Source organism: Bradyrhizobium sp. 157, assembly GCF_023073815.1.
Taxonomy (GTDB): domain Bacteria; phylum Pseudomonadota; class Alphaproteobacteria; order Rhizobiales; family Xanthobacteraceae; genus Bradyrhizobium.
Genome location: NZ_JADPKF010000120.1, coordinates 55599 through 110338, shown reverse-complemented (window position 1 = coordinate 110338; position 54740 = coordinate 55599). Strand labels below are relative to the sequence as shown.

The window sequence follows — 54740 nt, the reverse complement described above, 5'->3', positions numbered from 1 at the left end:
GTCGGGGAAGGGCGGGTGCCGGCCGATCCAGGTTCCGATCGCGGCGGCGTCCAACCGGCCGCGCTCGTCGAGACGGCGGTCCTGGTCATGGCCCGAGGGCGCGTCGTGTTCGGTCTTGGCGTGACGCAGCAGCATCAAACGGCGCATGGGCGCGATCTCGATTCGGTCTTAGTCCGGACTAATCTACAAGCTCATGTCTGGGACGAGGTGACAAGCGCTGCAGCCGCCCGTAAGAAACGCCATGCCCGAGACTTTCTCAAGCGTGACCAACGGCCCCGACGACGCCCCTTTTCGCTCGCATCTTTCGTTCGATCTGGATGTCGACATTTGCGTGGTAGGAGCCGGACTTGCCGGTCTTACGGTAGCGCTGGAGGCCGCGCGACTCGGCGCCAGTGTTGCCGTGCTGGAAGGCCGGCATGTCGGCTGGAACGCGTCCGGCCATCAACTGGGTACGGTCATGCCGGGCTACAGTCTTCCAATCGGTGACCTGATCGAACGCGTGGGCATCGAAGACGCGCGCGAATTGTGGGCGCTGTCGAAGGAGGGCGCCGATTACGTTCGCGCCGCCGCAACCGAAGAGGCGATGCCGGGAATTGCGCTCACTGAAGGCGCACTGGAGGTCTCCAACGTCGATGCCGGCGAGACGCTGATCAGCCGGCTGCAGACGCTGAGTGAGGATTTCGAGACCGAAGTCGAGGGATGGCAGGTCGATCGCGTTCGCGATCAGCTCGGTACGGCACGCTATTTCCACGGCATCTATTATCCGCGCGCGTTCCAGATCGACGGCCGCAAATACATCCACGGCCTTGCCGCGCAGGCAACGCGGGCGGGTGCGCGCATCTTCGAGGATACGCCCGTCGTCAGCATCGATCCGTCGGGCATTCGCAAGCGCATCGTGACGCCGTCGGCGCGGCTGCGCGCCTCTCACATCGTGCTGGCCGGCAACGTTCATCTCGGCGCCCCGTTGCGCCGCCTGTCGGAGACGCTGCTGCCGGTCTGGCGCTATGCCGCGGTGACGGAGCCGCTCCGTGAGCGGCTCGGCGAGGTGATCGCCTTCAGGGGCTCGGTGGCCGACAGCGACGGCATCGATCATTTCCGAATCGTCGACGGCGACCGGCTGATGTGGGCAAGCCCGGAAACCACCTGGGAGGCGCGGCCGCGCCGCTTTGCGCCCGTCATTCAGCGCCGCATTGCCACGATCTTCCCAAGGCTCGGCAAAGTCGCGATATCAGACGTGTTCGGCGGCGCAGTCGGGGTGACCGTGCACGGCATGCCGCAGATCGGCCAGTTGCGCAAAGGCCTGTGGGTTGCCAGCGGCTTCGGCCGCCACGGGCTGAACACTTCGGCAATGGCGGGGCAGGTCATCGCGCGCAGCATCCTGTGGGGCGAGGACCGCTGGAAACTGTTCTCGCCGTTCGAACTGGTGTGGGCGGGCGGCGTCACCGGCCGCGTAGCCGGCCATTTGATCGGCCTATGGGGGCGGGGCCAGTCCGCCGCGGCGGGCGCGCTGGCCCGTTACCGCGAAGACGCCCGCGCCCGGGAACGGGTGCGCGAGGCGCGGTTGGCGGAGGCCAACCGGCAAGCCGGAACCAGGCCGCCGCGCCGTCCGCCGGTCGCGCCGCGCCCCGTGCGTCCACGGCAGGCAGAGGCCCGCGACGGCGGGATGCCGCTCGCTCCCTCGCAGGAAAGTGAGAAGGTCCGGGACGGATCGGTGTAACTTCGGCGCTTCCGGGCCGTACTTGATGGCGAACCGTTAGGCCCGCCTCGCACGGAGAATTCCATGTTCGACCGCCGTATCCTGCTCGCATCCGTAGCCGGCCTGTTTGGCCTGGCCGCTTTCCGCTGGCTGCGCACCACGCCGGCGCAGGCCGCCGAGAAATTCGAGGTGGAAAAGACCGACGCCGAATGGCGCGCCCAGCTCACGCCGCAGCAGTATGAAATCCTGCGCAAGCACGGCACCGAGCGGCCGGGCTCGAGCCCGCTCCTGAAGGAAAAACGCAAGGGCATCTTCGCCTGCGCCGGCTGCGATCTGCCGTTGTTCTCCTCGGATACCAAATATGACAGCGGCACCGGCTGGCCGAGCTTCTGGCAGCCGCTCGACAATGCCCTGGGCAAGACCGAGGACCGCACTTTCGGCATGTTGCGCATCGAAGTGCATTGCCGTCGCTGCGGCGGCCACCTCGGACACGTCTTCGATGACGGGCCAAAACCGACCGGCTTGCGCTATTGCATCGACGGGTTTGCGCTGGTGTTCCACCCGGCCGGGCCGTCGGCATCATAGCGGCCGCCGCTCGGCAATTGTTGCCCGCCCGGCAAATGTGCCCCGGTCTTTGGACCGGGGCTTTTTTCTTAAGGCATTGATTTGTATCGGTCTGTTGTTTGGCACAACGCTTGCGACATCTTCTCCCGACGCGGCTGGGTTTACGTGGACCGGCGAGCCGCCCGGATTGAATTTGGAGAAAATGTCATGGGTATCTTCGGCGCTCTCACCACCGCGGTCGGCGGCCTCCGCGCCAACTCCTACGCATTGGAAAACGTCTCGGGCAACATCGCCAACTCGCAGACAACGGCGTTCAAGCGCGTCGACACCTCCTTCCTCGATCTGATTCCGCAGACCTCAGCGACCGCGCAACTCGCCGGCGGCGTCACCACGCAATCCCGCTCCACCAACTCGGTGCAGGGCGACGTGCAGACGGCCTCGGTTGCGACCTTCATGGCGATCAACGGCAACGGCTTTTTCGCGGTGCAAAAGCCCGGCAACTTCACCGACGGCACGCCGGTGTTTGACGGCGTCGACCGCTACACCCGCCGCGGTGACTTCCAACTCGACAAGAGCGGCTATCTTGTCAACGGCGCCGGCTATTATCTGCAGGGCGTGCCGATCGACCCGACCACCGGCAACCCTTCCGGCAGTTCGCCGCAGGTCCTCAGATTCCAGAACGACTTTTTGCCGGCGCAGCAAACCACCAGGATCGACTATCGCGCCAACCTCGCCAGCTATCCGTTGACGACCAAGCACGACGTTTCCGTTCCCGGATCGGAATTGATCGCGCCCGGATCATACAGCGCCGGACATAATCCGCTGGCGCTCGGCACGCCTGCGGCGCCCTATACCGACGCCTCCAGAAGCGGCACCACTCAGAACAACAAAGCGACACCGTCGGTTGCGAACACGGCCGCGACCCTGCTCAGCGGCGCGGCCGGCACCAACTCGATCTCCTCCAATTTCGTCGTGGGCGACACCATTACGGTCAACGGCCAAACCATCACCTTCATGGCGTCGGGCACCGCCGTCGGCAACAACCAGATCAACGTCGACGACAGCATCGGAACCTTGCTGGGCAAGATCGACGCGCTCCAGGGAACGTCAGCCCCGAACAACGCCACGATCGCCTCGGGCTCGATTACGTTGCATTCCGGCACCGCCTTCAATCTCTCGGTATCGAGTTCAAACAGCACGGCTTGGGCCGCGCTCGGCTTTACCGGTACCGTGACGGCGACGCGCGGCGGCGGCGGCGGCCCCGGCACCGGTCAGGTCGTCGGCAACGACAATTCGACGTTCCTCGCCGAGTCGATAGCGGGTGGTGCGGTCACGACCTACGACATCTCGGGCGCGCCGGTGAACCTGCAGTTCCGCTGGGCCAAGGTCGACAGCGCTTCGCTCGGCGCCGGCCATACCGACACCTGGAACCTGTTCTACCAGGTCAATCCCAATGCAACCGGCACTCAGGTTGCGTGGCAAAACGTCAACACCAATTTCACCTTCTCTGCCTCAGGTCAGATGACGCCGGCGGTCCCTTCGATCGAGCTCACCAATGCCGTCGTCAACGGCGTCGCGCTGGGCAGTCCCGTCATCAACTTCGGTACCGGCGGCGTCACCCAGTTCGCGGACGCCAACGGCAACGTGCAGGTCAACCAGATCCAGCAGGACGGCTTCCCGGCCGGCCAGTTGCAGTCCGTCGGCGTCGGCACCAACGGCCGAATCGTCGGCAACTATTCCAATGGCCGCAATCTCGACCTCGCTGAAATTTCGGTCGCGACCTTCAACGGCACCAACTTCCTCAAGCGCGTCAATGGCGGCGCATTCGAGGTCACCGACGCATCCGGACAGGCGCTGTTCGGCAAGGCCGGAACCATCGTTGGTTCGTCCCTGGAGGGATCCAACACCGACATCGCCGACGAGTTCACCAAGTTGATCGTCACCCAGCAGGCTTACTCGGCCAACACCAAGGTGATCACGACTTCCAACACGATGGTGCAGGATCTCCTGAACGTGCTGCGCTGATCCGTGACGGTTCGTTCACGAATGCGATTTGAGATGGGCAATTAGTCATGGGTTTGAGTCAGGCTCTCTCTACCGCGATGTCCGGCTTGCGCGCGACGCAAGCCGCGATCTCCCTAGTGGGATCGAACGTCGCCAACGCGGAAACGCCGGGTTACGTCAGGAAGTCGATCATCCAGTCCGCTGGCGTGACCGGCGACTACGGTTCGAGCGTTCTGCTCCACGGCGTCGACCGTCAGCTCGATCAATATCTGCAGGCGGCGTTGCGGACGGAAACCTCCGGCGCAGCCTATGCCGATATACGTTCGACCTTTCTCCAAAATCTGCAGAACGTCTACGGAAATCCGGCTGAAACCGGCACCATCGAAGATGCGTTCAACAAGCTGTTGACCGCATTTCAGGGTCTGTCCACCAGCCCGGACTCGCAGTCGGCGCGGATCGGCGCCGTCAGTGCCGCGCAGACGATGGCGCAAACGCTCAATGCGACGACGCAGGGGATCCAGGCCCTGCGCGCCAACGCCGAGATGGGCATCAACGATTCCATCGTGACCGCGAACAACGCGATGGCCCAGATCGCGTTCATCAACAATCAGCTCCAGAACAATGGCAAGACGGACGCGGCGACGGCATCGCTGCTGGATCAGCGCGATCAATACATCACCCAGTTGTCGAGCCTGATGGACATCAGAACGGTCGTCAACGACCTCAACCAGGTGACCGTGTTTACGAATTCCGGCGTGCAACTGGTCGGCACCGAGGCGGCGCAGCTCTCGTTCAATCCCCAGGGCACGATGACGCCCAACACGCTGTACAATCCCGACCCGACCAAGAGCAACGTCGGCACCATCACCATCAACTTCCCGCACGGCGGCAGCTACGACCTGGTTTCGACCAACTCGATTCGTTCGGGCAAGATCGCTGCCTATCTTGAGCTCCGCGACAACACGCTGGTGAAGGCGCAGGCGCAGATCGACCAGTTCGCGGCCGCGATGTCGAGCGCGCTGTCGGACAAGACGACGGCGGGCACTGCCGCTCCCGCGTCCGTGCTGCCGGCGGCCGGTTATGATCTCGATCTCACAGGGTTGCAGTCGGGCAACGTCATTCGCGTCAGCTACAAGGACAACACCACCGGCATCACGCACAATCTCTCGATCGTGCGCGTCGACGATCCGAGCGTGCTGCCACTGAGCAATACCACGACGCTCGATCCGAACGACGAGGTGCTTGGTATCAATTTTTCCGCCGGCATGGGATCGGTGGTTTCCCAGCTCAACGCTGCACTCGGGTCGACCGCCAATCTTCAGTTCTCAAACCCGTCAGGCTCGACCTTGCGCGTGCTGGACGATGGCGCGCCGAATCGCTCCGACGTTCTGGCGGCATCGGTCACCACGACAATGTCATCGCTCACCAGCGGTAACGCCCAGCTCCCGCTGTTCACCGACAATGGCGGACTCTATACCGGCGCGCTTACCGCCAACGGGTCGCAGCAGACGGGTCTCGCCGGCCGCATCAGCGTCAATCTCGGGCTGCTCGGCGATCCCTCGCGCACCATCGTATTTTCCACCAGCCCCTTGACCGCCGCGGGCGATACCACGCGATCCGACTTCATTCTCACGCAACTGCAGTCGGGAAATTATCGCTATTCCCCGCAGACCGGTATCGGAACCACCGGCGCTCCGTTCACCGGCACGCTGACCAATTTCGCCAAGCAGTTCATCAGCCAGCAGGGCGAAGCGGCGACCGCCGCCAAGCAACTTGCGGATGGCCAGAGCGTGGTGCTGAACACCTTGCAGAAGAAGGTGAGCGATGCTTCGGGCGTCAATATCGATGACGAGATGGCGCATCTGCTCGCGCTGCAAAATGCGTACTCCGCCAACGCGCGCGTAATGTCGTCCATCAAGCAGATGTACGACACGCTGATCCAGGCCATGTGAGGGTTTCATGTCGATCGATGGCGTTAGCGGCAGGACATCCTATATCGGGACCTCGATTCTCAATATCCGCAAGCAGCTCGATGATCTGACGCAGCAGCTCGCCAGCGGCCGGGTCTCGACGACCTACGCCGGGCAGGGGGCCAATCGAGGCTTCGCGCTCAGCCTGCGCGCGCAGGTCAGCAGCATCGACGCGTTCAAGGATACCGCAACCAACGTCAATACAAGGCTTAACGTCGTTAACCTGGCGCTGCAGGGCTTGGTCGACATCGGCACTTCGGTGAAGAGCGCTGCCAGCACATCGACCATCGTGCTCAACGACAACGGTCAGACCTCCGGCCAGATCACGGCGCAGGCGGCGTTCTCGAATGCGGTGTCGCTGCTCAACAGCCAGACGGGCGATCGCTATCTGTTTTCCGGCCGCACCACCGACACGTCAGCGACGGTGCCGGCCGACGTCATGCTCGACGGCGTGGGCACGCAGGCCGGTCTGAAGCAACTGATCAACGAGCGCCGTCAGGCCGATCAGGGCGTCGGCAACATGGCGCATCTGACGGTCTCGTCGCCGCCATTGACGACCACTGTGACCAGCCTCGCCGAGGACGGTTCATCGTTCGGGTTGAAGCTCGGTGCGATCAGCTCATCGCTGACGGGGGCGACCGTGACCCAGCCGACCGGCGCGCCGCCGGCCGCCACCGTCGATCTCGGCGCGGTCAATCCGAACAACGGCGACAAGATCACGTTCAACTTCAACCTGCCCGACGGCACCACGGAGTCGATCGCGCTGACCGCGACGACCACCAATCCGCCGCCTGCCGGCTCGTTTTTGATCGGCGTCGATACGATCGCAACCACCGCCAACCTGCAGGCGGCGCTGACTTCTTCGATCCAGACGCTGGGCGACACGGCGTTGGTTGCAGCGTCCGCGATCGCAGCGTCGGAGAATTTCTTCAATCCGTCCGCGACCGTGACCGGAAGTGCAGTCAACAATCAGGCCGCGGTGCCGGCGCCGATCACCGGCGCTACGCTGCTCTCGGGGGCTGCGGGAACTGATTCGCTAGCCGCGAGCTTTGTGGCGGGCGATACGATTACGGTCAACGGCACGCCGATCACCTTTGTCGCAGCGGGCGCGACCGGCAACCAGCTCAATATTACCGACAGCGTGCAGACCTTGCTAGCCAAGATCGATTCGATCACCGGCACCGGTACGCCGTCGACCGTCACCGGCGGCGTGATTGCGCTGCATGGTGGTGACGGCGCGAGCCTGACGGTTTCCAGTTCGAACGCGGCCGCGTTCGCGGCGCTGGGGTTCAGCGCCACGGCGAGTGCAAATCCGGCACCGTTGCGTGTGAACGGCCCGCCATTTGCCACTGCCACCAATCTGATCGGCGGCACAACCGCCAACACCGTCTCGTGGTACACCGGCGAAGTCGGCACCGATCCGCCGCGCGGCACCGCGATCGCGCGCATCGACCAGTCGATCACGGTGCAGTATGGCGCGCGCGCCAACGAGCAGGCGTTGCGCTATCAGTTGCAGAACATCGCGGTGTACGCCGCGGTCACGACCAATGCCGCCAATCCGAACTCAAAGGCGCAGGTGAACGCGCTGCAACAGCGGATTTCGGCAAACTTGGCGCCACAGAGCGGCCAGCAGTCGATTCAGGACATGCAGGCGGAGTTCGCCGGCGCGCAGAGCGCTATCAAGGCCTCGACCGACCGCCAGACCCAGCTCAAGGGAATGGCGCAGACCATGCTGGACCAGATCGAGGGCATCAACCAGGACGAGGTTGCAACCAAGATCCTTGCGCTGCAGACCAGTCTGCAGGCCTCGTATCAAACGACATCGATGCTCTACCAGACCACGCTGACCAAGTTCCTGCCGATCTGATCGAGCATTGTTCGCTCGCAATGAGAGAAGGCCTCCTTGCGGAGCCCTTCTTTTGCTTTGCGGCGCGAGCGTGGTTATGCGGATTTGCGATCGTGCTGCTCGGACGATTGCAGTTTCCGCGCGGTCTCCAGGATCTGCTCTTCATGGCCGATCAATTTTTTCGCTTCCTTGAGCGCGTGGTAGAGATCGCCGTTCAGAGTGAAGTTGTTGATACCCTCGATGAAGGGCCATGCGCTCGGCATTGTCGTGAGGATATCGCGCATCAGGCTGAAATAGGTCGGATGGTGGGCCATCGGATCCGGCGACAGGTACATGAGCTGCACCGCGAGATAGACCAGCTTGGCTGGCGTGTCGGCGGTCTCGGGCGTGAGGATGTCTTTCTCGCGCAGGATCGGAATCCTGTCGCCGTCGATCAACAGCCTGGCGCGCTGATCGGTATTGGTGACCACGCAGGCGCCGATGATGATTCGCTCGTGCGGTTTGAGCTCGACTTTCAAGGCCATGCCTGTTCTCCGTTTGACGCTTTTCGCGCGGTGTCGATTGCCCGCCGGCAGATTCGGCATCCTTTCTGATGATGGTTAACCAATGGTGAACATGTGAATAGTGCCCATTTGGCAGTGCTTTCTTGCACCTGATCGGTAGGAACACGGAGCAGATTCCGACCCAGCGAATTAATTTCACCGGCGTCAACTTCAACGCGGCCGGTCTCGGTCTCGCCAACTTGGTCCAGGGTACCGAGTTCATCGGCAACTCTGCCACCGCCAAGGCTATCACCCGAGCTCCGCTCGACGCTGTTGCGCGCGCAGGCGCCTGCGTAGGGTTCCAATCCGTCGATCGCACAGATCCATCAGGACTTCTCGCAGAACCAGATCAACGTGTGCAGACCGGCTCGTCGAACCTGACGCTTGCCGACACCAACGAGGAAGCGGCCAATAGCCAGGCGCTGTCGACCCGCCAGTCCGATCGCGGTGTCCGCACTGGGCGGCGGGGGAGACTCCGCCGCCATTTCTTTTTTGGACTTTCTCGCTCGAGAAGATCCCGGCACGAAGAAAAGTACCGAAGGTAATAATTTGGCCTTCGATGTTAATTCCATCAGAACCTGATGGCCGGCATGCTGACGAAAATGTGGATTTCTGCCGGACTACCGACACAATCGGTAACGCTTGCTAACCATATTTAAAGGCGCAATCTGTATGAAAGTTGGGCAGTCTCTGCAGTCCCGCGGTCAACCGCTCCCCATCGAGGTTCGTGAATGTCTAATGCAGCCCAGGCCTACGCGCGTACATCGCAAACGACGACGTCCCCCCGTGAAATCGAAGCGCAGGCGCTGCTGAAGGCCGCACGGCAACTCCAGGAAGTCCAGTCGAACTGGAACGGCCCTGATAAAGCCATGCACAACGCGTTGCTGTTCAACCGTCGGCTATGGTCGATCTTCATGAGCGCCGTTGAGGCGAGCGAAAACCCTCAACCGATCGAAGTGCGGCAGAACATCGCGAACATCGGTGTCTTCGTGATGAAACAGACTGTCGACATGCAATTGAACCCGGATCCGGCGAAGCTGAAGTCGCTGATCGACATCAATTGCAATCTCGCTGCCGGCCTTTCGGGTCGCGGCTAACCGGTTCGAAGGAGCGGGCCAAGATGGCTGACCTCTGGAGCATCATATCAGCCAACTACAAGACGGTGGGATTGACCGTTCCATCCAAGACTCCGTACGTGGCGGTCGATCCGAAGCTCTATGAAGGCACCTGGACCGGAAAGTACCCCGACAACAAGACGTTCAAGTTCACGATCTCGAACGTCACCGGCTTTCGCGCCAAAGTGCAGTACCAGAGCGGCGGCACCAACAAATTTCAGGAAGTCCTTATCAAGGACCTTTCATTCCGGATCGGTGACACCAAGTTCACGCTTAGCGCCCTTGGCAAGGCGGAGATCAAGAACGTCGTAACCGATGCGGCGAGCGGCCAGACCTATCTCGACCAGGCCTACGCATCGCGCTCGAGCTGATGTCGGCTCAGGCCTTGCGGTCGGTCGCGCGAAGCCGCGTCGGGGCGTCCTTGGTCAGGTCGAGCGTGTGGAAATAGGCCCGCCGGCGCAGCACGGCTTCCTCCGGAAACTGCTTTACCACCTGGCTCGTCTTGACGTCTACTACCTGGTAGACGACGGCGCGTGCCTCGCGGTCGATCACGACCTGGTTCGATACTGCAGGATTTGAAATGGAGACGCGCACCGCGGCGGAATCGGTGCTGGCGCGCGCGCTTGAGTCGACTGCCGAGACGCTCTGGCTCGCCGGCAGTTCGGTTGCGACCGCATGTTGTGCCGCCTCGCTCACGTGCTGAACGATCGGCGCGGCAACCGGTGCCCCCACCGGTTTGATGTTGAAATCTGTACTCATGGCAGCCTCCGGGCTTGCTGCGAGTCAAATCCCAACCCCTCGTCGACGCAATATAGCCGGGCACCTCTCAACACGGTGTTAGGGAATACGCTGAATCCCGCTCTGACGCGGGCGCGCAAATTTAGTGAAAATTGTAGCGGACAGAAGGCCGCGATCGCTTACAGCGAGCGGCTGACCGAGAGCGGGGTGATGTTGCGCGGTCCCGGCGCGGCGCGTTGTCCGGAAGCCGTATAGGTGTTCGGAATGTTCTTGCGCTGGACCTCCGCATTGACGCCGCGCACGATGCCCTCCGACACTGCGTGCGCGGTCGCAAGCACGGTGAGATTGATCTGCAGCATCGCGCGGAAGGTGTCGTGATGGCGGCGCAACGTCGCCAGCAATTCCGGCGATACCTGCGCCAGATATTTTTGCGCGTTCTTCAGATTCTCGACCGCGACCATGTAGCGACGCGACTGCTCGCCCTTCTGCTCTTCCAGCCGTATCGCCTCGCGCACGTTGCCGGCGCGAACCAGTTCGGTTTCGCGCTCTATGATGCCGAGCAGCGCGCTCATCACATCCATCAGCTCTTCCGCGAGCTTGCGCGCCTCGGCCGGCGTGGAGATCGCTCTTACTGGTGCGGGTGCGGGGCTGGCCTGAGGACGCTGATTCATGTCGGGGTTCCTTTTGGATCAGCCGGCGCGGTTGGCTTGCTGCAGGATCAAGGAGCGGAAGACGTCGTTGGAAATGCCGATGCCGCCCGATCTGGTGAACGATTTCGAGTATTCGTCCGTCAGCATCGAGCGCCAGACGCCGGTGCCGGTCGTGTCACCGAACGGTCCTTCGCCTTTGACGCCGGTGGTCATCTGCGAAAACATCGAGTTGAGGAACATCGCCTCGAACTCCTGGGCCTTGGCGCGCGTCTTCTTCTGCGCTTCGGGCGAGATCTTCTTGAGCGCGTCGGCGAGTTGCGGATCGTTTCGGCCGTTGATCAGCGAAGTGTTTTTCTTCGAGTATGCGCCGATGCCATTGATAAGGCTCGTGTCCATCACATCACCTCGATGTCGGCCTGGATCGCGCCGGCGGCCTTGATCGCCTGCAGGATACCGATCAGGTCGCGTGGGCCGATGCCGAGACCATTTAGGCCGTCGACGAGTTGCTGCAGCGAGACGCCGTCCTTCACGACCGCGAATTTCTTGCCGTCCTCGGAGACGCTGACGCCGGTGCGCGGCGTGACGACAGTTCGGCCGCGCGACAGCGGATTGGGCTGGCTGACTTGCGGGCTTTCGGAAATCGAGACGGTGAGATTGCCCTGCGCCACCGCGACGGTAGCGACGCGAACATCGCGGCCCATCACGATGATCCCTGAGCGTTCGTCGATCACGATTTTGGCGGCGAGATCCGGCTCGACCTGCAATTGCTCGATCTCGGTCAGGAAGGCGACGACATTGCCCTTGAATTCGGCGGGGATCGCAAGCTGCACGGTGGAGGGATCGATCGGCTCGGCGGTCTTGACGCCGAGGAAATCGTTGACTGCGGCCGCAATGCGCTTGGCGGTGGTGAAGTCGGCATTGCGCAGCGCCAGCCGCACATTGGGCAGGCGATTGAGCGCGAATTCGATCTCGCGCTCGATGATGGCACCGTTGGGGATCCGGCCGTTGGTCGGCACGCCGCGCGTGACACTGGCGGCGGCCCCTTCGGCTGCGAAGCCGGAGATCGCCAGCGAGCCTTGGGCGACCGCATAGACGTTGCCGTCTGCGCCGAGCAGGGGGGTGACGAGCAGGGTGCCGCCCTGCAAATTCTTGGCGTCGCCGAGCGCGGAGACCGTGACGTCCATCCGCGTGCCTTGGGTGCCGAAGGCCGGCAGATTGCCGGTGACCATGACGGCGGCGACGTTGCCGGTGCGGATGGTGGCGCCGCGGATGTTGACGCCCATGCGTTCCAGCATCGCCTGCAGCGATTGTTTGGTGAAGGGAATGTTGTTCAGCGTGTCGCCGGTGCCGTTGAGGCCGACCACCAGGCCGTAGCCGATCAACTGGTTCTGTCGCACGCCTTCGATATTGGCGAGATCCTTGATCCGTGACGTCGCGCCCGCGGACGAGGGCGCTAATGCCACCGCCAGCAGCGCGGCGCAGGCCACCCAAATCAGTCTTGCCGAACGGATGCCGGGCATCCTGTGCTCCCCTTGAGGTCTTCCACCGGACCGCAGGCGCCACTCCCATGACGACGGTCCGGCATTAACTATGCGAGCGCCGTGCCACACTGCATTGCCGCAGCAATGCATTGATATTGCTGGATGTTCGTTGGGGACGCGCGATCGCGGCGGCTTCACCACGATGGGCGAAACTGCCGCATGTCGGCAGATTTTGCCGGGCCGTTTACGCGTCATTAACCATAAGAAGGCGAAGGTCACTCTATTCTCAGGGCGAGATCACCACGATGCGCATCTACGGACCGAACGGCACCACGCTTGGATCGCCCGCAAGTCATACGCGGCGAACCAGTTCGACCGGCTTCTCGCTGCCGGAGACGCCGACGACGCCCGAGGAGCCACGCTCGGCCGCAGCGCCCAAAGCCGCCGGCAACATCGACGCGCTGCTTGCGCTGCAGGGCGTCGAGGATCCGACTGAGCGCCGCAAGCGTTCGGTGGCACGGGGCAGGGGCGCGCTCGACGTGCTCGACGAACTCAAGATCGGCTTGCTCACCGGCAATCTCGATGCTTCTACGGTGAACCGGCTGCGCGATGCCGCTGCCAATCTGAAGTCGTCCTCCGGCGATCCCGGCCTCGATGCGGTGCTGGCCGAGATCGAGCTGCGCGTCGAAGTCGAACTGGCGAAAGCCGGTCGGTTCTAGATTCCGAATGTCGTTGCCCGGCTTGCCGCCTCCGCTAAAGCTTCGGCGAGCCAGCTTGGATAGCCTCGGCGAAGCCTTGGCGTAGCCGGGACCGGGCAACCCAGTATTCCAGAGACGCCTGCTTCTGACCGAGAGGCCACGGCGTACTGGATGCCCCGCTTGAAGCGGGGCATGACAGCAGTGGATGACTCACGCCGCGATATCCTTGCGCGCCGCGTCGTAACGGCGCTGCGCGTTCAGCACCTCCTTCAGGTTCTTCTCCGCCCAGTCCCGCAACGGATCGACCGCGTCGGCGAGCGTCGCGCCGAGTGGTGTGATCGAATACTCCACCGTGACCGGCACGGTCGCGATCGCGCGGCGTTTGATCAATCCGTCGCGTTCGAGCGATTTCAGAACCTGGCTCAGCATCTTTTGCGAGATGCCTTCAATGGTGCGGCGTAACGCATTGAAACGCATCGGCTCGTGCCTGATGAGGAGCAGGATGAGCACGGCCCATTTGTCGCCGACGCGATCGAGAATCTGCCGTGTCGGGCAATCGGCCGAATAGGCGTTCGGGGTTTTCGAGTTGGCGGCTTTCACGGCGGTTACTCCGGCGTAATCAGGTGACCCAAAAGTGCTCTCTTAACACTTACATTCATTTCCCTATCTAGTCACCATTGGATACCACATTCGCGTATCGCAAGGGAGCCTCCATGAAAATCGCCGTCATCGGTGCGTCCGGCAATGCCGGTTCGCGCATCACCGCCGAACTCGCCCGCCGCGGCCACAGTGTGACCGCCATCGCCCGCCATCCCGAAAGGATCGCCGCCCAAGCCAACGTCACGCCCACCGCGGGCGATGCCATGGACCAGGCGGGACTGGTCCGGCTGATCGCCGGTCATGATGCCGCGATCAGCTCGATCCACTTTCTCGCCAGCGACCCCGCCAAGCTGATCGGTGCCGCCAAGGATTCGAAGGTCGGCCGCTACCTCGTTGTCGGAGGCGCCGGCAGTCTTGAAGTGGCCCCGGGCGTTCGGCTGGTCACCACCCCGGGTTTTCCAGTGGCATACAAGGCGGAAGCCGAGAAGGGCGCCGCCTTCCTCGATCTGCTCCGGGCCGAGAAGGAACTTAACTGGACCTTCCTGTCACCCTCGGCCCTGTTCACCGCCGGCGAGCGAACTGGCAAGTTCCGCCTCGGGACCGACCAGCTTTTGACCGCTGCCGACGGCAAAAGTTCGATTTCCTTCGAGGATTTCGCAGTTGCACTCGCCGATGAGATCGAGCGTCCCGCCCATATCCGCCAGCGCTTCACGGTCGGCTACTAGCGTGCCGGGCGGTCCCGATAACTTTGCCTGTGCAAGGCCTTGGGGGAGGTACCCCCAAGGAGCCGGCCTATATTGTCTGTCACAAGCCGCCGCTATATAAGGCCCGCGCGGACGGACAATTTTCCGCCCCGCCTTGCACGTGAAGATGGGCTGGCCTTGGAAAAGTTGAAGAATTATCGACCCTCCGAAAAAGAGCCTTTCATGAACGACCGCCAGCGCGAGTATTTTCGCGCCAAGCTGCTGGCGTGGAAGGATGAGATCCTGAGGGAATCGAAGATCACCCTGCAAACGCTTCAGGAAGAGAACGTCAATCATCCGGATCTCGCTGATCGCGCCTCTTCCGAAACCGATCGCGCCATCGAACTGCGCGCCCGCGACCGCCAGCGCAAATTGATCTCCAAGATCGACGCGGCGCTGCAACGCATCGAGGACAACACCTACGGCTATTGCGAGGAGACCGGCGAACCGATCTCGCTCAAGCGGCTGGAGGCTCGCCCCATTGCAACGCTGTCGGTGGAAGCGCAGGAACGTCACGAGAAGCGCGAGAAGGTTTATCGGGACGAGTAGGGCATGGCCTGGCGGCTGACCGCGAAGGGCGGTCGGCGCTGCAGGCTGCAACCATGAAGGCCGCCGCTGATGGACAAGATTCTCGCGGCCGCACAGAACATTGCTACCGCCCGCCGCAATCGCGCGCCGCTGGCCGCGCTGCCGCCTGAGCTAGCGCCTGCCGATGAAGCCGAAGGCTATCAGACCCAACGCGCCGTCCACGATCTGCTGCTGCCGCAGACCGGCACGCTGGTCGGCTACAAGATCGGCTGCACCAGCCCGGTGATGCAAGAGTATCTCGACATTCCCCATCCTTGCGGCGGTGGCGTGTTCGCCAAGGGCGTGCACGACTCCGGCGCCAAGCTGCGCTTCGGCGATTACGTCCGCGTCGGCGTCGAATGCGAGATCGCCGTGCGGCTGGCACGTAATCTCGCGCCGTCAGAAGCCCCGTTCACTGCGGAGTGGGTGATGGAAGCGATCGAGGCCTATCACCCCGCGATCGAGATCGTCGACGACCGCTACGTCAAATGGGAGACGATGGGCGCGCCGACGCTGGTCGCGGACGATTTCTTCGCCGCCGGCTGCGTGCTCGGCAAGGCCGTTTCGCGCACCAAGGCGCCGGACCTGCTCACGGTCAAGGGCCGGGCCATTGTCAACGGCAAGGAGGCCGGCCGCGGCAGCGGCGCCGACGTGCTCGGCCACCCCCACAACGCGCTGGCCTGGCTCGCCAATCATCTCGCCGAAGAGGGCAAGGGGCTAGATGCCGGGCAAATCGTTCTCACCGGCAGTCTCGTGAAAACCGTGTGGCTCGAGCAGGGCGATGTCGTCAGAATGGAGCTCGACGGGTTGGGCACGGCGGAAGCCAAATTCACATGAAATGACAGTAATGGCTGAGAGCGTTCCGTCGGTTCTCGAGTCCGAAGCGAGAGGCGAAATCGCCGACGTCTATGCCGACATCCGCAAGGTGCTCGGCACCAGCGTGGTTAACCTGGTCTGGCGCAACCTCGCGACCATGCCGGGCGCGCTGGAATGGACGTGGGCGACGGTGCGGCCGCTCTATCTCGGCGACGCGCCATTGCACGCCGAAGCCGTCAGGCGAACGATCGCATTGCCGGATTGGCCCGCCTTCTCCGTCGACACATTGCTTGCCGCCGGCGTGGACGAGACCGAGCGCGCACTGATTCGTGACGTGCTCGACAGTTATCAACATACCAATGCGCTCGCGCTTGTCGTGCTCTCGGCGCTGCTGGCGCATTACGAGCCGCGCCCGGCCGATGCCGTGAGCCCAGTCGCTACGGCGCCAACGGCGCCCGGCACCAAAATTCCGGAGCTGCCGCCGATGGAGGCGCTGGACCCAGAGGTGGCGGCGCTGGTCGCCGAATTGAATACGTTCGGCGAAGACACCGAGCCGCAACTGATTGCCAGTATGTACCGGCACCTGGCGTACTGGCCGTCCTATCTGGCGCTGGTGCGAACAATGCTGGCGCCACTGCAGCGGGAAGGGCGGCTAAATGCGCTGACGCTTTCGACTCGCGTGCTCGGGCACGCGCATGGTGCGATTCTCGCAAAGCAACTGAAGCCGGCGCCGCCGCCGGACACGCTCAAACCCGCGCTCGCTTCCTGCCGCCTGTTCGTCGAACATCCGATTGCACGGATGACAGGGCTCTGCGCCATGATCCGGCGCGCGACGCCGGAGTGAGGCATCAGCCGTCGGAGCACTTCAACTCGGACTTGTCCCAGAATGATTTGATTGCATGGAAGGGGACGGTGACCCGCTCCCGAGCCCCTCTTAATCGCAGCAGGACGTCGAAGCGGTCGTCCTTTACATTCAACTGCTCGAAGTCATTCTGCAGGATGATGGTCATATCGTCGGGATATTTTGACTTGAGGCCAAGCGACAGTTTCACGCCGTCGGCGCCGGTGCGAAACGTGAGATTAACCGGCCGCTGCTCGGAGGCGAGGCGGAGCGTCTCGGCAATCTTGGAGCGCGCCGCCGGCTTGCTGCACGGCTCGGCGAACGCAGGCGAGGCCGAAAGAAGGATCGCGAGGAGGAGAAGCAGTATTGCTTCACAAGAGATCGTCCCACCCCGCACTTGCGGGGTAGCCAGCACGCCGCGACCTGTCGTTTCCATCACTGCGGTCTCTGGAATACTCGATCGCCTGCTTCTCGGGCGAATGACAAGTGGATGTGCGCTCGCGTTTCCGCGGCTCGTTTTGCCCGGTCATGCTAACGGGTTCCCTCAAAAAAGAAAGAGGGCGCGGGAGCGCCAGATGCCCGCAGCACCCGCAGTCCGTGTGTATTGGAAGTAAGCCCACGGTAATCACTGCGGGTGTGCCGATTACCATGCGGTGCCTGCGCCATCAGTTTAACGGCTTATGTCGTGCTCCCCGGCCATGAATCCGTCTTGCCATCATCGCCGGCGAATTAATGGTTAATTGAAAACTTTGCCGGGCTCTTCGCCGTTCGTTCACGCGCGGTTGCTCGCTCAGTTGAAGCCGCCCTGCGACAAACTTGCGCACCCGAGCTGCCGCATCCACCGCATCCTGCGCCGGGTCTCCGTGGCGATCGCGCTATGCCTCTCCCAACAGGACGCTGTAGCGATGCTTTGAACAGCCTCGACAGGCAGCTTCGGGGGGCCTGGCACGTTTGCGTGCGTTCGTGGCGGACGCGGCTTACAATCAGGAACCTGGTGCAGCAGCCGCAATTGGATTGGTGTGTGCACCAGACGGGAAACGGCCATGAAGATGAAAGCCATTTCGCTCGCAGCAGCCTTCGTACTCGCCTGCACCGCTGCGTTCGCGCAGGGCGGCAGTTCACAGGCCGGCGGCCCCGGTTCGAAGGCTACCGGCGAAGCCGGCATGAAGAACGGAGCAACGGGCACGACGAGCAGCAACTCCAAGCCTTCATCCAAGGACGCCAGCACGCAGGGCGCGGGGACTGCAGGCGCCGTGGACAAGAAGGGCGATGCTACTTCTCCCGGAGGAACCATGAAGAAGTAACGTTCGGGCGGGAACGATTCCTGATCGGGAAAATTATGCAATCGTGTTTTTAGATACGCGGCAACCTTTCAGGCTCTGGCGCAATCTTCCCCCCCGAGAGGCGCCGGGGCCTGCTTTTTGGTCGACCGGTGGCTGATTCCGCGCCCGGCGCTGTTAGATCGAGCTATTGGTAAGCCGCATCACTGTCACAGGCTGATGACGTACGCGCTCATCGCCAGCAAAACGGCGACGCTGACAGCGATAACGATCAAGAAGAATTTTCCCATTGCTCCGCCTTTCGCGGGTCACAACGCGAGGCAGCAGGAATAGTTCTCCGCTGACAGGCGAACGCAGCTCTGCGTTCGCGTTCGCCCCTGCCAAGCGAAAGAGGCCCGCGTCAAGGCGGGCCTCTCGGAGGTTAGGCGCGACGGCAGTTACATCGCGATCCCGTAATAATCGTTGACGGCGCGGGTCCGGGTCGGATCGCTCCAGTTCCAGGTGTTGTCGTTGCCGTAATGCGGTGCGCCCTTGAGCTGCGCCTCCGTCACGCCGGTGACGTAGCCACCGAGCGAGGTATCATATTTCAGCGATTGCCAGGGTAGCGGATAGTGATCGTCGCCGATGCCGAGAAAGCCGCCGAAGGAGAGCACGGCGTAGGACACCCTCCCGCTCTTCTTGTCGATCATGACGCGCTCGATCGAGCCGATCTTGTTGCGATCGGCGCCATAGACTGCAGTTCCCTCGACCTTGTCGCTGCCGATCAGGTTGCCGGTTTCATCTGCTTCTAGTGCCATTGGATTCTCCTCCCGCTAGATGGATGAACGAAAACAAGAGCGGGGTGGAAATGTTCCGGAGTGTGGCAGCTACCCCTCGACGCATCGATGTGGATGTCGTGCGTCCAGTCGCACGTAGGCTTACCTGTCAATTGGGGTCGTAGGCATGTCCGCTAGGGGCTACTGACATCCGAAGCTTGGCCGGCACACGCGGCCGTGCCTAAGGCCGATCTGCTAAGCCTCGACGAAGCCTCCGCCTAATTGTTCCCGGGAATGCAACATGCGGGTTTGATGGCATCGGATGGACTCAACAACATTAGCCGAGGGCAGCGCCGCGCTTGTGCGTGTGGCGAAAAACCTGAATAATTTCCAATGGACGGATCGGAGGATTGCGGTTGCATGCTTGCAGCCGCTTGTTGGAGCTATTCCACATGTCGACGCTCACCGCGCATGGCGCGTGCTTACTGTGGAAGCCGGAACTGATCTGGCTGAACGTTATTTCCGACGCGATGCTCGCCGGCGCCTTCTTTGCTACGGCGTTCGTCCTCGCGTTCTTCGTGTGGCGGCGCCACCGTGAGCTTATGTTCCGGGGCGTATTCCTGACATTCGCGATCTTCGTCGCAGTCTGCGGAGTGACCCGCCTGCTGTCCATCTACACCATGTGGGTGCCGGCTTATGAAATCGAGGCCTTGACCAAAGCTTTCCTGGCGCTGATCTCGGTCGCGATCACGGTAGCACTGCTGTTGCTGCTGCCGCGGATCCTGGTGCTTCCCACGCGCATGCAGCTTGCGGATGCCAATGCGGCACTTGAGCAGGAAGTCAGGCAACGCCGCGAAGCCGAGGCGATGGTCAAGCGTTTTGAGGAGAAAGAGGCCACCGAATCCAAGGTCCGGCAAGCGCAGAGGATGGAAGCCATCGGCCAGCTCACCGGTGGCGTCGCGCACGACTTCAACAATATTCTAACTGTGATCACCGGGACCATCGAAATCCTCAGCGATGCGGTCAAGGATCGTCCACATCTCGCTCAGATCACCAATCTGATTAGCGGAGCGGCAGCAAGGGGGGCTGAGCTGACGAAGCATTTGTTGGCATTCTCCCGTCGACAGCCGCTGCAGCCGCGCAATACCGACGTCAACGCGTTGGTGATTGATACAGCGCGTCTGCTACGACCGACCCTCGGCGAACACATCGAAATTGAATCGATGCTGGCGCACGATTCTGCGCCGGCCCTGATTGATCCCAGTCAGCTCTCGACCGCGATCCTGAATCTCGCCCTTAATGCACGTGACGCGATGTCTAACGGCGGGAAGCTGACGTTAGAAACCAAGAATGTGGTGCTCGATGAGAACTACGCTCGCCTGAACAGCGAGGTTAGACCAGGCAACTACGTCATGATCGCAGTAAGTGACACAGGGGAGGGAATTCCCGGCAGCCTGCTCGAAAAGGTGTTTGAACCATTCTTTACCACCAAAGAAGCCGGGAAGGGATCGGGGCTCGGCCTCAGCATGGTCTATGGCTTCGTTAAACAATCGAATGGACATATCAAGATCTACAGCGAAGAGGGCCACGGCACGACCGTGAAGCTATACCTGCCGCAGGCCACATCTGGTGGCTCGGAGGCGCCCGCCGGCGCGACCGGCGCGTATGCGGGCGAACATGGCGAGGAGACTATCCTGATTGTCGAGGACGACCCGCTGGTCCGCGAATACGTCGTGGCGCAGATCACCCGTTTCGGGTTCCAAACGCTCGCCGCCGGCAATGCTGCCGAGGCGCTGGCTATCATCGATAGACCCCAACGCGTTGACCTGCTGTTCACGGACGTAATGCTCCCCGGGGGCATGAATGGCCGCCAGCTCGCGACCGAGGCGGTCAAAAGGCGCCCGGAGCTCAAAGTGCTTTATACCTCCGGTTATGCTGAGAATGCCCTTGTACATCATGGCCGTCTCGAGGCTGGCGTGCTGCTGCTGCCGAAGCCTTATCTCAGCGCCGATCTCGCGCGGATGCTTCTAACCGCGCTGGCATCGTGAGTTCTTCTGGATGGGCAGGCGATTCCTTGACTTACTGAATAGCGTCAGGCGTACCGGGGCGCAGGGTCTGGACCGTGCGCTGTGCCGCATCGACGCGGAGGGACCATGTCCCTCGCCAGGACCCTGGGCGTTCGCATCAGGTCCAGTTCTTAGATCGATCGCCGTTGCCGACCGGCGAAAAGACCGTAGACAAAGAGCACGATGATGGCGCCGACTACCGCACCGATCAGGCCCGCGCCTTCTCCGGGCCTGTACCATCCGAGCGCCTGGCCGAGATAACTCGCCACGAAGGCGCCGACCACGCCCAGTATGGTGGTGAGAATGAAGCCTGAGGGCTCGTTGTCGCCAGGCATAATGAACTTGGCAATCACGCCGGCAATGAAACCAATGATGATCGTCCACAGTATGCCCATCTCGATGCTCCGTTCCTGATTGCCCAGACGTCACGTCCATCAATTCATGCTGCGGGTAAACGGCCGTCCGGCGTGTATTTGTCGACGGCTGCCGGAAGCTCGCGCGACAATCTCGCCAGGATTTCCTCCTGCGACAGTCCGGTCTGCTGTTCGAGTTGTGCCAGAACGTCGGAGCCGATCGCCTGCTTCAATTCCGGCGGCGAGACATCCTTGTTCGGGCCCTGATTGATCCAGGATTCAGCCTTATCTCCCTGGCCGTTTTGCTGGAACCTATCGAGCAGTTCGCCGATCCCGCCGCTGAGGAGGCCGCCAACCCCGGCGCCGCCCAGCACCCCACTCAGATTGCCCAGCAAGCCGCCCAGGGGCTGCTGACCGGCGCCCGAATTCGGCTGGCCGCCGCCAGCGCCCTTGAGAAGTTCTGCCAGTTTGTCGCGGTTCTGATATCCGGCAATGGCGAGTAGCCCAAGAAGGGCTGTCATCGATGGCATTCCGCGGCCCATGGTCGGCTCCCTGTAGGTTCGGTGCTGTGAGGAACGCAGGGCGGAAGCTTCGGTTCCAATGCGTGAACGGCCGTACGAGGAGAACAATGCGCGCCCGTGCCGCCGCAAGCTCAAGATGATCCTCACGCAAACGACCACGGCCCCCGCCAGGGGAGCTGACGGAGGCCGCGTTGATACACTTCATCGCGCCTAGGTTCGCGATGGAGTGTGGGAGCTCGAAAAAGCTAGAACGGCAGCAGCACGTCCATCACCTGTTGCCCGTAACGGGGTTGCTGCACGTCAGTGATCTGGCCGCGGCCGCCATAGGCGATGCGGGCCTGCGCGATCTTGGTGGAATCGATGGTGTTGTCGCTCTGGATATCTTCGGGGCGGACGATGCCGGCGACGATCAGTTCGCGGATTTCGAAGTTGACGCGGATTTCCTGTTTTCCTTCGACCACGAGATTGCCGTTCGGCAGCACCTGCGTCACGACCGCGGCAACCGTGGTCTGCAGGGCTTCCTGGCGGTTGACGGAGCCCTTGCCGTCGCTCGATGACGTCGAGTCCGTGGTCAGGAGGCGGCCGGGCAGGATCTTGTTCGGCTGCGTGATCGTTTGGGCGCCGATGAAGTCGGTGATTCCTGAATCTTCCTTGCTCGTGCGGCTGCGCTGGGTCTCGTTGGCGATGTTGGCCTTGTCGGTGATGTTGACAGTCACCGTCAGCAAATCGCCGACGCGCGCCGCGCGCTGGTCCTTGAAAAATGCACGCGAGCCGTTCCGCCACAGCGAGTTGGCGTTGTAGGAAGCCTGCTCGGGCTTGGGCATCGGCATCTGCACCGGCTTGTAGCCGGGCTGCGTGGTCGGGTTTTCGATTTCCGTCAGCTTCGGCCTTTCGCCGATCTGCGACAGACGGTCGATCGAGGAGCAACCGCTTGCCAAGGCGGCCAGCAACAGCATGGCGCCGGAAAGAGCGAGGCGGTTGAAACGGGTGACTGACATTTACATTACTCGGCTTTTGGAGCGACTGGCGAACTGACGGTAGCTACGGCGACGGGTGCGGGTTGTGCTTTGCCAAGCGAGGAGGTGGCGTCGCTGGTCTGCGGCAGGCGAGACGCGGGCGGCGAGATCGAGACCTGCCCACGGCCAGTCACGGTGCCGGACACCGTGCGCTTCGACTGCAGGTTCATGACGGTGACGACGTCGCCTTCGGTGCCGCTGTCCAGCGCCTTGCCGCGCATGGTGAGGTAGATTCCGGGCGTCTCGTAGATCAACATGACGTTCTGATCGCGCTGTACCAGATCGGGCTTGGCGAGGTCGGCGGCCTTGATGGCATGGCCGGCGCGGAGCTGGCGACGGGCCTGCATGCCCACCGCGCGATCACGCGCGGCGGCATCAGGGCCGACTTCCGCTTTCGGGCGGCGCTCAATCACCACGTCGGACGATTTCAAGATCTCGTTGCGCTCGACATTGCGCGCCAGCACCGCGGCCTCGACGGTCTCGATCGCCGTGCCGGTAAAACGCAGCTTGGCAGCGGCGGCGCCGTTCTCGTTGGCGATCTCAAAGCTGACGTCGAAGCGGCTGTTGCGATTGTCGTATCGCACGATGGCCGCCTGCAGGCTGCCGCTGAAGCCGGCGTCCAGCCTGACGTCGCCGGGATCGCGATCGAAAGTCAGCGACAGATTGGCGGCGTCGCCGAGACCATTGCGGCGCTCCAGCGCGCGCGCGACCTGCAGCTCGATGTCCCTGCCTTCGAGCGTGCGGGCCAGACGCGTCACCGAAATTTCCCTGAGGTCGCGGGTGTCGACGCCGATCACATGATGGGCACGAAGGGTGTTGAGCACCTGCGCTACGGGCAGCGAGCCGGTGGTGCCGAGATCCGGGGCGCGATAGATCGCGATCTGCGCGGCGCTGCCGGCATTGTCGATCACGTCGCCGATCCGCACGAGGTCGCCCGATACCTGCACGTTGGCGCGCAGCGCGGGCGCGGCGATCACGTTGCGGCTCGCGAAGCTTTCCTGGGTCTGCGCGACAGCGGCCGTGCTCGATGCGGCGATCAGGGCGGCGGCCAGGCGGAGGGCGCGGGCGATCATGACCAGTCCTTTAGCGGAACATGTTGGAGGTCGATTGCAGCATCTGATCGGCCGCGCTGACGACCTTCGCGTTCATTTCATAGGCACGCTGGGCGGCAATCAGGTCGGAGATTTCGGTCACCACCTCGACATTGGCCTGTTCGAGGTTGCCCTGCTGCATGTCGCCAAAGCCGTCGGTGTTGGCGACGCCGTCCTGCGGCGTGCCCGAGGCTGGGGTGTCCGTAAACAGATTATCGCCGATCGGGTTGAGACCGGCCTTGTTGATGAAGCGGGTCAGGCCGATCTGGCCGACGAGCGTCGGTGTGTTCGATCCCGGCAGTATCACCGTGAGTTGGCCCTGAGCGTTGATGGTGATCTGCGAGGAGTTTTGCGGAATCGTGATCGTCGGCTGCACCGGGTTGCCCTGGGCGGTGACGACACGGCCTTGCGCGTCCATCATGAACGAGCCGTCGCGAGTATAGGCATACGTGCCGTCGGGCACCTGGATCTTGAAGAAACCTTCGCCGCGGATCGCGATATCGAGGTCGTTGCCGGTCGGCGACAGCGTGCCCTGGCTCATCAGCCGCGGCGTGCCGACGGTCTTGACGCCGCCGCCGATGTCGACGCCGACCGGCAGGATGGTCCCCTGGTCGGAAGCCTGCGCGCCGACGCGGCGCACATGGTCGTAAATCAGGTCCTGAAATGCCGCGCGCTGCTTCTTGTAGCCGGTGGTGCGCATGTTGGCGATGTTGTTGGAGATCACCTGAACGTTGAGTTCCTGTGCCGCCATGCCGGTCGCTGCCGTGTAAAGTGCGCGCATCGATCTATGCCTTAAGCGTTATGCCGGAACGTCGGCGAGTTTCTCGACTGCGGTTCGGTGCAGGTCGTGCTGCTGTTGCAGCATCGCCGAGATCTGCGTGTAGGTGCGCGTGATCTCGATCATGCGGCTCATTTCGTGGACCGAATTGACGTTTGACTTCTCGATATAGCCCTGGCGCACCCGCGAGGTGATGTCGGGCTGGGCGGCGATGCCCTGGCCCGCCGAGTAGAGGTTGCCGCCTTCCTTGACGAGCTTCTGCGGGTCCGCAAAGGAGACCAGCCGCAGCTTGCCGCGAACCGAGTCGGTGCGGCCGGTGCCCTCGAGGACCGTGATATTGCCGTCGGCCGCGATGTTGATTTCCTTGTCGGTCGGCTGGAACACGAGCGGACCGGAAGTACCCAGCACCGGATCGCCGCTCGCGGTCACGAGCTGGCCCTGATTGTTGATCTGCAGGCCGCCGTCGCGGGTGTAGCGTTCGCCGGCGGCCGTTTGCACCACCAGAAAGGCGTTGCCGTCGATCGCGACGTCGAGCGGGTTCTTGGTCTGCTCGGAGGGGCCGGCCGAGAAATCATGGAAGGTGGCGCGGTCATGCACAAAGGAGACGCGGCGGTCGGCATGCATGAAATTGTCTTCATGCGCCGGCGAGCGTAGATATTCCTCGAACAGCGACCGGTCGGCCTTGAAACCGGTCGTGTTGATGTTCGCGACGTTGTTGGCGACGACATCCAGCTGCCGTTCCAACGTCATCTTCCGCGAAAGTCCGACGAGAAGCATATTCTCCATCGGTGGTTCTCCCCTTGATCGATCCGAAGCAGGCTCTCCCAAGCCCGTGGTCCGGATCCGTCGTAAACCTTTGAGCTCTCCCAAGCCGGCGGGTCCACGCCGTCTACTTTGCGAAAGCCGTGCCAAGTCCTGAAATGCTGATTTTTGAATGGGTTAGGCGTTTTTCTGGGGGCGGAGGGGGCGGCAGAAAGGTCTTGTTGACCATGTTTGCCCGGCAGATTTTTCCCAGTTGGGCGCGAATGGAAAGGTTCCGTTAACCATTATTACCCTAGCGTTGCACGCGTAGAGGGCGCGTGTGCGCTGGCGGCTTTTGTTTCGCGTTGTGGGGGCATCGTTACCCAGGCTGGTGGCAACCGCGTTCGTTTCCGGAAGCGAAGCGGGCGGGGCAATGGCTGACAACGAGCAGGCGGTAGGCGCAGACGGCGCAGACGCCGCACCGTCGAAGAAGGGCAGGCTCAAGCTGATCATTGCGGTCGCCGGATTCGTCGCCATTCTTGGCGCCGGCGCCGGCTGGTTCTTCCTGATGCGCGGCCACGGCGAGGAGAAGCACGCCGAAGCGCCGCCGCCGAAGCCGCCGTCCTTCATCGAAGTGCCCGATATGATGGTCAACCTGGTCGGCGCCCCGGGCGAGCGGGTGCAATATCTCCGCGTCAAGATCGTGCTCGAGATCAAGGAAGAGAAGCAGGTCGAGGCGATCAAGCCGAACCTGCCGCGCGTCACCGATCTTTTCCAGACCTACCTGCGCGAATTGCGTCCCTCCGACATCAACGGTTCGGCGGGCCTGTTTCGTCTCAAGGAAGAACTGACCAAGCGCGTCAACAACGCGGTGGCGCCGCAGCAGGTGAGCGCCGTGCTGTTCAAGGAAATCGTCGTGCAGTGATGGGGCGGATTTAGCATCATGGCCGGCAACCAAGACCAGATGGACCAGGACGCCATTGCCGCGCAATGGGAAGCCTCGCTGGATTCCGAAGACCCCGCGGCGGCTGCGGAAGAGGCCGCCGCCAATGAACTCTCCGAGAGCATGGCGCTGCAATGGGCGGCCATGGTCGAGGATGGCGGCCGCGAATTCGGCAACAAGAATTCCGGCGAGCGGGTTCTGTCGCAGGAAGAAATCGACAATCTGCTCGGCTTCACCGTCGGCGATGTCAATCTCGACGACCATTCCGGCATTCGCGCCATCATCGATTCCGCGATGGTGTCCTACGAGCGTCTGCCGATGCTCGAAATCGTGTTCGACCGCCTGGTGCGGCTGATGACCACGAGCCTGCGCAATTTTACCTCCGACAACGTCGAAGTCTCGCTCGACCGCATCACCTCGGTCCGCTTCGGCGACTACATGAACTCAATTCCCTTGCCGGCCGTGCTCAGCGTGTTCAAGGCCGAGGAGTGGGAGAATTTCGGCCTTGCGACCGTCGATTCCAGCCTGATCTATTCGATTATCGACGTGCTGCTCGGCGGCCGCCGCGGCCAGACCTCGCTGCGCATCGAGGGTCGGCCTTACACCACGATCGAAACCAACCTCGTCAAGCGGCTGGTCGAGGTGGTGCTTTCAGACGCCGAGCAGGCGTTCCGGCCGCTGTCGCCGGTGACGTTCTCGATCGACCGGCTGGAAACCAATCCGCGCTTCGCCGCGATCTCCAGGCCCGCCAACGCTGCGATCTTGGTGCGGCTGCGCATCGACATGGAAGACCGCGGCGGCAATATCGAACTGCTGCTGCCCTATGCGACCATCGAGCCGATCCGCCCGGTTCTGCTGCAGATGTTCATGGGCGAAAAGTTCGGCCGCGATCCGATCTGGGAAGGACATTTCGCGACCGAAGTGGCGCAGGCCGAGATATCGGTCGATGCCGTGCTGTATGAAGCCGACATTCCGCTCAAGCATTTGATGACGCTGAAGGTCGGCGACACGCTGCCGCTGGAGATGCGTCCCGACGCACTCGTGCAAGTCCGCTGCGGCAATGTCCTTCTGACGGAAGGCCGCATGGGCCGGGTCGGCGACCGCGTCGCGATCCGCGTCACCAAGCAATTGCGTAAACCGAATACCACCTTCGCGATGTTCGAGAAGGCCGACGAGCAAACCAAGTTGATGGAGGCACAATGAGTCATTTCCTTGGCATTGTGATCGAGAGTCTGGTGGCGGTTTTGCTACTGCTCACGATCGGTTACTGCATGCTGCTCAACAAGCGGCTGAAGCGGCTGAAGGCGGACGAGCATTCGCTAAAGGCCACCATCGCGGAACTGATCACGGCAACCGAAATCGCCGAGCGGGCGATCGGCGGCCTCAAGCACACGGTGCGCGACGTCAACGAGAATCTCGGCAGCCAACTTGCCGCCGCGACCCAGATGGCGGGGCACCTGAAGGGCATGCTCGCTGAAGGCGACGGCGTCATTCGACGGCTGTCCAAGATCGCGATCGCGGCGCGGCCCTCGCAAGAAGCCGAACCCGCTGCACCCAGGGTCTCTACAGCCAAGGCGGTAGCCGCGGCGGCTGAAGCATTCTCCGAACGCCGAAAGGCCAGTGGCCTCGCCGCATGAAGTCGTTTCGCGATATCCGTGTCATTCCGGTCGTGCTGGTCGCGATCTTCGGCCTTGCAGTGCTGAAGGTCGCGGGCCTCGTGATGGATGGCGGATACGTGTTCGATTATCAGGTCAGCCAGCCGGCCAAGCGCTCCTGGGCACAGGACAATCTGGGCTATCCCGGTGGCTCGATGTCGGATACCGCCGACATCACCGGTTCGGTCAAGAAGGAAGAGAAAAAGGAAGAGGCGCCGAAGCCGGCCGCGCCGGCTACCGAGCCGCCGAAGGCCGACGGCGTCGTGGTGTTTCCCGACCAAAACCCGCAATCGGTGTCGCCGTCGGAGCGCGCCATCCTGGAACGGCTGCAGGCGCGGCGCCAGGAACTGGAGCAGCGTGCGCGTGAAATCGAAATTCGCGAAAGCCTTCTGAAATCAGCCGAGAAGCGCATCGAGGGCCGCGTCGAGGAAATGAAGGCCACCGAGGCGCGGATCTCGACTGTGAGCGGGCAAAAGGCCGAACAGGAGGCTGCCCGCTTCAAGGGCATCATCACGATGTACGAGGGCATGAAGCCGAAAGACGCCGCCAAGGTGTTCGACCGGCTGGAAATGTCCGTGCTCTACGAAATCGCCTCCCAGATTGCGCCGCGGAAGATGTCGGACATTTTGGGCTTGATGCAGCCGGAAGCGGCCGAACGGCTGACGGTCGAACTGGCCCGCCGCGCCGGCGCCGACAAATCCGCTCCCGTGGCCGAGTTGCCGAAAATCGAAGGCAAGATCCTGCAGCCAAAGCCGAACTGACGCAGGATGCGCCCCGGGCAAGGGTAGTATGCCGGTCAGAACCTACGCGGCCCTGACGAGACAAACGAGCGGTGGGCTACGGCGAGCGCGCCGCGCTCGTTGGTTTCAAGGGCGATTTTCTGCGCCAGCATGACATCGCCGGCGACGAGGTCGCCATCGGGAACAAAGCACCATTTGCAGACATGTTGGCCGGTGCCGCTGATTTCCTCAATGTTCGTCTGCGTCCCATGGTGGATACGGTAGCGCGTCCCGGTGTGGCTGCCGACGACGTCGAAATATCGGAATCGCTCGTAAGAGGCCCGCTGCTTCGGCGAGAGCCAATCCTTCAAGAGCGCGAGGGCTCGCGCCTCAGTCTCGAAGCGAAACGATTTACTGCAGGAACCGGACCGCGCCACTGCCAGCGAAAGCGCTGACAGCAGCACGGTACCGAGCAAAGCCAGCACAAACGAGCATATCGCAAGGACGATCTGCTGGGTCACTGCCGTCAGCCGCCAACGAGACGCGGATAAAACAGCGTTTCTTCCGCCGTCGGATCGAAGGAGCGGATAACCCGTTGCTCGCCGGGTCCCGTTCGGACCGCTGCCGTAAATCCTGCGCCTGTCAATTCCATAAAGCGCCGCTCGGCCTTTTCGACCTCCGCGCGGTCATGGATGTCGAATGTATGCCGGGTGTCGCCGGTACGATCCATCACGATCTGGGTTGCCATTTCACGCACTCCGAATTTGGCTGTCTGAGGCAGGTTGGCAGACCCGGGAGCTTTGGCTGATGGATTGTCGGCCGTGCATCCCGAGTCCATGCCTCTCCTAAAACGGGACGGCTGATGTTGGTTCCATTCGTCTCGCGATAATGATTCTGATTCTGGCGTGGGGCGATGTCGTGGCGACTGCCTGCAGCCGCGAGCCGGCGGTATTTGCAGGATGAGCCGAGAAGAGCTGCATTCCGGCCCTTTCTTTGATGGGGGTGGTGCTCGACCCCATGCCGCCGGATGGACTCGCCGGCGCCTTCAGCGAAATCAATGAGTTGACGTTAACAAAGCCTTAAGTCGGCCAATCCAAGATTCAAAACCGCAGGCGAGAGCGCTTCGCCGCAGAATCATTGAGGCCACGAGATTTCCGGGATGGGGCAAAGGGCTGCCGCTGGAACTGGATCGCAGAGCCGCGCTTTGGCGCGGGTAGCCCGGCTTTGCCGTGGCTGGCCGCTCGCTCTTGTCATATTGCTCGCCGCGCTGGCCGTTTCGCAGCCCTGCCGGGCCGACGAGCCCGTGCGGGGAGAGGCTACGTTCACGTCCGGAGGCGGCTTCGCGCGGCTGGTGCTGAAGCTGGCCGAGGACGTCGAATCCGACGTTTCGACCGCGGGTTCGATCATTATCATCCGCTTCAAGCGCCCGGTGGACATTCCCGTCGACAAACTGTCGGACGCCGTCCCCGATTATGTCGGCTCGGCGCGGCGCGATCCCGACGGCACCGCGATCCGGCTGTCGCTGGCGCGGCGGGCAACCGTCAACACCATGACGGCGGCGGAGCGGATTTTCGTCGACTTCCTGCCCGATAGCTGGACGGGTCCGCCGCCCGCGCTTCCAGCCGCGGTCGTTCGCGAACTGGCGGAGCGGGCGCGGTCTGCCGAGCGCGCGCTCCGCGCCCAGCTTGCGGTGGCGTCCGCGAAAAAGAAGCCGCCGGTGCGTGTCCGCGCCTCGGTGCAGCCGACCTTCGTCCGCTTCGTGTTCGAGATGCCCGACGGCGTCAACGTCTCGTCGGTGCTGAACGATCAGAAGCTGACGCTGCAGTTCAACGGCGTGCTCAATTTCGATCTGGCGGATGCGAAGGTGGCGGCGCCGCCAAACATCGCCTCAATCAACCAGCGCGCCGACGTCGACTTTTCCGCCGTCGACATCGTGCTGATCGGCGAGGTCGACGTGCATTCCTTCCGCGAGGAAAAGAACTATGTGATCGACGTCGCCTTCCAGCAGCCGGAAAAGCCCGCGCTGGCCGAGCTGCAAGCCGCGGCCAAACCGGTCGTGCCGGCCAAGCCGGGACCCGCCTCGCGGATCGCGCGCGACAAAGCCCTGAAGGAATCGCCGCCACCACAGCAGCCGGCCGAGATTCCGCCGGTCACGTCGGAGACGATTGCCGAACAGGCCAGGATCGAAATCAAGCCCGCGCAGGTGAACGAAGCACCGGCCGCTGCGGGCGCAATGGTTGCCATCGAAAAGCCGCCGGCCAATGGCAACGCTATTCCCACGACCGAGAAAATGCCGGCCGAACCAGTCCAGGCCGCCGCGGCGGAAGCGCCAAAGCCTGCGGCATCCAAGCAGGCTCAGTCTTCCGCGGAGCCGCCTACGAAGGCCGCACCGGCGGCGTCCGGTCCGCCGCCGGAAAGTGTTGCCAAGGACAAGCCCCCCGGCGTCGAGGCAAGGCGTGACAGTGACGGCCTGCGCGTGACGTTCTCCTTTGCCGCGCCGACCCCGGCTGCGCTGTTTCGCCGTGCCGACACGGTATGGCTGGTATTCGACCAGACCAAGCCGGTCGATATCGAACCGATCCGTAGCAAGGGCGGCGCCATCATCGGCGATGTCAGCCGACTGCCGCTGGAAAAGGGCCAGGCTGTCCGCATCCGCCTCAATCGGCCGCAGATCCCTTCGCTCGAAAGCGAAGACCGCGCCAACGGCGCCGAGTGGACGCTGACCTTCGCCGACCGTGGCCAGACGCCACCGCTGCCGCTGATGGTGCTGCGGAACATTACCGATCCCGCGCTCGCCAATGTCACCGTGCCGCTGGCCAATCCCGGCGCGATGCACCGGCTGGTCGATCCCGACGCAGGCGATACGCTGTGGGTCGTGACCGCGCCGCCACCGACCCGCGGTCTCATCAAGCGGCACGATTTCGTCGAACTGTCGCTATTGGAATCGGTGCACGGCGTGGTGGTGCATCCGAACTCCGACGATATCAACGCCGAGGTCGGCGCCGACAAGGTGATGCTCGGCCGGCCCGGTGGATTGACGCTGTCGTCCGCCGACGTCGCGGCTGAACGTGCCACCGCGGCGGTCAGGCCGCTGTTCGATGCCGATGAATGGCGCAAGAACCGGGAGGAAAAATTCCTTGCCCGGCTGGACGCGCTGATCAAGGCCGCGGCCGCTGCGGGGCCCGAGCAAAAGAGGCACGCCCGCCTCGAACTTGCGAATTTCTACATGTCGCGCGGCATGTATCAGGAGGCGAGAGGGGTAACCAACCTCATCCTCTCCGAAACCAACCAGGGGAATGAAGACGCCGCCGTGCTGATGGTGCATGCGGTAGCCAGCATCTTGATCGGCCATCCCGAGCATGCGCTGAAGGATCTTGCCCATCCGGCGATCGGCAACGGCTACGATTCCCAATTGTGGAAAGGGTTCGCGTTCGCCCGCCAGGAAAAATGGGTGGACGCGCGTGAAAAGTTCAAGAACGCCGAATTCTCAATCGCCGCGCTGCCGCTGGAACTGCAGCGCATCCTCATTACCGACGCGATGCGGGCCTCGCTCGAGGTAAAGGATTATGGCGGGGCCTCGCGGCGGCGCAGCGAACTGGAAGTGATCGGCATTCCCAACGAGATGAAGCCCGAGATCGCCGTGCTGCGCGGACGTCTCGCCGAGGCATTGGGGCACGACAAGGACGCGCTCGACGCCTACAGGTTCGCGGCGCAGTCCAGCGACCGGAAGGCATCGGCGGAGGCGAGGTTGCTGCAGACCCTGCTGCGGCACCGGCGCGGCGAACTCGGCCAGACCGAGTTGATGCGTGAACTTGAGACATTGTCGGTGATCTGGCGTGGCGACGCGATCGAGTTGAGGGCATTGAACAAGCTGACGCAGCTCTATGCCGAAAACGGGCGCTATGCCGAGGCGCTCTCCGCCGCCAAGACCGCGACGAAGCTGCAGCCCAATTCCGAACTGTCGCGGCAGGGCCAGGATGCGGCGTCCGCGCTGTTCACGGACCTCTATCTCGGCCAGAAGGGCGACGACATGAAGCCGGTCGACGCGCTCGCCATGTTCTATGAGTATCGGGAGTTGACGCCGATCGGCCGGCGCGGCGATGAAATGATCCGGCGCCTCGCGGACCGGCTGGCTGCCGTCGACCTGCTCGACCAGGCCGCCGAACTGTTGCAGTACCAGGTCGACAAACGCCTGGAGGGCGCCGCGCGCGCACAAGTGGCGGCCCGGCTTGCGATGGTCTACCTGGCGAACCGCAAGCCGGACCGGGCGATCATGGCGCTGCGCCTGACGCGGATCGCCGATCTATCCGGCGAATTGCGGCAGCAGCGGCTACTCCTGGAGGCACGGGCCCAGAGCGATGTCGGTCGCCACGACCTCGCACTCGATATCATCTCCAACATCACCGGCCGCGAAGCGATCCGGCTGCGCTCCGACATCTATTGGGCGTCGCGGCAGTGGCGGGAGGCTTCCGAACAGATCGAACTGTACTACGCCGACCGCTGGCGCGATTTCAAACCGCTGAATGCCGCCGAGAAGAGCGACATAATCCGCGCCGTGGTTGGCTATGCGCTGGCCGAGGATGCGATCGGCCTGGCCCGTTTCCGCGAGAAATACGCGCCCCTGATGATCGGTGAGGCCGACCGGTTCGCATTCGAGACCGCGAGCAAGCCGGCCGCCTCCAACAGCGCCGAATTCGCCTTGATTGCCAAGATGGCGGCCAGCGTCGACACGCTCGACGGCTTCATCCGTGAAATGAGGATCCGCTTCCCGGATGCTACCGCCCGCGCGCCGCAGTCGCCGGAAATCTCCCGGGGCGAGCCGGTTCACACCGGCGCCTTGCCGGCGATTGCCGGCATCAGGCGGGCCGGCGCGGCGAGGTAATGGCGGGGCTGACAACGAAACCTGCACCTCCGGCTAGTTAGCCCCCGCGGTTGCGCTAAACCTCCACGCGTTCATAATTCGTGAATTGAATTTGCCGCTGGCCGGATCATGCTTGGATCGTCGATCAGTTCGCGTGTGGCCGAATTTGACGTCCAGATTGTGGATGCCGGTTACGATCTCGGCGCTGCTCGACTCGCCGTAATGCACGCAACTTTCGAGCCGAGCTGACGCGGTTCCCTAGGTTATCAGTCAGCCCCACCTTCATCTTTTTTGCCGCGCGCCGGTGCGTGCTTGATCGCAGCTATTGGCTTCTTCGCGAAGCTCTAGTTCCTCGGCTTTCTGCGGCCGCGCGACGCCGCGATGGCTGCCGATGTCTCGAACTCCGGGACGAAAAACATGCTGAAACGATCACGTATTTTTTTCTTCGCAACTGGCGCGAGCTTCATCCTCCTATCGCCGGTTATCTGGTTTGTTATCGATGCTGACCTGTATTTGAAGAACGCGAGCGCCGCTACAACAACCGCCGTTCGATCGGAGGCAGTAGCTCCGGGGCCTTTCAAGGTGGCCCACGCCGCTAACCAAATTACGACGAGGATACTTGAAATGGATCAAGCCAAGCATCGCGCTTTCTGGATCTCCGTTCTGAAAAATAAAAAGTTGGCTTGTGATGTTGTTGTTCGGAGCACCTACCAAGGTAGTGCTCAATCCGGGATCGATAACTGGAGCGTCAGCTGTCAGGACGGTCACAAATATTTGATGAGTATCAACCCGGACGCGCAGGCCGCAGCCTGCACTCGAAACACCTTTGCCGGAATCTCTGAATAGCGCTTGGGAGGCCTACTTCAATGGCCTCAGATCAGACCAAACGCAAGCTCGCCGCAATTTTCGCTGCCGATATTGTCGGCTACAGCCAGCTGATGGGTGCGGATGAGGAGGGCACGCTCGCCCGCCTCAAGGAGCTTCGCAGTGAGCTGATCGAGCCAAAGAACAAGCAACATCACGGCCGCATTGTGAAAACGACCGGCGACGGAATTCTAATCGAGTTTCCAAGCGTGGTCGATTCAGTACGCTGCGCGATCGGCATTCAACAGGGCATGGTCGAACGCAATGCTGGCGTGCCGCAGGAGAAACGAATTGAGTTTCGCGTGGGGGTCAATCTTGGGGACGTGATGATAGAAGGCCGCGATCTCTATGGTGATGGCGTGAATATCGCAGCCCGCCTTGAGGCGCTCGCCGAACCCGGCGGTATATGTATCTCCGAGGCTGTCCTCAATCACGCGCGCGATAAAGTGCCTTTCGATATCGAGGACGCGGGTGAGCAAACGCTGAAGAACATCGCTCGACCTGTCCACGTTTACCGCATCATTATCGATCCCACCCGGCGGCCTGCGATGTACAAGCCTACGACTACAACGCTGGCGTTGCCGGACAAGCCATCCGTCGCCGTACTTCCGTTCAGCAACATGAGCGGCGATCCCGAGCAAGAGTTCGTCTCCGACGGTATCGTCGAGGACGTGATCACGGCGTTATCGCGCTATCCATCGCTGTTCGTTATCGCCAGAAATTCTTCCTTCACTTACAAGGGGCGATCGGTCGACGTGAGGCAGGCCGGGCGCGAGCTAGGCGTACGCTATGTGCTCGAAGGTAGCGTGCGCAAGGCGGGTAACCGCATCCGCGTCACCGCGCAGCTGATAGAGGCGGAAACCAGTAATCATGTCTGGGCGGAGCGTTATGACCGCGATCTTGCCGATATTTTTGCTGTGCAGGACGAACTCACCGAGGCGCTGACCACCGCGCTAGCCCCCGCAATTGCAGACGCTGAGCTGCGTCGAGCGATGCGCAAGCCGCCGGGGAGCCTTGATGCCTGGGCGGCCTATCAGCGCGGTCTGTGGCATCTGAGCAAAGCCACGCTGGATGACGATTTGAGGGCAGCGGAATTTTTCAGGCAGGCAATCGATCACGATCCGACCTTTGCCGGCGGCTACAGCGCGCTCGCTCTATATCAACTGCAAGCGGCCGCAATTTACCAAACGCTGGATTTGGCAGAGGCGCAACGTTCGGCCGAGGGCTTGGCCCGCCGAGCGGTCGCCCTCGATGGGGCCGATGCGGAAGCCCGTTCATGCCTCGGCTGGGCCTTGCATTCCCGCGGCGAGGCAGACGGTGCGTTGGCGGAGATCGAGCGAGCTCTCGCGATGAGTCCCAATTTGGCGATCGCGCACGGCCACCGAGGCGCGACGCTGATTTTCGCCGGACGGCCGAAGGAGGGGCTCACGGCTCTCGAAAAGTGTCTCAGGCTCGATCCGCGCGATCCCTATCTGGCAGTACGTTTATTGCACATTGCGTGCGGTCTATATTTCGGCGGTGAATACGACGCTTCGATCGAGGCCTCGAAGCGGCTGTTGCGGTCGTATCCCGATTTTCCGATGATCTACCGCTGGTCTGCGGCGGGGCTGGGCCAGCTTGGGCGCATTGCAGAAGCGAGCGAAGCATTGGAGTTGGCCGTCTCCCACGCACCGGCGGCCTTCGATATGTATGTTCGCAACAGAGCCCCCTGGTTTCGGCCGGATGATCACGCGCATCTGATCGAGGGCCTGCGCAAGGCCGGCTGGAAAGGTTGAGGGGGCCAAAGGCGAGCCGGATGCATCTCCCCATGGCGTGGACCCAATGCCCTCTCGACACGTTATCGCGAGGCAGGATCGATCGAAGCCAGCCATGGAAACATTTGAGGCTTATCTCGACAGGAAACACAGGGAAATCACGTTGCTGAACGGTTTCCTGAGCGCTCCTTTGGCGCTGCGGCGTCCGATCTCGGTGGCTGAGGTGATTGAGCACAAGTTTCACGTCGCCGCCGCCCTGAAGGCTGAGCATGCACTGCACGATTGGGCGTTCACGGAAACGGCCTGGGCACATCCGGGCCGCCTGCGCGCCGGGCCGTTCCAGTTCAGCTACGACTATCAGCGTGCAGACCTCGAAGTGCGCGGCCCATCCTTTTACCAGTTCGACCATTCGACAGCGGCGAACCAGACCATCTATACGTCCTCCGGGATGGCGGCGATATCGGCGCTGCTGCTGGCCTTCGCACGCTTGGTGCCCGAGGCGGACATCCTCGCCTTGCCTGCCGCCTATGGCGAGACCCTGGAGCTCATCGAAAATCATGCACGTCAGTTTCGCTTGATCCCGCTGAAAAGCTCTCCTGACGAGGTCGCCTTTTGTGCTGATCGACCGCGAATTCTTCTGTTCGATTCATGCACGCCCGCTGCCGCATTCGAGGCGACCCTCCATTGTGCAAGGCCGCGCCTCGATCTCGTGATTTTCGACACGACCTGCTTCTCGACGGGCTCGGGGCGGATCCGCCGGGTTGTGAGCTGGGCGCGACGTTGGAAAGTCCCGATCGCGCTGGTGCGCAGCCATACCAAGCTCGACTCCCTCGGGGTGGAGTACGGCCGGCTCGGCTCGGTCGTTTTCGTCACCTGCGAAAAGCATGTCGCCCCGGCCAAGCGGGAGCGGCTGGAGGACCTCGCCAACGAAACGCGCAATGCCGTGCGACTGTTCGGCGGCGCGGCGGTGCCTGCGCATTTCCCGCCCTACGTCGGAGCGAAAGCCTACCGGGCTCTGACTGACAGGCGGGTGGCGGCCATTTTGCGCAACAGCAGGCGGACGGCACGCTGTTTTGCGTCCGGGCTCTCTTCATCGGCGGAGCTGCATTTCGCACACGGTCTCTATGTCACACTGGCGCCGAAGCGAATGCTCGACGAGAAGCAGACGAAGCAAGTGGCGGCGGATTTGTGCGACGACCTGCGAAGAGCCGGATTGCCGCTGCGGCATGCGGGGAGTTTCGGCTTCGATTTCGGCGCAGCGGAGTGGTTTCGTGATACCGCACGCAATCGTCACGTGGTCAGGATCGCGGTACCCGATCTTCCGACGCTGCTGTGGGACCAGGTCGCTCGAGCGGTGGTGGAGTGGTGGTCAGCGCACGAGGAGGAAAAGTTTCAGCCCGCTGGCTTGTCCACGACTGCACCCGTATAGGCAAATCGCGGAGGGACGTTCGTGGCTTTCTGCGGAGCGCGAGCGTGATGGATGAAATCCTGCGCTGGGTGGCGACCGCCGGCACGATCGGCGCCGGGCTGGTTCTGGCTGCCCGGGCGCGGCCACGAATTACCGGCTGGGCGTTCGTGGTGCTCAGCGCAGCATCGATAATCTGGATCATCGTCGGCTACCTAACTGCGGAATATGCGCTGATGGTGCAAAACGTCGTGGTGACACTCATCAACCTGTTCGGCATCTACCGATGGCTGATCTGGAAGGGAAAGGTATGAAGAGGTCCGGCCCTCGCACCAGGTCGATCTGTAGCAAACGCGCTGCCTTCGCGGCGATCCCTGGTCCGACGTGCTGCAGCCCAATTTTTGACGAGTTGGTCCATTAGGAAAGACTTCAGCGTCTTCCTGGCGCCTCCTGCAATTGCCTCTAGCCAATCGCCCAAGACGGGCCGTCCGATGCCACTGACCCGGGACCGAATCATAGGACACGATAACGAACGCTTGGCGTTCAGGTTCACCATGCTGAACGATGCGGACACGGTCGAGTGTCAGATCAGCGACGCCGCGATGGATGAACTCGGAGGCGTCAAAGGAACGGAAAGCATGGCAAGGCAGGCGCAGTTCCTGTCCTTGAGGGATACCGTCGAGAGCATCGCATCCGATATTTTCGACAAAGGGCCATGCGTGAAGGGACAGATCGTCAGGATCTTTACCAAGCATGTGCAGAAATTGCCGCCATCGCTGACGGACCCGGTCGTTACCGGCTCGGAGCCGGATGCGAGCCAAGCCGCTTCGCTGCGAATCATTGCCGAAACGAGGGCGGCGCAGTAACGCGCCGCGCCGCGCTTCCGTGGGCCTCGATAACGGCTGTATAAAGGAGCTGAGGGCGGTCGCCCTATCACACCGTAAAAATTCGCCCCGGGTTCAGGATGTTCTTCGGGTCGAGCGCGCGCTTGAGCGTGCGCATGGTTTCGATTTCCTCTTCGGTGCGGCTCATTTTAAGGTAAGGCCGCTTCAGGATGCCGATGCCGTGTTCGGCCGAGATCGAGCCGCCGAATTCGCCGGTGATGTCGTAGACGAGCTTCTCGAATTCATCGTGCTTGTCGGGTGTGTGCTCGTGATGCACGTTGACGTGCAGATTGCCGTCGCCGGCATGGCCGAACACGATGGCGAACGCGTGCGGATCAATGGCCCTGACCCGCGATCCGATCGTGTCGGCATATTCCTCCATCCGGTCGATAGCGAGGCTGACATCGAAGCCGACACGGGCGGTGTAAGGGAAGGTGCGGCCCAGTTCGACGCTGGAATCGCGGATGCGCCAGATCGTGGCGGCCGATGCATTCGAGGTCGAGAGCGTGGCGTCGAGGATCAGGTTGTCGCCCATCGCCGTTTCGAGCAGCTTCTCGAGATCGGCATGGATGCGCTCGGGATCGCTGCCGGAAGCTTCCAGCAGAACGTAGAAAGGATGATGGGTCGGAAGCGGTCCGGCCACGCCCTTCACCCGCTCGACGGTGAGGCGGTAGTAGGCATTCCACATCACTTCGAATGCGGTCAATTCGCCGCCGAGACTTTGCCGCGCCAGCTTCAGGAATGCCATGACCTGGCCGAACGAGGGCAGGGCGCATAGCGCCACCTGCCGCTCCGCCGGCGCGGGAAAGACTCGCAATGCAGCACGCGTCACGACGCCGAGGATGCCTTCGCTGCCGATGAAAAGCTGCTTTAAATCGATGCCGGTGTTGTTCTTGATGTATTTGCGCAGGCCCTTCAGCACGGTGCCGTCGGCGGTGACGACCTCAAGCCCGAGAATCAGGTCACGCGTCATGCCGTAACGGATGACGCGGTTGCCGCCGGCATTGGTCGAGATGTTGCCGCCGATGGTGCAACTGCCGCGCGCGCCGAGGTCGAGCGGAAACATCAGGCCGTCCTGCTCGACACGCTCCTGCAGTTTTTGCAGCGGCGTGCCGGCCTGCGCGATGGCGACGCCGGCGGAGACATCGACCTCTTCGACGCTGTTCATGCGCTCCATCGACAGCACGATTTCGTTCGCATTCGGCAGCGCGCCGCGCACCAGCCCGGTCATGCCGCCCTGCGTCGTAACGGGTACGCCTTCGCGATGACAGAGCCGCAGCAGCACGGAGACGTCCTCCGTCGTTCTGGGGCGGACGACTGCGCGCGGTTTGGGCACCGGATTGCCGGCGATGTCGTGGTAATAGCGCGCGTCGATGTCAGCGTCTGATAGCACCGCGCCTTTGCCGAGCGCGTTGTGCAGTTCGTCAATGAAGCCCTCGGACATGCCCCTGCCTCTTATTCATATGGAATTTGGCCGAAGCTTTTACATGCGGCATGGCCGGGAAGAAACCCGGTCCAGCCGCAATCGCGGCGTTTTCAGCACGAGCAAAGGCGCGCCTGAAGCCTCGATCTCTCGCCGGTGCTGTGACCGGCGATCAGTGTGGCTCTCGCCGGGTGATCCTGTGCGGGGTCTTCTTGATGCGCGACTTCGGCATCGGCGGGGTGACGGTAGGGCTGATGGTGGGGCTGTCCTGCCGCTCAGGCTCGACCGACGTGATCTGGTTGCAGGCGTCGCACTTGTAGACGTAAACGAGCGGGCGCAGTCCGATCCGGGGCAGCTTTCCGATCCGGGTCGTACCTGCGCCGCAGATCTCGCAGCGCGGCGGCAGACCGGTTTCTGAAGGCTTGGCGGACATATTGAACGAATCGCTGAGCAAACAACAAAGGAAAGCACTGGCGAAACTGGCTATCGATTGCATCTTAATCGTGGAGAATTGAGTCCGTAAGAATACGAGGTCAGCCGGCGCGTTCACCGTCGATATCTACCTTTCGCCACCAAATCGGCCCCGGCCGGGCATCCAAACAACACACTGTGCCGTGCAAGGTCGCAGTACCAGCGCGCCAGCATCCGAGAATGTCCACCGGATCGAATCCAGCCGGACTCTGCATTTGTGAGGCGTGCAAAATGTGTTCCGCCAACGGTTGCGACACGTCGATGCAAGCAGCGCTGGCAACCGCGGAGGCCGCCCCGTCCTGTCCATCGCCTGCCGATAGGTTCAATATTGACCGGGAGGGGCCGGCGAAACGCGCCGGAAAACGACGGGCGCTGCAGCAGCGATTCCAGAAACTGAACGAATATTGCGACGAAGCGGTCGCTGAAATTCGCGCCTCGCTCGAGCGGGCGCCACGCTAACGTTACCGCGTCACGAGCCCTCGGTTCCTCCGGCGATGCGAAGCACTGTCCGGAGACGAGCCTCGCGCTCTTCACCCGGATCTTATCGCGCAGTGAAGTTGGAGGCCCGGACCCAAGGCATTCCGGGCATCGCTATTCGCCAACCCAAGCGAGACATCACGAGGCTGATGGCGCGTCGGCAATGCCTCATTTCTTCTCGATCTTGGTGACCGCGTCCGTCTTGTCGATCTTCGTGATGGTCTTGGTCCCCGGCGTGTCGTTCACGGCGAAGGTGACCCTGTCGCCGGCGTGCAGGGCGTTCAGCCGCGCGCCATCCTGAATCTTGAACTCTTCGGTCGCCGCGCCGGTGTTCGCACCGGTGGTGCCTTCCGGCATATCCTTGATCGAGATGGTGCCGCTGATCCGATCTATCTTGGTCACCATTCCGATCCGCGTTTGCTGGGCCAGAGCCGACGTCCCGGCGATGCTGAGGGCCGCGGTGGCAGCCATAATCATCCCTGCGATTTTCATGAAACACTCCCGGCTGTAGGGCGTCTACCATAAGCTGGGATTGCGGCATTTGTTCCACGCCGGAGCGGACTGCCGCTTTTTCTGCTCCGCGAAACACGGCAATTGGGGTCCGTTGCCCGAATCCTGCGGCGATATCCGTATTTTCCCGGCCCGGGAAATTAGCCACTGATTCACGATTGGGTATTCACAATTGCACGCGTTGCGTGCAGCAATTTCATTCGATCGTTTGCCACCGGCTGGTCCACGAGCATCAGGGGACGGCATCAACTGCCGCGTTACCGGTCATTGAACGGCTTGGTCGAAGGACTGGTCCGTGATCGAGGCAATGCCCGGTACAATGCGGATGCCCAACGCGCCGCCGCTGAATGACCGGTACCGACCGGCGTTTCAGATGCAGCGGTATGACGAGCAATGGCGAACGAGCAAACCGACCGGATCCAGCAGTATCTTCGGCAGATAACGTCGCAGGCGCGCAGGAATCTACTTATCGAAATCGAGCGGATGCAGATGTACGGCGAGGACATGCCGTGCTCGGACCTCATCCTGGCGGAACTGCGCGCGGAGTTTCGCAACAGCGGCCAGTCCCAAAGCCGGGTCGGCAATCCGTCGCGCTACTTCTTTGAGCCCATCGAAATTCTGTTCGTTGATCGCGCGCCGGAGCTCGCCAATTCCGGCCAGATCTCGCGCGGCTGCCTGGCTGCGATCTGGGAATGGATCAACAAGTCGCTGTTGCCGACGCTGGCGCAGGAATACTCCGAGAAGATGAAAACGGTTCTCGTCGTGGACAATGCGCGCGAAGCCCGCCGCATCGCGGCGGGATTTCAGCACAAGGTCGCCAAATGCCTCGAGAGCGCACTGGCTTCCGAAGAACTCGTCGAGCGGACGCGTGTCGGGCTTGCACAATATACCGCCTCGCGCGGCGCGATCGGCGATCTGAAGAAGATCGTGTCGGCCTTGCTGATCGCTGACGCCATCGTCGCCTTCAACAAGGCGCTGCCGTCCAGCATAGACAATCTCGATGTCCGGGAGCTTGCCGCTGTGCGCGCGCAGCTCGACGCCTTCGCGGCCAAATATCCACGGGAGGTGCCGTTCGCGCTGACGATCGTGGCCAAGCATCTCAAGACGCCATGGCAGTTGATCCGTCTCGCCACCAAAATGGCGCTGGGCAAACGCGCCTCGCAGATTGCATCGACGCGATATGCCGCCAGCGTGTCGATGGTGCTCGATCACCTCGACGACAAACGGCTGGCGCTAAGGCAGGCCCTGAAGAGCAATCGCGTCATGATCGCCAAGGACATTCTCACCGAGATATACGCGATTGAAGATGCATTGCAGGTTAGGATCGAGGAGCTCGATACATCTGGCTGGGGTCGGCGGCTGGATCAGCTGATGGCGGCGATCGTCGCAGATCTGCAAATCGAGTATCAGGGCCTCCCGGATGGCCTGCACCACGTTCTCGGATCGTGCAAACGCCATCCCCACGAGTCCGCGCATGGCATACTGACCAATCTGAAGGACTTGCTGGGCTTTGGCCACCGGCCGGCCGGATAGCCTGTTGGCCTGCGGGCCATTTGGACGCCGGTCCGCATCAGGAAAGCGCGTCGTGGAAGGATGAAGGCCCGGTTCGGATCCAATCAGAACCGATGAATGCTAGGCCGCGCCGGCCTCGGGTTCGAGCTCGGTTTCCGTCACCGTGCGGTTGCGGCCGAGTCGCTTGGCTTGATAAAGCCCGCGGTCGCAGCGCTCGATCATGGCTTCCGCGGATTCGGCGAGGCGGAATTGTGACACGCCTATTGATACCGTAATGCTGCCGATCTCCTTGCCCGTCGCACGGCGTGTCAGCTTCGCTTCGGCAATGCGGCGGCGAATGCGTTCAGCAACGGCCGTGCAGGCCTGCAGATCGGCGCCCGGCAGCACCGCGATCAACTCCTCGCCGCCGTAGCGCGCGGCGAGATCGACTTCGCGAACGCCTTCCTGCAAGACCTTGGCGACCAGCCGAAGCACCTGATCGCCGACCTGATGGCCATAATCGTCGTTGAACTTCTTGAAGTGATCGATGTCGATCAGGAAGACGCTGAGCGGCTCGTCCTTTTCCATCGCAGCGATCTGGGCAAGGCGAAGAAATTCATCCATCGAATGCCGGTTGGCAAGCCCGGTCAGTGCATCGGTGTTGGAGCGTTGCTCGGCTGCCTTCAGGGAGTCGCGGATGCTGTCGAGTTCCTCCGAGGTGGCGGCGAAGTTTGCCTCCAGCGTTGCGGCGCGCGCCGTCGCCTTTGACAACTCGTCGACCAGCTTCGCAATAATCGTCCGCGGATCACTGGTGGCAGCGGCTTCGGATGACACTTCCCCGAGCGCCTTGATGTGGGTGCGGTTGTCGGTGACTGCGGTATTGAGGAATTGCTGGGCGGTCTCGATCAGGCCGCTCAACTGCTCGGGAAGGTCGCCGAACGGATCGGCGCCGGACTGCGGCGCCACGTAGGTAATATAGAGCTCATGGTTGGTTGCCGCGTCGAACTTGCGCTTGCCTGCGACCAGGATGTCTATCGTCTTTCGCAGCGCCAGCGAACTGCCGAGCGAATATTCGAACCAGACAGCGAAATTCGTGGGAGTGGGAGGGACCGACTGCTGCGCCATCAACCGCATGGCCCGGTCGGCGATCGTCGTGGCGTATTCGACGTCCATGTCGCCGATCGGCTGGCCTGCCATCTCTGATCCGGTGATGCGTGCGGTAAGTCTGTTCCCTGGCAGCCATTGTGCACGAAGGAACTAATCTCACCTTAAATTCCCCGGGAAAGTCCGCTGCAAATACGTAACTAATATTGACCTATTTGCGGAAACGCCGGGAATTGCCGCTAACTCCCCCCATAGCTTTGTACCAGGCTCCCCGCCACCAGCGACCAGCCGTCGACCAGCACGAAAAAGATTAACTTAAACGGCAGCGACACCACGACCGGCGGCAGCATCATCATACCCATCGACATCAGCACGGATGCCACCACGAGATCGATGATCAGGAAGGGGAGGAACAGCAGGAAGCCGATCTCAAAGGCGCGTTTCAGTTCGGAGATCATGAAGGCCGGGACGAGAATCCGCAACGAGAGGTCTTCCGGCGTCGCCGGCGGCGGCTCGCCGGAGAGGTCCACGAACAGCTTCAGATCCTTTTCGCGGACATTCTTCTGCATGAAGCCGCGCAGCGGCACAGAGGCCTTTTGCAGCGCTTCCTCGACCCCGATCTGGTTGGCGACCAGCGGCTTGATGCCGTCGTCATAGGACCTCTGCAGGACGGGGCCCATCACGAAAGCGGTCAGGAACATCGCAAGCGCGATGATCACGGAGTTAGGCGGGGCGGTCGCGGTGCCCAGCGCAGTGCGCAGCAGCGACAGCACGACGACGATCCGTGTGAACGACGTCATCATGATCAGGATCGAGGGCGCGATCGACAGCACCGTCAACAGCGCGATCAACTGGATCGCGCGCTCGGTCACCCCGCCGCCGCCCTGGCCGAGATTGATGCTGATGTCCTGCGCCAGCGCCGGATCGGCGAGCGATCCGGCGACGGTCAGGACTAAGAAAAATAAAACTCTACGCGGAGAAGTCGCCGGCCTCACGAAGGGTTCTTCGGACGGCCCAGCAATGACGCCATCTCGTCTTCGAGATTCTCGAAGCCGCTCTTCTGCGGAGCGGGTGTGGGAGCGGGAGTGGGAGCGGGAGGTTCGCTGCGGGAGGTACGGGCAGGCGGCGTTTCCGGCGCTACCGGCGGCGCTACCGGTTCGGCCGGCCGGCGCAGGGCGGCTTCCAGCCGCTGCGCCATCTCGGCGAGATTCTGGTCGGCGCTCGGCGGCGCGGGGGGTGGAGGGGGCGGAGGCGGCGGTGCCGCGGCGCGTTCGGGCGCTCGAACCGGCGGCGCCTCACGAACCGCAGGTACCTCGCGGGCAGGTGGTGCCTCACGGCCCGGCGGTGCCTCGCGGACCGACGCTGCCTCACGAAGTGGCGGCGCCTCACGGACCGGTGGTGCCTTGGGCAACTCACGTTGCGGCAACTCGCGCTGCGGCCGCGGCATCAGCGGTTCGTTGCGGGTCAGGCGCGGCGGGGCCGCTTCGGGACGACCGGTGATCGATTCCGGCGCAAAGCCCGTCAATGGATCGCTGCGACGCTCCGGCATCGAAGGCGGCGCGGGCCGGCGGAGATCGTCTGCAAAGGAGGGACGTGCGGGGCGCGGCTCCGGCATTTGCGGTTCGGCGTGATGATCGAAACCGTCCGTCGCTCGCAAATCGGCTCTCGCCGCTTCCTCGCTCCAGGCGGCATCGGGCAGCGGCGCAATCCGCGGCGGCTGCTCGCCGACCGCCGGGCGCGGTGCCATCTGATCGCGGTTGGGCATTGCGCGCACAATGTTGGGTTCGACCACGATGTCGCTCGGACCGCCGATCATCAGGAGATGCTCGACATTGTCACGCCGTACCAGCACGAGGCGCCGGCGGCCGTCCACGGCGGCGGCGTCGATCACGGCAAGCCGCGGCATCCGCCCGCGTTGGGTGTTGGCGCCGAGGCGGTTGTTGGCGAAGCGGCGGACCAGCCATGCGGCCACGCCGATCAGCGCCAGAACGGCGATGAATGCGAAGAGGAATGTCAGTGTCTGCATTCTTTAGTCCCCGGCCACGGGCCGTTCTCTTGATGCTGGCTTCGACGAGTGCGGTCTTTAGGTCTTCCTGTCCGAGCACGTTCCCTTTGGGAAAGCGGTTCCCGTTTGCCGGATCATGCCCTGAGCGATCCGCAACCGGCGAATCATGCCCGAGATCAGCCTTATTTCTTAATCCCCGCGGCGAACGCCGCCATCCGGTTAATTAATAGACCAAGAATCGTTTGACCCAAAACGACTTCTGAGCGCCCCACGCCGGGTTGGTTGCTGCTGGTTAACGCAGTTTTCGTGGCGAAAATGCGCTCGTTTTGGCGCTATCAGCAGGCATTGGCGCGAACGGCCACGCCGCAGGCGTGACTTTAACCAGCCGTTAACCATACACCGGGCAAATTCTGCCTACCTCGCGGCGCCTGCCAGAGGTTAACGGGGAACAGCTCGATGGCCATCAACGATCTTCCGATCCTGTCGGCGCTGCGCACCAAGATGCAGTGGCACCAGGAGCGCCAGCGCGTGCTCGCCGAAAACGTGTCCAACGCCAACACCCCGAATTTCAAGCCGAGCGACCTGGTCGAGCCGAAATTCGACAACAAGGGCGCGAACGTCAGCGGCGCGATGGGCTCGCTCGCCATGCTGCGCACCAGCGCCACCCATATCGGCGTCTCCGGCGGGGGGCAGAGCTTCAGGGGGGATGGCGGCAAGAGCGGCTTTCTGACCAAGCCTGCCGGCAATTCGGTCAATCTGGAAGACCAAATGCTGAAGGTCTCGGCCAACCAGATGGATTACGCGGCCGCCACTTCGCTCTACAGCCGCAGCCTCGGCCTGCTCAAAACCGCCATCGGAAAGCGCTGACGCGGCGCGACTAGGAGAACCGGATCATGGCAGATGATGGAAGCGATTTCGCCCGCTCGATGAATATCGCGACCTCCGGCCTGCGCGCGCAGGCGGGGCGGATGCGGGTGATCTCGGAAAATATCGCCAATGCGGAGTCCACCGCGCCATCGGCGGGCGGCGATCCCTATCGCCGCAAGGTGCCGACATTTTCCTCGGCGCTCGACCGCACGCTGGACGCCCGCGTGGTGACGCTCGGCAAGGTCAGGGCCGACCAGTCGGCGTTTCGTGTCAAGCACGAGCCGAGCAATCCGGCGGCGGATGCTGCCGGCAACGTCAAATATCCGAACGTCAATCCGCTGGTCGAAATGACCGACATGCGCGAGGCGCAGCGGTCCTATGAAGCCAACCTCAACATCATCAGCGCCACACGCCGCATGATTCAACGCACCCTCGACATCCTCAAGGCCTGAACAGGAACCATAGAAAATGGCTTCACCGACCGTTGCAGCAAACGCCTACGCCGCGCTTTCGCGCATCATGGAATCCGGCGGCGCCGAGAAGGGCGGCCAATCCACCGGCGGCCCGTCCTTCAGCGCGCTGCTGAAGGACGCGGTGGGAAGCGTGCTGGATGCCGGCAAGAAATCCGACGCCCAGACCATGGCGATGAGCGCGGGCAAAGCCAACGTCATGGACGTGGTGACCGCAGTCGCGGAGACCGACGTCGCGGTCTCGACGCTGGTGTCGGTGCGCGACCGGGTGATCCAGTCCTACGAAGACATCATGAAGATGCCGATCTGACGCCCCTTGGGGGCGTCATCCCGGGGCGATGCGTAGCATCGAACCCGGGATCTCGAGATTCCGGGTCTGGTCCTTTCGGACCATCCCGGAATGACGAAAGTGAGTTCAGAGCAAGCGAGAACACAACAATGACCGGCCCCGAAACCCTCGACGTGGCGCGCGATGCGATCTGGACCATCGTGGTGGTGTCGTCGCCATTGATGGTGATTGGCCTGGTGGTCGGTGTCGTGGTCTCGCTATTCCAGGCGCTGACGCAGATTCAGGAACAGACGCTGATCTTCGTGCCGAAGATCCTCGCAATTTTCATGACGCTATTGCTGGCGTTACCGTTCATGGCGGATTCGATGCACAGTCACATGATGCGGATATCGTCGCGAATCATTGGCGGTTGATGCATTGTGAATAAATGCGCGTCGACATATCGCTGCTGCCGGCCCTTGCCGCCACCTTCATGCTGGTGTTCGCCCGCGTGGGGGCTATGGTGATGCTGTTGCCGGGGTTTGGCGAGAGCAATATCCCGGTGCGCATCAAGCTCGGCATTGCGTTGCTGTTGACTTTGATCATCCTGCCGCTGCACCGCACCGCCTACCAGATCGACCTGACCTCGATGACTGCGATCGGGGTGCTGCTGGTGCACGAGATCGCCATCGGCATCGTGCTCGGCGCCACGGCGCGCGTGACGCTGGCGGCGCTTGCGGTGGCAGGCTCGGTAATCGCCCAGCAGCTCGGGCTCGGCTTCGTCACCGCCGTCGATCCGACGCAAGGACAGCAGGGCGTGCTGATCGGCAACTTCCTCTCCATTCTCGGCATGACGCTGCTGTTCGCCACCGACACCCATCACCTCGTTATCGCGGCACTGAACGAGAGCTACCGTATCTTCTCGCCGGGCGAGCTGATGCCGAGCGGCGACGTGGCGGCGCTTGCCACGCGCGCCTTCGCGACTGCATTCAAGATCGGCATCCAGCTCTCCGCGCCGTTTCTGGTGTTCGGCCTCGTCTTCAATATCGGCCTTGGCGTGCTGGCGCGGCTGATGCCGGCGATGCAGGTCTATTTTGTCGGCGTGCCGCTGTCGATCATGGTGGGCTTTCTGATCTTCGCCCTCGTCCTCACCGGAATGATGGCGACTTATCTCAACTACTTCATCGGCGTGATGCACGAATTGACGCCGCTGAAATAGAGCATGATCCGGAAAAGTGGGTACCGGTTTTCCGAGACGATCATGCTCAAACAAAATGCTAGAGCGCCGCGATGGCCGACGATACCGACGACAAAACAGAAGACCCTACGCAAAAACGTCTCGACGATGCGCTTGCCAAAGGCGACGTTGCCAAGAGCCAGGAGGTCAACACCTGGTTCATCATCGCGGGCGGCACGCTGATATTGTCGACGTTCGCGGGATCGATCGGCGGCGGCATTTTGATGCCGCTGCGCAACCTGATCGCCAATGCAGGCCAGCTTCGCGCCGACGGCGCGGCGCTGCTCGCGCTCGGCAACGCGCTGGGCTATGCCGTGCTCGGCGCGATCGGCGTGCCGCTGTTGATGCTGGCGCTTGCCGCGATCGCCGGCAACATGATCCAGCACCGGCTGGTGTGGTCGTCGGAATCGCTGAAACCGAAATTCAGCAAGGTATCGCCCGGCGCGGGACTGAAGCGCATCTTCGGCAAACAGGCGGTGGCGAATTTCGCCAAGGGCCTGTTCAAGCTGATTGCGCTCGGCGCCGTCATGGTGGCCGTGCTGTGGCCCGAACGCGATCGCCTGGAATCGTTCCTGATGTTCGATCCTTCGGCGATCCTCGGCGTCACCACCAACCTGACGCTGCAGTTGATGGGCGCAGTGGTGGCAATGCTGGCCGCGGTCGCGATCGCCGATTACTTCTTCCAGTACCGGCAGTGGTTCGAGCGCCAGAAGATGTCGCTGCAGGAGATCAAGGACGAGTTCAAGCAGTCCGAAGGCGACCCCCACATCAAGGGAAAGATCCGGCAGTTGCGCCAGCAGCGCATGAAGAAGCGCATGATGGCCGCCGTGCCCAACGCCAGCGTGATCATCACCAACCCGACCCACTATTCGGTGGCGCTGTCCTACGATCGCGGCATGACGGCGCCGGTCTGCGTCGCCAAGGGCGTCGACAACATCGCGTTCAAGATCCGGGAGATCGCCAAGAAGCACGACATACCGATCGTGGAGAATGTGCCGTTGGCGCGCGCGCTTCATGCCACCGTCGATATCGACGAGGAGATTCCAGTCGAGCACTATCACGCGGTGGCCGAGATCATCGGTTATGTCATGCGCCTCAAGAATGGGTTTGCTAGCCGAGGAATGTGAGGGGAACCGCTGGAAAACGCCTTGAAATGCCTTCAACCTGTCAAATAACCGCCTGATGGACTTGCGCTTGCGGGTCCGATTCAGGCACTCAAGAGCGGCGCGTGACCCCGCGCGTCACCTTCTTGCCGACGGGCAGTGCCTCTTCAGATGACCGCCGAAACCGACAGCCATTCGCCCACCGAGCCCTTCGCGGCCCACGAGCCGGCGCGGCGGGGCGGTAGCATCGTGCTGGTGTTGCTGGTGGCCGCCGGCATCATCGCGGTGGCGGTGGCCCTGATGACCATCGGCCGCGCCCAGGCTCAGCCTTATATTCTCGGCGTGCTGGCTCTTTTGGCCATGATCGGCCTGTTCAATCTGTTCGCCTTTGCCGCCGGTATCATTCGCTTCACCGACCGCAGCGCCGACGATCCGGTAATGGGCCGCATCGCCGACCACGCCTATGATGGGCTGGCGGTGACCGACCCCAAAGGCCACGTGGTCTATTCCAATGCCGCCTATCAGGCGCTGACCGGAGCTGCCACCGCGCAGGACGTGCGGCCAGTCGAGCGCGTCTTCATCGGCAATCCCGACGTCTCCGAAGCCGTGTTCCGTCTGCTCAAGGCCGCCCGTGAAGGCAAGCGGCAGCAGGAGGAGGTCCGCATCGCCGGCTCTGACGGCGCGCAGGGCCGCTGGCTGCGGATGCGGGTTCGCCCGCTCGGCCAGAGCAAGCGCGAAGCAAAATACGCGGTGTGGTCGATCGCCGACATCACGCGGGACCGCGAGCGTCAGGAAGACGTGTTCCGGGAACTGCAGCATGCGATCGAATATCTCGATCATGCGCCGTGCGGCTTCTTCTCGGTCGATCCGGCCGGCGACGTCATCTATGTCAACGCCACGCTGGCGAACTGGCTCGATTACGATCTCGCCGAGATTGGATCCGGCGGGCTAAAGCTTACCGATATCGTCTCCGGCGATGGCGCCTCGCTCCTGACCTCGATCGTAGCGGTACCCGGCGAGGTCAAAACCGAAGTGTTCGATATTGACCTGCGCATGCGCGGCGGCAAGACCATGCCGGTGCGGCTCTATCACAAGCTCGCCTTCGGCGCCGACGGCTCGCCGGGTTCGTCGCGCACGCTCGTGATCAGCCGCGCGCGCGACGAGCATTCCGACCCCGAACGTGCCGCCGAAGTCCGCTTCATGCGGTTCTTCGACCATACGCCGATGGCGATTGCGACGGTGGACCGCGGCGGCACCGTGGTGCGCGCCAATGCCCGCTTCGCCAAGCTCGCGCAAAGCCTAAGCTCGGACGGCGCGGCCAACAAGTCGATCTTCCGCACGGTGAATGCGCGCGACCGCGGCCTGTTGATCGCGGCGATCAACCAGGCGGCCGAAGGGCAGGGCGACATCGCACCCGTCGAAGCCATGCTCGACGGCGCCAGGGAACGCTGGGGCCAGTTCTTCGTCACCGCGGTGGAGGAGGACGAGCGCGATACCGAAGCTGCTATCGTCTATCTGCTCGAGACCACCGAGCGGCGCACGCTCGAAAACCAGATCAATCAGTCGCAGAAGATGGACATGGTCGGCCAACTCGCCGGCGGTATCGCGCACGACTTCAACAACGTGCTGTCAGCCATCATGATGGCGAACGATTTCCTCCTGAACGCGCATAAGCCGACCGATCCGTCGTTCCAGGACATCATGCAGATCAAGCAGAACGCAACCCGCGCGGCGACGCTGGTGCGGCAACTGCTCGCGTTCTCGCGCCGCCAGACGCTGCGGCCGCAGGTGCTCGACCTCGGCGACGCGCTCTCCGACCTCACCATGCTGCTGCGCCGCCTGATCGGCGAGAAGGTCAAGCTTGACCTCGTGCACGGTCGCGATCTCTGGCCGGTCAAGGTCGACGTCTCGCAGTTCGAGCAGGTGGTCGTCAATCTCGCGGTCAATGCGCGCGATGCGATGCCCGATGGCGGTAAACTGACGGTAAGGACCGCCAACGTGACGGTAGACGAAGCCGCGCAGCTTTCGCACAAGGGCATGCCGGCCGCCGATTACGTACGGATCGACATTTCCGATACCGGCACCGGAATCCCGGCCGACATCGTCGACAAGATCTTCGAGCCGTTCTTCTCGACCAAGGAGGTCGGCAAGGGCACCGGGCTCGGTCTCTCCACGGTGTATGGCATCGTCAAGCAGACCGGTGGCTTCGTCTATGTCGACTCCACGCCCGGCGAAGGCACCACGTTCCGCATCTTCCTGCCGCGTCATCGGCCCGAACTGGAAGCGCAGGCGGAGGCGCCCGCGGCCAATGGCGCGGCCAAGGAAGGGGCGGCCGGACCGCCGAAGCCGCGGCCCGACCTGACCGGGCAGGGCACCATCCTGCTGGTGGAGGACGAGGACGGCTTGCGGTCGCTGAATGCGCGCGGCCTTCGCTCGCGCGGCTACAGCGTGATCGAGGCCTCCAACGGCATCGAGGCGATGGAGGCGCTGGACGAAAAGGACGGTGCGGTGGATCTCGTCGTTTCCGATGTGGTGATGCCGGAAATGGACGGCCCGACGCTGTTACGCGAAATGCGCAAGCGCAATCCGAACCTGAAGATCATCTTCGTCTCAGGTTACGCTGAAGAGGCTTTCGACAAGAGCTTGCCGGAGAACGAACAATTCGCCTTCCTGCCGAAGCCGTTTGCGCTCTCCGCGCTGGTCGAGAAGGTCAAGGAGACGATGACCGCGTCCTGAGGTTTGGATCACCGGTCTCACGCTTTCCCGGGCGACCTTGAGCGATCTTGGGCGCCCGTTCGTCACACCGGTGTGAGCTTTTTCGGCTATATCGTCACATCCCCGCGACCGAGGGCCGCAGCCATGCGTCCCTATAGCGGCTTCACTTTTGGGCCGGTCTGCCCATCTTAGGGGCACTTCCCCATGTCGGGGAAAGAGGAAAAAGACATGAATTTCACGCAGACTGCGCGCGGAATTGTACGGGCCATGGCCATTGTCCTGTCCGTGGCGGTTCCCCTGGCGATCACAATCGATGCGGCTGACGCTCGCGTTGGCGGCGGCGGCAGCTCCGGTTCGCGGGGATCCAAGACCTATTCGGCGCCCCCGAGCACGACCACCGCCCCGGGCACGGCGCAACCCATGAACCGTAGCTTTACCCAGCCGGGCACCCCCGCAGCGGGTAATCCGGCCGCGGGCGCAGCCAACAAGGGCGGCTTCTTCAACCGGCCCGGCATGGGCATGCTCGGCGGTCTCGCCGCGGGCTTCCTCGGCGCCGGCCTGCTCGGCATGCTGTTCGGCGGCGGATTGTTCTCCGGCCTCGGCGGCCTGTCCTCGATCATCGGCCTGCTGCTGCAGATCGCGCTGATCGTGATCGTGGTGCGTCTGGCGATGTCGTGGTGGCAGCGCCGCCATACGCCGGCCTCCGCCTATGCCAACGCGCCCCCCACCAGTGGGCCTGCTGACCCCGGCGCCCAGACCAGCTTCCGCTCCGGACTGGGTGGCTTTGGGCTGGGTTCGAGCCAGCCGGCGCTGGAAATCCAGCCGGCCGACTATGAGGCGTTCGAGCGGCTGCTCGGCGAAGTCCAGGCGGCTTGGTCGAACGAGGATGTCGCCAAACTGCATACGCTGGCGACGCCTGAGATGGTGTCCTACTTCTCCAAGGACCTCGAGGAGAACAAGGCACGCAACGACGTCAACAAGGTGTCCGACGTCAAGCTGCTGCAGGGCGATCTTGCGGAAGCCTGGCGCGAAGGCGAAACCGATTATGCCAGCGTGGCGATGCGGTTCTCGCTGGTCGACAAGACCCTTGAGCGCACCACGGGCCGTTTGGTCGCGGGCAGCGAAACCCCGATCGAGACCACCGAAGTTTGGACCTTCGCCCGCCGCCGCGGCGGCGACTGGGAACTCTCGGCGATCCAGCAGACCAACTGATCGTCTGCACCAATACGAAGAAGGCGCTGCGGCTTGTTCCGCAGCGCCTTTTTCTTTGCGGGAATGCATGCTCCGTTTCGGGCTTCGCCCTGCCGGAATAATGATTGCGGCCGCGTGTTGATGAGACACGGTCCACAAAGGGAGGTCTTCCATGAACAGCTTCGCCCGGATCATCTCGCCGGCGTGCTTCGCCCTCGCCGCCATGTCGATTCTCGCAAGCGCGCCTGCGCATGCGCAATCCGCCAATACCAGCTTCTTCGTGACCAGCAACGGCATCGGCAATGGCGGCAATCTCGGCGGTCTTGCCGGCGCCGACAATCATTGCCAGACGCTGGCGCAGGCCGCCGGTGCCGGAGGCAAAACCTGGCGCGCCTATCTCTCAACGCAAGGCGCCGACGGTGCACCTGCGGTGAACGCGCGCGACCGTATCGGCAAGGGGCCATGGCAGAACGCCAAGGGCGTCGTGGTTGCCAAGGATGTCGCCGAACTGCACGGCGCCAATGGCCTCACCAAGCAGACCGCCTTGAGCGAGAAGGGCGAGGTCATCAATGGCCGCGGCGATACGCCCAATCGCCACGACATACTGACGGGATCGCAGCCCGACGGCACCGCGTTTACCGCCGGCGAAGATCGCATCTGCAGGAACTGGACGAGTTCGACGCAAGGCGCCGCAATGGTCGGACATTCCGATCGCATGGGACTGCGCGACGACGACGCCTCGAAATCCTGGAATTCGTCGCATCCCTCGCGCGGGCCCGACGGCGGCTGTTCGCAGGCCGACCTGAAGAGCACCGGCGGTGATGGACTGTTTTATTGTTTCGCGACGAACT

General features: G+C 62.6%; 57 protein-coding genes and 1 pseudogene (2 of these 58 cut by a window edge). 35 read left to right on the top strand and 23 right to left on the bottom strand.

Translation table 11 applies throughout. The features are described from left to right. Nucleotides 1-147: the start of a histidine phosphatase family protein gene (locus IVA95_RS36195; protein WP_247514854.1), read on the bottom strand. Its footprint begins 408 nt before the window's first position; the window shows 147 of its 555 coding nt (coding positions 1-147); it begins with the start codon at nt 145-147; its stop codon lies beyond the left edge, outside the window. Between the two features lie 94 nt (nt 148-241). Here IVA95_RS36195 and IVA95_RS36190 point away from each other — a divergent pair, with 94 nt between their 5' ends. The 5 genes from IVA95_RS36190 to IVA95_RS36170 all read left to right on the top strand — a co-directional run bounded on the left by IVA95_RS36190 (nt 242) and on the right by IVA95_RS36170 (nt 8101). After that, nucleotides 242-1717 carry an FAD-binding oxidoreductase gene (locus tag IVA95_RS36190; protein WP_247514853.1) on the top strand — a complete coding sequence of 492 codons (1476 nt, stop codon included), beginning with the start codon at nt 242-244 and terminating at the stop codon, nt 1715-1717. Nucleotides 1718-1780: 63 nt separating this feature from the next. After that, nucleotides 1781-2281 carry a peptide-methionine (R)-S-oxide reductase MsrB gene (msrB, locus tag IVA95_RS36185; RefSeq protein ID WP_247514852.1) on the top strand — a complete coding sequence of 167 codons (501 nt, stop codon included), beginning with the start codon at nt 1781-1783 and terminating at the stop codon, nt 2279-2281. A 186-nt stretch (nt 2282-2467) separates the two neighbouring features. Further along, complete coding sequence (locus IVA95_RS36180; RefSeq protein WP_247514851.1) at nt 2468-4285, top strand: flagellar hook-basal body complex protein; 1818 nt, start codon at nt 2468-2470, stop codon at nt 4283-4285. A 47-nt stretch (nt 4286-4332) separates the two neighbouring features. Continuing rightward, nucleotides 4333-6216, top strand: a complete 1884-nt coding sequence (gene flgK / locus IVA95_RS36175) for a flagellar hook-associated protein FlgK (protein ID WP_247514850.1) — start codon at nt 4333-4335, stop codon at nt 6214-6216. 7 nt (nt 6217-6223) lie between these two features. Beyond that, nucleotides 6224-8101, top strand: a complete 1878-nt coding sequence (locus tag IVA95_RS36170; RefSeq protein ID WP_247514849.1) for a flagellar protein — start codon at nt 6224-6226, stop codon at nt 8099-8101. 74 nt (nt 8102-8175) lie between these two features. Here the strand turns inward: IVA95_RS36170 and flbT are convergent, their stop codons facing one another. Beyond that, complete coding sequence (gene flbT / locus IVA95_RS36165; protein ID WP_247514848.1) at nt 8176-8604, bottom strand: flagellar biosynthesis repressor FlbT; 429 nt, start codon at nt 8602-8604, stop codon at nt 8176-8178. Nucleotides 8605-8771: 167 nt separating this feature from the next. On the opposite strand from flbT, the pseudogene IVA95_RS36160 reads away from it, so the two are divergent. The 3 genes and pseudogenes from IVA95_RS36160 to IVA95_RS36150 form a co-directional block, all read left to right on the top strand. Beyond that, nucleotides 8772-9081: pseudogene (locus tag IVA95_RS36160) on the top strand (flagellin); the annotation flags it as partial. Nucleotides 9082-9353: 272 nt separating this feature from the next. After that, on the top strand, nt 9354-9719 hold the full coding sequence (gene flaF / locus IVA95_RS36155) for a flagellar biosynthesis regulator FlaF (protein WP_213246209.1): 366 nt from the start codon (nt 9354-9356) through the stop codon (nt 9717-9719). A gap of 23 nt (nt 9720-9742) precedes the next feature. Beyond that, a complete protein-coding gene (locus IVA95_RS36150; protein WP_247514847.1) occupies nt 9743-10108 on the top strand; it encodes a hypothetical protein in 366 nt (121 codons plus the stop codon). A gap of 7 nt (nt 10109-10115) precedes the next feature. Here the strand turns inward: IVA95_RS36150 and IVA95_RS36145 are convergent, their stop codons facing one another. The 4 genes from IVA95_RS36145 to IVA95_RS36130 form a co-directional block, all read right to left on the bottom strand. Next, nucleotides 10116-10496, bottom strand: a complete 381-nt coding sequence (locus IVA95_RS36145) for a hypothetical protein (RefSeq protein ID WP_247514846.1) — start codon at nt 10494-10496, stop codon at nt 10116-10118. A gap of 158 nt (nt 10497-10654) precedes the next feature. Continuing rightward, entirely contained in the window at nt 10655-11146 is a 492-nt protein-coding gene (locus IVA95_RS36140) for a hypothetical protein (protein ID WP_247514845.1), read from the bottom strand. A gap of 18 nt (nt 11147-11164) precedes the next feature. After that, nucleotides 11165-11521, bottom strand: coding sequence for a flagellar assembly peptidoglycan hydrolase FlgJ (gene flgJ / locus IVA95_RS36135; RefSeq protein ID WP_247514844.1), 357 nt, complete (start codon nt 11519-11521; stop codon nt 11165-11167). Continuing rightward, nucleotides 11521-12645, bottom strand: coding sequence for a flagellar basal body P-ring protein FlgI (locus tag IVA95_RS36130; RefSeq protein WP_213246199.1), 1125 nt, complete (start codon nt 12643-12645; stop codon nt 11521-11523). The genes flgJ and IVA95_RS36130 overlap by 1 nt, the downstream gene beginning before the upstream one ends. A 266-nt stretch (nt 12646-12911) precedes the next feature. Between IVA95_RS36130 and IVA95_RS36125 the strand changes: the two genes are divergently transcribed. Then, on the top strand, nt 12912-13325 hold the full coding sequence (locus IVA95_RS36125; RefSeq protein ID WP_247514843.1) for a flagellar assembly protein FliX: 414 nt from the start codon (nt 12912-12914) through the stop codon (nt 13323-13325). 189 nt (nt 13326-13514) lie between these two features. Here IVA95_RS36125 and IVA95_RS36120 read toward each other — a convergent pair whose 3' ends face one another. After that, on the bottom strand, nt 13515-13904 hold the full coding sequence (locus tag IVA95_RS36120; protein ID WP_247514842.1) for a helix-turn-helix domain-containing protein: 390 nt from the start codon (nt 13902-13904) through the stop codon (nt 13515-13517). Between the two features lie 113 nt (nt 13905-14017). Here IVA95_RS36120 and IVA95_RS36115 point away from each other — a divergent pair, with 113 nt between their 5' ends. The 4 genes from IVA95_RS36115 (at nt 14018) to IVA95_RS36100 (ending at nt 16874) form a co-directional block, all read left to right on the top strand. Beyond that, the gene (locus IVA95_RS36115; RefSeq protein WP_247514841.1) at nt 14018-14629 is read left to right on the top strand and encodes an NAD(P)-dependent oxidoreductase; all 612 of its coding nucleotides are present in this window, start codon (nt 14018-14020) and stop codon (nt 14627-14629) included. 201 nt (nt 14630-14830) lie between these two features. Continuing rightward, the gene (dksA, locus tag IVA95_RS36110) at nt 14831-15196 is read left to right on the top strand and encodes an RNA polymerase-binding protein DksA (protein ID WP_141686941.1); all 366 of its coding nucleotides are present in this window, start codon (nt 14831-14833) and stop codon (nt 15194-15196) included. Nucleotides 15197-15265: 69 nt separating this feature from the next. Further along, nucleotides 15266-16051 carry a fumarylacetoacetate hydrolase family protein gene (locus IVA95_RS36105; protein ID WP_247514840.1) on the top strand — a complete coding sequence of 262 codons (786 nt, stop codon included), beginning with the start codon at nt 15266-15268 and terminating at the stop codon, nt 16049-16051. A gap of 10 nt (nt 16052-16061) precedes the next feature. Next, the gene (locus tag IVA95_RS36100) at nt 16062-16874 is read left to right on the top strand and encodes a hypothetical protein (protein ID WP_247514839.1); all 813 of its coding nucleotides are present in this window, start codon (nt 16062-16064) and stop codon (nt 16872-16874) included. 4 nt (nt 16875-16878) lie between these two features. Here the strand turns inward: IVA95_RS36100 and IVA95_RS36095 are convergent, their stop codons facing one another. Further along, nucleotides 16879-17286, bottom strand: a complete 408-nt coding sequence (locus IVA95_RS36095) for a ClpXP protease specificity-enhancing factor SspB (RefSeq protein WP_247514838.1) — start codon at nt 17284-17286, stop codon at nt 16879-16881. 628 nt (nt 17287-17914) lie between these two features. Between IVA95_RS36095 and IVA95_RS36090 the strand changes: the two genes are divergently transcribed. Beyond that, on the top strand, nt 17915-18175 hold the full coding sequence (locus IVA95_RS36090) for a hypothetical protein (protein WP_247514837.1): 261 nt from the start codon (nt 17915-17917) through the stop codon (nt 18173-18175). 413 nt (nt 18176-18588) lie between these two features. On the opposite strand, the gene IVA95_RS36085 is transcribed toward IVA95_RS36090, so the two are convergent. Continuing rightward, the gene (locus IVA95_RS36085; protein ID WP_213246183.1) at nt 18589-18948 is read right to left on the bottom strand and encodes a PRC-barrel domain-containing protein; all 360 of its coding nucleotides are present in this window, start codon (nt 18946-18948) and stop codon (nt 18589-18591) included. A gap of 410 nt (nt 18949-19358) precedes the next feature. Here IVA95_RS36085 and IVA95_RS36080 point away from each other — a divergent pair, with 410 nt between their 5' ends. Continuing rightward, entirely contained in the window at nt 19359-20954 is a 1596-nt protein-coding gene (locus IVA95_RS36080) for an ATP-binding protein (RefSeq protein WP_247514836.1), read from the top strand. Between the two features lie 149 nt (nt 20955-21103). Here the strand turns inward: IVA95_RS36080 and IVA95_RS36075 are convergent, their stop codons facing one another. The 6 genes from IVA95_RS36075 to flgF all read right to left on the bottom strand — a co-directional run bounded on the left by IVA95_RS36075 (nt 21104) and on the right by flgF (nt 25517). After that, nucleotides 21104-21367 (bottom strand): GlsB/YeaQ/YmgE family stress response membrane protein, encoded by a 264-nt coding sequence (locus tag IVA95_RS36075; protein ID WP_247514835.1) that lies wholly within the window; start codon nt 21365-21367, stop codon nt 21104-21106. Nucleotides 21368-21411: 44 nt separating this feature from the next. Beyond that, nucleotides 21412-21867, bottom strand: coding sequence for a YidB family protein (locus IVA95_RS36070; RefSeq protein ID WP_247514834.1), 456 nt, complete (start codon nt 21865-21867; stop codon nt 21412-21414). 224 nt (nt 21868-22091) lie between these two features. Continuing rightward, entirely contained in the window at nt 22092-22844 is a 753-nt protein-coding gene (gene flgH, locus IVA95_RS36065; protein ID WP_247514833.1) for a flagellar basal body L-ring protein FlgH, read from the bottom strand. 5 nt (nt 22845-22849) lie between these two features. Then, nucleotides 22850-23935: a flagellar basal body P-ring formation chaperone FlgA gene (gene flgA / locus IVA95_RS36060; RefSeq protein ID WP_247514832.1), complete on the bottom strand. Its 1086-nt coding sequence runs from the start codon at nt 23933-23935 to the stop codon at nt 22850-22852. A 10-nt stretch (nt 23936-23945) separates the two neighbouring features. Then, on the bottom strand, nt 23946-24734 hold the full coding sequence (flgG, locus tag IVA95_RS36055; protein WP_213246171.1) for a flagellar basal-body rod protein FlgG: 789 nt from the start codon (nt 24732-24734) through the stop codon (nt 23946-23948). Nucleotides 24735-24752: 18 nt separating this feature from the next. Continuing rightward, nucleotides 24753-25517, bottom strand: a complete 765-nt coding sequence (flgF, locus tag IVA95_RS36050; RefSeq protein ID WP_247514831.1) for a flagellar basal-body rod protein FlgF — start codon at nt 25515-25517, stop codon at nt 24753-24755. Between the two features lie 388 nt (nt 25518-25905). Here flgF and fliL point away from each other — a divergent pair, with 388 nt between their 5' ends. The 4 genes from fliL to IVA95_RS36030 are packed head-to-tail and all read left to right on the top strand — an operon-like array spanning nt 25906 to nt 28831. Further along, nucleotides 25906-26397: a flagellar basal body-associated protein FliL gene (gene fliL / locus IVA95_RS36045; RefSeq protein ID WP_247514830.1), complete on the top strand. Its 492-nt coding sequence runs from the start codon at nt 25906-25908 to the stop codon at nt 26395-26397. An 18-nt stretch (nt 26398-26415) separates the two neighbouring features. After that, nucleotides 26416-27618: a flagellar motor switch protein FliM gene (gene fliM / locus IVA95_RS36040; protein WP_213246165.1), complete on the top strand. Its 1203-nt coding sequence runs from the start codon at nt 26416-26418 to the stop codon at nt 27616-27618. After that, a complete protein-coding gene (locus tag IVA95_RS36035) occupies nt 27615-28052 on the top strand; it encodes a DUF6468 domain-containing protein (protein ID WP_028348637.1) in 438 nt (145 codons plus the stop codon). Before fliM ends, IVA95_RS36035 begins: the two co-directional genes overlap by 4 nt. Further along, nucleotides 28049-28831, top strand: coding sequence for a flagellar protein FlbB (locus IVA95_RS36030; protein WP_247514829.1), 783 nt, complete (start codon nt 28049-28051; stop codon nt 28829-28831). Before IVA95_RS36035 ends, IVA95_RS36030 begins: the two co-directional genes overlap by 4 nt. Before the next feature lie 35 nt (nt 28832-28866). On the opposite strand, the gene IVA95_RS36025 is transcribed toward IVA95_RS36030, so the two are convergent. Both IVA95_RS36025 and IVA95_RS36020 read right to left on the bottom strand, forming a co-directional pair. Then, nucleotides 28867-29232, bottom strand: coding sequence for a hypothetical protein (locus tag IVA95_RS36025; RefSeq protein ID WP_213246348.1), 366 nt, complete (start codon nt 29230-29232; stop codon nt 28867-28869). Between the two features lie 83 nt (nt 29233-29315). Then, nucleotides 29316-29537, bottom strand: coding sequence for a hypothetical protein (locus tag IVA95_RS36020; protein ID WP_171580574.1), 222 nt, complete (start codon nt 29535-29537; stop codon nt 29316-29318). 411 nt (nt 29538-29948) lie between these two features. Between IVA95_RS36020 and IVA95_RS36015 the strand changes: the two genes are divergently transcribed. From IVA95_RS36015 to IVA95_RS35990, 6 genes are all read left to right on the top strand, one after another. Further along, nucleotides 29949-33671, top strand: coding sequence for a tetratricopeptide repeat protein (locus IVA95_RS36015; RefSeq protein ID WP_247514828.1), 3723 nt, complete (start codon nt 29949-29951; stop codon nt 33669-33671). A gap of 360 nt (nt 33672-34031) precedes the next feature. After that, a complete protein-coding gene (locus IVA95_RS36010; protein ID WP_247514827.1) occupies nt 34032-34496 on the top strand; it encodes a hypothetical protein in 465 nt (154 codons plus the stop codon). Between the two features lie 20 nt (nt 34497-34516). After that, nucleotides 34517-36289: an adenylate/guanylate cyclase domain-containing protein gene (locus IVA95_RS36005; RefSeq protein WP_247514826.1), complete on the top strand. Its 1773-nt coding sequence runs from the start codon at nt 34517-34519 to the stop codon at nt 36287-36289. A 94-nt stretch (nt 36290-36383) separates the two neighbouring features. Further along, entirely contained in the window at nt 36384-37697 is a 1314-nt protein-coding gene (locus IVA95_RS36000; RefSeq protein WP_247514825.1) for a hypothetical protein, read from the top strand. Nucleotides 37698-37741: 44 nt separating this feature from the next. Then, entirely contained in the window at nt 37742-37987 is a 246-nt protein-coding gene (locus IVA95_RS35995; protein ID WP_247514824.1) for a hypothetical protein, read from the top strand. A 177-nt stretch (nt 37988-38164) separates the two neighbouring features. Next, nucleotides 38165-38539 carry a DUF1488 family protein gene (locus IVA95_RS35990; RefSeq protein ID WP_256470372.1) on the top strand — a complete coding sequence of 125 codons (375 nt, stop codon included), beginning with the start codon at nt 38165-38167 and terminating at the stop codon, nt 38537-38539. A 67-nt stretch (nt 38540-38606) separates the two neighbouring features. Here IVA95_RS35990 and IVA95_RS35985 read toward each other — a convergent pair whose 3' ends face one another. The 3 genes from IVA95_RS35985 to IVA95_RS35975 all read right to left on the bottom strand — a co-directional run bounded on the left by IVA95_RS35985 (nt 38607) and on the right by IVA95_RS35975 (nt 41420). Beyond that, nucleotides 38607-40001 carry an FAD-binding oxidoreductase gene (locus IVA95_RS35985; protein ID WP_247514822.1) on the bottom strand — a complete coding sequence of 465 codons (1395 nt, stop codon included), beginning with the start codon at nt 39999-40001 and terminating at the stop codon, nt 38607-38609. A 151-nt stretch (nt 40002-40152) separates the two neighbouring features. Further along, entirely contained in the window at nt 40153-40413 is a 261-nt protein-coding gene (locus IVA95_RS35980) for a hypothetical protein (RefSeq protein ID WP_247514821.1), read from the bottom strand. A gap of 683 nt (nt 40414-41096) precedes the next feature. Next, on the bottom strand, nt 41097-41420 hold the full coding sequence (locus tag IVA95_RS35975) for a copper-binding protein (protein WP_213246148.1): 324 nt from the start codon (nt 41418-41420) through the stop codon (nt 41097-41099). A 411-nt stretch (nt 41421-41831) separates the two neighbouring features. On the opposite strand from IVA95_RS35975, the gene IVA95_RS35970 reads away from it, so the two are divergent. Next, on the top strand, nt 41832-42971 hold the full coding sequence (locus IVA95_RS35970) for a hypothetical protein (RefSeq protein WP_247514820.1): 1140 nt from the start codon (nt 41832-41834) through the stop codon (nt 42969-42971). Nucleotides 42972-43070: 99 nt separating this feature from the next. Here IVA95_RS35970 and IVA95_RS35965 read toward each other — a convergent pair whose 3' ends face one another. The 3 genes from IVA95_RS35965 to IVA95_RS35955 form a co-directional block, all read right to left on the bottom strand. Next, the gene (locus IVA95_RS35965; protein ID WP_247515136.1) at nt 43071-44054 is read right to left on the bottom strand and encodes a GGDEF domain-containing protein; all 984 of its coding nucleotides are present in this window, start codon (nt 44052-44054) and stop codon (nt 43071-43073) included. A gap of 218 nt (nt 44055-44272) precedes the next feature. Further along, on the bottom strand, nt 44273-45028 hold the full coding sequence (gene fliP, locus IVA95_RS35960; protein WP_213246143.1) for a flagellar type III secretion system pore protein FliP: 756 nt from the start codon (nt 45026-45028) through the stop codon (nt 44273-44275). Beyond that, nucleotides 45025-46059, bottom strand: a complete 1035-nt coding sequence (locus tag IVA95_RS35955) for a flagellar biosynthetic protein FliO (protein WP_247514819.1) — start codon at nt 46057-46059, stop codon at nt 45025-45027. Before IVA95_RS35955 ends, fliP begins: the two co-directional genes overlap by 4 nt. A 435-nt stretch (nt 46060-46494) precedes the next feature. Between IVA95_RS35955 and flgB the strand changes: the two genes are divergently transcribed. The 9 genes from flgB to IVA95_RS35910 all read left to right on the top strand — a co-directional run. Continuing rightward, nucleotides 46495-46905 (top strand): flagellar basal body rod protein FlgB, encoded by a 411-nt coding sequence (gene flgB / locus IVA95_RS35950; RefSeq protein ID WP_247514818.1) that lies wholly within the window; start codon nt 46495-46497, stop codon nt 46903-46905. 26 nt (nt 46906-46931) lie between these two features. Further along, nucleotides 46932-47357: a flagellar basal body rod protein FlgC gene (gene flgC, locus IVA95_RS35945; RefSeq protein WP_247514817.1), complete on the top strand. Its 426-nt coding sequence runs from the start codon at nt 46932-46934 to the stop codon at nt 47355-47357. A gap of 16 nt (nt 47358-47373) precedes the next feature. Continuing rightward, on the top strand, nt 47374-47685 hold the full coding sequence (gene fliE / locus IVA95_RS35940) for a flagellar hook-basal body complex protein FliE (protein WP_247514816.1): 312 nt from the start codon (nt 47374-47376) through the stop codon (nt 47683-47685). A gap of 128 nt (nt 47686-47813) precedes the next feature. After that, the gene (fliQ, locus tag IVA95_RS35935; protein WP_247514815.1) at nt 47814-48077 is read left to right on the top strand and encodes a flagellar biosynthesis protein FliQ; all 264 of its coding nucleotides are present in this window, start codon (nt 47814-47816) and stop codon (nt 48075-48077) included. 14 nt (nt 48078-48091) lie between these two features. Then, nucleotides 48092-48862, top strand: coding sequence for a flagellar biosynthetic protein FliR (gene fliR, locus IVA95_RS35930; protein ID WP_213246138.1), 771 nt, complete (start codon nt 48092-48094; stop codon nt 48860-48862). A 71-nt stretch (nt 48863-48933) separates the two neighbouring features. Continuing rightward, on the top strand, nt 48934-50007 hold the full coding sequence (gene flhB / locus IVA95_RS35925; RefSeq protein WP_247514814.1) for a flagellar biosynthesis protein FlhB: 1074 nt from the start codon (nt 48934-48936) through the stop codon (nt 50005-50007). A gap of 147 nt (nt 50008-50154) precedes the next feature. After that, complete coding sequence (locus tag IVA95_RS35920; RefSeq protein WP_247514813.1) at nt 50155-52719, top strand: PAS domain-containing protein; 2565 nt, start codon at nt 50155-50157, stop codon at nt 52717-52719. Between the two features lie 183 nt (nt 52720-52902). Then, nucleotides 52903-53910 (top strand): Tim44-like domain-containing protein, encoded by a 1008-nt coding sequence (locus IVA95_RS35915; RefSeq protein WP_247514812.1) that lies wholly within the window; start codon nt 52903-52905, stop codon nt 53908-53910. Nucleotides 53911-54112: 202 nt separating this feature from the next. Further along, nucleotides 54113-54740, top strand: the 5' portion of a protein-coding gene (locus tag IVA95_RS35910; protein WP_247515135.1) for a lectin. It continues 2 nt past the right edge of the window; the window shows 628 of its 630 coding nt (coding positions 1-628); the start codon lies at nt 54113-54115; its stop codon straddles the right edge of the window (only 1 of its three bases is visible, at nt 54740).

Excerpts from the sequence above, each read along its gene's own strand:
- IVA95_RS36190 (WP_247514853.1), top strand. The coding sequence starts at position 242 with ATGCCCGAGACTTTCTCAAGCGTGACCAACGGCCCCGACGACGCCCCT.
- msrB (WP_247514852.1), top strand. The coding sequence starts at position 1,781 with ATGTTCGACCGCCGTATCCTGCTCGCATCCGTAGCCGGCCTGTTTGGC.
- IVA95_RS36180 (WP_247514851.1), top strand. The coding sequence starts at position 2,468 with ATGGGTATCTTCGGCGCTCTCACCACCGCGGTCGGCGGCCTCCGCGCC.
- flgK (WP_247514850.1), top strand. The coding sequence starts at position 4,333 with ATGGGTTTGAGTCAGGCTCTCTCTACCGCGATGTCCGGCTTGCGCGCG.
- IVA95_RS36170 (WP_247514849.1), top strand. The coding sequence starts at position 6,224 with ATGTCGATCGATGGCGTTAGCGGCAGGACATCCTATATCGGGACCTCG.
- flbT (WP_247514848.1), bottom strand. The coding sequence starts at position 8,604 with ATGGCCTTGAAAGTCGAGCTCAAACCGCACGAGCGAATCATCATCGGC.
- flaF (WP_213246209.1), top strand. The coding sequence starts at position 9,354 with ATGTCTAATGCAGCCCAGGCCTACGCGCGTACATCGCAAACGACGACG.
- IVA95_RS36150 (WP_247514847.1), top strand. The coding sequence starts at position 9,743 with ATGGCTGACCTCTGGAGCATCATATCAGCCAACTACAAGACGGTGGGA.
- IVA95_RS36145 (WP_247514846.1), bottom strand. The coding sequence starts at position 10,496 with ATGAGTACAGATTTCAACATCAAACCGGTGGGGGCACCGGTTGCCGCG.
- IVA95_RS36140 (WP_247514845.1), bottom strand. The coding sequence starts at position 11,146 with ATGAATCAGCGTCCTCAGGCCAGCCCCGCACCCGCACCAGTAAGAGCG.
- flgJ (WP_247514844.1), bottom strand. The coding sequence starts at position 11,521 with ATGGACACGAGCCTTATCAATGGCATCGGCGCATACTCGAAGAAAAAC.
- IVA95_RS36130 (WP_213246199.1), bottom strand. The coding sequence starts at position 12,645 with ATGCCCGGCATCCGTTCGGCAAGACTGATTTGGGTGGCCTGCGCCGCG.
- IVA95_RS36125 (WP_247514843.1), top strand. The coding sequence starts at position 12,912 with ATGCGCATCTACGGACCGAACGGCACCACGCTTGGATCGCCCGCAAGT.
- IVA95_RS36115 (WP_247514841.1), top strand. The coding sequence starts at position 14,018 with ATGAAAATCGCCGTCATCGGTGCGTCCGGCAATGCCGGTTCGCGCATC.
- dksA (WP_141686941.1), top strand. The coding sequence starts at position 14,831 with ATGAACGACCGCCAGCGCGAGTATTTTCGCGCCAAGCTGCTGGCGTGG.
- IVA95_RS36105 (WP_247514840.1), top strand. The coding sequence starts at position 15,266 with ATGGACAAGATTCTCGCGGCCGCACAGAACATTGCTACCGCCCGCCGC.
- IVA95_RS36100 (WP_247514839.1), top strand. The coding sequence starts at position 16,062 with ATGGCTGAGAGCGTTCCGTCGGTTCTCGAGTCCGAAGCGAGAGGCGAA.
- IVA95_RS36090 (WP_247514837.1), top strand. The coding sequence starts at position 17,915 with ATGAAGATGAAAGCCATTTCGCTCGCAGCAGCCTTCGTACTCGCCTGC.
- IVA95_RS36085 (WP_213246183.1), bottom strand. The coding sequence starts at position 18,948 with ATGGCACTAGAAGCAGATGAAACCGGCAACCTGATCGGCAGCGACAAG.
- IVA95_RS36080 (WP_247514836.1), top strand. The coding sequence starts at position 19,359 with ATGTCGACGCTCACCGCGCATGGCGCGTGCTTACTGTGGAAGCCGGAA.
- IVA95_RS36075 (WP_247514835.1), bottom strand. The coding sequence starts at position 21,367 with ATGGGCATACTGTGGACGATCATCATTGGTTTCATTGCCGGCGTGATT.
- IVA95_RS36070 (WP_247514834.1), bottom strand. The coding sequence starts at position 21,867 with ATGGGCCGCGGAATGCCATCGATGACAGCCCTTCTTGGGCTACTCGCC.
- flgH (WP_247514833.1), bottom strand. The coding sequence starts at position 22,844 with ATGTCAGTCACCCGTTTCAACCGCCTCGCTCTTTCCGGCGCCATGCTG.
- flgA (WP_247514832.1), bottom strand. The coding sequence starts at position 23,935 with ATGATCGCCCGCGCCCTCCGCCTGGCCGCCGCCCTGATCGCCGCATCG.
- flgG (WP_213246171.1), bottom strand. The coding sequence starts at position 24,734 with ATGCGCGCACTTTACACGGCAGCGACCGGCATGGCGGCACAGGAACTC.
- flgF (WP_247514831.1), bottom strand. The coding sequence starts at position 25,517 with ATGGAGAATATGCTTCTCGTCGGACTTTCGCGGAAGATGACGTTGGAA.
- fliL (WP_247514830.1), top strand. The coding sequence starts at position 25,906 with ATGGCTGACAACGAGCAGGCGGTAGGCGCAGACGGCGCAGACGCCGCA.
- fliM (WP_213246165.1), top strand. The coding sequence starts at position 26,416 with ATGGCCGGCAACCAAGACCAGATGGACCAGGACGCCATTGCCGCGCAA.
- IVA95_RS36035 (WP_028348637.1), top strand. The coding sequence starts at position 27,615 with ATGAGTCATTTCCTTGGCATTGTGATCGAGAGTCTGGTGGCGGTTTTG.
- IVA95_RS36030 (WP_247514829.1), top strand. The coding sequence starts at position 28,049 with ATGAAGTCGTTTCGCGATATCCGTGTCATTCCGGTCGTGCTGGTCGCG.
- IVA95_RS36020 (WP_171580574.1), bottom strand. The coding sequence starts at position 29,537 with ATGGCAACCCAGATCGTGATGGATCGTACCGGCGACACCCGGCATACA.
- IVA95_RS36015 (WP_247514828.1), top strand. The coding sequence starts at position 29,949 with ATGGGGCAAAGGGCTGCCGCTGGAACTGGATCGCAGAGCCGCGCTTTG.
- IVA95_RS36010 (WP_247514827.1), top strand. The coding sequence starts at position 34,032 with ATGGCTGCCGATGTCTCGAACTCCGGGACGAAAAACATGCTGAAACGA.
- IVA95_RS36005 (WP_247514826.1), top strand. The coding sequence starts at position 34,517 with ATGGCCTCAGATCAGACCAAACGCAAGCTCGCCGCAATTTTCGCTGCC.
- IVA95_RS36000 (WP_247514825.1), top strand. The coding sequence starts at position 36,384 with ATGGAAACATTTGAGGCTTATCTCGACAGGAAACACAGGGAAATCACG.
- IVA95_RS35990 (WP_256470372.1), top strand. The coding sequence starts at position 38,165 with ATGCCACTGACCCGGGACCGAATCATAGGACACGATAACGAACGCTTG.
- IVA95_RS35985 (WP_247514822.1), bottom strand. The coding sequence starts at position 40,001 with ATGTCCGAGGGCTTCATTGACGAACTGCACAACGCGCTCGGCAAAGGC.
- IVA95_RS35980 (WP_247514821.1), bottom strand. The coding sequence starts at position 40,413 with ATGTCCGCCAAGCCTTCAGAAACCGGTCTGCCGCCGCGCTGCGAGATC.
- IVA95_RS35975 (WP_213246148.1), bottom strand. The coding sequence starts at position 41,420 with ATGAAAATCGCAGGGATGATTATGGCTGCCACCGCGGCCCTCAGCATC.
- IVA95_RS35970 (WP_247514820.1), top strand. The coding sequence starts at position 41,832 with ATGGCGAACGAGCAAACCGACCGGATCCAGCAGTATCTTCGGCAGATA.
- IVA95_RS35965 (WP_247515136.1), bottom strand. The coding sequence starts at position 44,054 with ATGGCGCAGCAGTCGGTCCCTCCCACTCCCACGAATTTCGCTGTCTGG.
- IVA95_RS35955 (WP_247514819.1), bottom strand. The coding sequence starts at position 46,059 with ATGCAGACACTGACATTCCTCTTCGCATTCATCGCCGTTCTGGCGCTG.
- flgB (WP_247514818.1), top strand. The coding sequence starts at position 46,495 with ATGGCCATCAACGATCTTCCGATCCTGTCGGCGCTGCGCACCAAGATG.
- flgC (WP_247514817.1), top strand. The coding sequence starts at position 46,932 with ATGGCAGATGATGGAAGCGATTTCGCCCGCTCGATGAATATCGCGACC.
- fliE (WP_247514816.1), top strand. The coding sequence starts at position 47,374 with ATGGCTTCACCGACCGTTGCAGCAAACGCCTACGCCGCGCTTTCGCGC.
- fliQ (WP_247514815.1), top strand. The coding sequence starts at position 47,814 with ATGACCGGCCCCGAAACCCTCGACGTGGCGCGCGATGCGATCTGGACC.
- fliR (WP_213246138.1), top strand. The coding sequence starts at position 48,092 with ATGCGCGTCGACATATCGCTGCTGCCGGCCCTTGCCGCCACCTTCATG.
- flhB (WP_247514814.1), top strand. The coding sequence starts at position 48,934 with ATGGCCGACGATACCGACGACAAAACAGAAGACCCTACGCAAAAACGT.
- IVA95_RS35920 (WP_247514813.1), top strand. The coding sequence starts at position 50,155 with ATGACCGCCGAAACCGACAGCCATTCGCCCACCGAGCCCTTCGCGGCC.
- IVA95_RS35915 (WP_247514812.1), top strand. The coding sequence starts at position 52,903 with ATGTCGGGGAAAGAGGAAAAAGACATGAATTTCACGCAGACTGCGCGC.